The following is a 46,416-nucleotide window of genomic DNA, read 5'->3' on the forward strand; positions in this document are numbered from 1 at the left end:
CATTATTATGCCGTTAGTGGGCCCACACACTCGCTCTCTCAACTTAACGGCACATTATCATGCCGCTACGGTACTCCCGAGGCCGACTCTCTCGTCTTAACGGCGCATTATCATGCCGTTAGAGGGCTCCACACACTCGCTCTCTCGCCGTAACGACACGTTATTATGCCGTTAGTTGGCACCTCACGTCCGCTCTCTCACCTTTACGACACATTATCATGCCGTTAGGGAACTCTCCCCACTCCGCCGCCCCGCCATAACGACGCAAACAGGCCAGCCTAATTGGCTGACCTGATCATGTATCGTTATAGAGAGCTGCGGCCACGCCGCAGAGAAGATATAAATGTTATGAAGCCGGTTCCTGATGCGTCCGATCCAGTCCTACGAACTTGTTGAACTGCTTCAAGAAAGCAAGCTCAACCGTGCCGACCGGACCGTTCCGCTGCTTGGCAATAATGATCTCGATAATATTCTTCTTCTCTGATTCTTTATCGTAATAATCATCCCGGTACAAGAACGCCACGATGTCCGCGTCCTGCTCGATCGAGCCTGATTCCCTAAGGTCAGACATCATCGGACGCTTGTCCTGCCGCTGCTCAACGCCCCGCGACAGCTGCGACAGAGCGATGACGGGCACTTCCAGCTCACGGGCAATCTGCTTCAGTGTACGGGAAATTTCCGATACTTCCTGCTGCCGGTTCTCGCCAGGCTTGCCGCGTCCCTGAATAAGCTGCAGATAGTCGATCAGAATCATGCCAAGCCCACGCTCCTTTTTCAGACGGCGGCATTTGGCGCGAATATCTGCAACGGTGATCCCCGGTGTATCATCGATATAGATCTCCGCTTCCGACAACGACCCGATTGCCATCGTCAGTTTCTCCCAATCGTCTCCTTCAAGGAAACCGGTGCGCATCCGTCCCGCATCTACGTTCGACTCGGCGCAAATCATACGCTGTACAAGCTGCGCCGCGCTCATCTCAAGACTGAAGATTGCAACCGTCTCCTTCGCGCGAACGCCGACGTTCTGCGCGATGTTAAGCGCGAATGCCGTCTTACCTACGGAAGGACGCGCGGCCACGATAATAAGGTCGCTTCGCTGAAAGCCCGACGTCATTTTGTCGAGATCAGAGAAACCTGACGGAATACCCGTGGAGCCGCCCTTGTTCGAGTACAGCATCTCTACCCGCTCGAACACTTCCATGAGCACGTCACGGATCGAGATGAAGCCGCTGCTTGCACGACGGTTCGAAATTTCAAGAATTTTCGCTTCCGCCTCACCCAGCAGCGCGCCCACGTCCTCCTCAGCCGCATAACCGCTCGATACGATATTCGTTGCGGTGCGAATGAGACGACGAAGCATCGATTTCTCTTCAACGATCTGAGCGTAATAATCAACGTTCGCAGCCGTCGGAACAGCGTTAGCCAGCTTCGCCAAATACGAAACGCCGCCCGCTTCCTCCAGCATCTGCCGGTCCTGCAAATAAGCAGTCAGCGTCACGAGATCGATCGGCTGATTGTTCTCGCCAAGCTCCACCATCGCTTCGAATATCCGCTGATGGGACGTGCTGTAGAAGTCCTCGCTCTTCACCCGTTCCATCGCGGTAATCAACGCCTCGGACTGCAGCAGTACAGCGCCAAGTATCGCTTGCTCCGCCTCCAGGTTCTGCGGCGGGATTCGATCGAAAGTCAACTGATCCGGACTTATGCTCATGGAATGATGTCCTCCTTTGCTAATCATGAATGCGAACAATCCAGTGCAGAAATTACCTGTTCCGTCCCCTTAACGAACTACCGCCCGCAGGAGGCGTCAACTGTTACCGAAGACTCCTCAACTGCGAGCGGAAATAATGCCTAAATCCTGCCAATCCGATCCTGTCGGCAGCAGCCGAACTCTATTCTTCCGAAGCTTGTACTTTAAGCGTCGTCTTCACTTCCGGATGAAGCTTAACCGGAACCTGCGTTACACCGAGCGTCCGAATTGGCTCGTCAAGCTCTATCTTACGCTTATCGACTCTCACGCCCGCTTGAACCTCCAACGCCTCAGCAATTTGCTTGCTCGTAATAGCGCCGAACAGCCGACCGCCTTCGCCAGCCTTCGCCTTAATGACAACCGTAAGCTCAGCAAGGCGGGCGCCAAGCGCCTTCGCGTCTTCCTTCTCTTTCTCCTTGCGCTTCGCTTCCGAATTCTGCTGTGCTTTAAGCGTATTAATATTGCCGGCCGACGCCTCTTTCACGAGTCCCTTCGGCAGAAGGAAATTCCGTACATAGCCCTCCGACAGATCCTTCACTTCGCCCTTCTTACCTTGACCTTTTACGTCTTGCAGAAAGATGACTTTCATTCGAATAACCCCTCTTCCTTCTCAATTTCGTCCAGAATGGTGCGCAGTCGGTCCGCAGCCTCCTGCACGCTGCAATCCAGTTGGGCTGCCGCATTCGTCAGATGTCCGCCTCCGCCGAGTCGCTCCATCACGACCTGCACGTTCATGGCGCCGAGCGAACGGGCGCTGACGCCGATCAAGCCATCCGGCCGTTCGCTGACAACGAAAGAAGCATAAATGCCTGTCATATTCAGCAGCGTATCGGCCGATTGTGCAATGTGCAGCTGGGAATGCTTGCGTCCCGGCTCCGTTACGGCAATTGCGACATGCTCATACAGGACCTCCGCATGCTTAATAATTTCAGCCTTCATGACGTACTCTTCCAGATCTTCCTTCAGCATGCGTTGAATAAGCGTTGAATCGGCTCCATTGCGGCGCAGGAATGATGCCGCTTCGAACGTTCTTGCTCCCGTTCGCAGCGAGAAGCTCTTCGTATCCACCGCAATGCCAGCCAGCAGCGCCGTCGCTTCATGAATGTCGAGCGACACACGCTCGTGTATATATTGAAGCAGTTCCGTTACAAGCTCGCAAGTAGATGATGCGTAAGGCTCCATATATACAAGAGTCGATTTGCTAATAAATTCTTCGCTGCGGCGATGATGATCGACAACGACGATCCGGTCAGTCAACTGCAGCAGCTTCGGTTCCTTAACCATCGATGCCTTATGTGTATCGACGACGATAGCAAGCGTTTTTGAATTTACCAGATGAAGTGCCTGCTCAGGTGACACGAACCACTTGTAGATCCGCTCGTCTTCCTTTAACATTCCCATCATTTTCTCGATCGCCGGATTAATGCCCTCCAGCACAATATAGCCTTCCTTGCCGAACAGCTTTGCCGCCTTCAATACACCGATTGCAGCGCCGATTGCATCCATATCAGGCATCCGATGACCCATAATAACGACGTTGTCGCTTTCGCGAATCATGTCCCGTAGGGCATGAGCAATAACGCGCGCGCGCACACGGGTCCGCTTCTCGACAGCATTCGATTTGCCGCCGTAGAACTGCTGACGTTCGCCTACTTTAACCGCCGCTTGGTCGCCTCCACGTCCAAGCGCAATGTCCAGGCTCATCTGCGCCCATTGGCCAAGCTCAGGAATCGATTCTGCGCCGGCAGCAAAGCCGATGCTAAGCGTAACGGGAATTTTGTGCTCGGCAGTCATCTCCCGAACCTGATCCAACAGCTCGAACTTGCTCTGCTCCAGCAGCTTCAGCGTCTTCTGATCCGTCATAATCAGAAACCGATCGGAGCTTAGCCGTTTCAGATACGTCTGATACTTCATCGCCCAATCGGTTATTTCCGCCGTCACCTTCGAAAGCATCGTCGTCCGTTGATGATCGTCCATTCCTTGCGTCACTTCATCAAGATTGTCCATCAGCACGATGCCGAGCGCCAGCTTCTCATCCTCATACTTACGGCCAAGCTGCCACATAAGCGTAATGTCATGGATGTAGACAATACGTTCTTTACTATTGAAATTAAGTTCGAACACTCGGTCACCGATCGTCGCTTCGTACACGCCCTTGTTCTGCTTATTCTCCTTCATGGAAGGGAACAATTCATTAAGTGTCATGCCCACGACCGACTCATGACCGAACAACTGAGCGATATATAAGTTACTCCATTCCACATTACGCTCATCGTCATATACGATTATGCCGAACGGCAGTTCAGTAATGACCTCGCTGCTCGCTTTCTTCACCCGGTACGATAATGTACCGAGATATGATTTAAGATCATGCCTGAATGCACGTTCCGCATATAACGTATATGCACCGGCCGATATCGTCAGCAGCAGTCCAACCAGTCCAAGCTCCCAATTGTACATGGCCAGCACCACCGACAAGCATACCAGCAGCACGAATGCCCATAACTGGTGCATCCCGTGCCATCGCTTGATAAGAAACTTAGGCATTCGAATTCCGCTCCCGTGTTAACGTTTCTTCTCGAACGCTTTCCGAATCGGAAAGGCCGTATCCAGCACACCGATCAAGCTGAGCGGCGACAGCACCATGACGACAATAGCAATCAGAGCAGGGACAACCTTCGACCAATTACGCTGATGCGCAATATAGTAGAAGAAGCCGATTGTCTGAATCTTGAATGCCGTCTGCAACAGCGGAACCAGGTTCAGCAGCGCAACTGACAAGAACGAATCCATATCATCCGCTGGCAGAATCATTTCGAGAACGAGCGATACTAAATAGTACAGCACCATAATGCGCGGAAGCTTCCACTCATGCGCCTTGGGCATTGCTGGCATGAATACGCCTTTTCGGACGAGCACTTTGCGGCTGAAATATTGTGTAACGGCAGCATACAGGAAAGCAATTGTAATCATCGCAACCGGTATGGACTGCGTCATCGTTTTGACCAGTGAATCTGTCACATCAGCGGACCAGCCTTCCGGCAAAAGACCTTCCTCCAGTAAGGAATCGGTCGTTTCCCGAATGGAAGCCCCCATTTCATTAATCAGCGACAAATCAAAAATCAAATTAAACAAAAGCAGCTCCAGCAGCATAATGCCTAACAGCGACAATATACCCGACACAAGCACACGACCCGGCGGCGACTGCTTCACGACAAGATGACCCATAATAATCGACGGTACTAGAAAAAAAAGTCCGATGATCGGCGCTAACGGCCCAATCATCAAATAAGCAATAACCCAAACGATCGCAACCTGCAGCGCGAACGCTTTGCGCGTTGTTGTCACATACATAATGACATATGGAACCATCATGAATATGACCGAGATAATATTAAGTAAGGGCACTGCCATCGAGAGCATGAGCAGCAATAGCACGATGCTCCAGATTAGCGATTGTTTGCCGGTGTTCAACCCGTTCACCTCTTGCGATATGTTCTAATATCAAAAAACTGCCAGCGGGCAGCACTTCATTATGCGAGATACACGGTTGATGATTTCCGCTTGCAGTTATTCGATTGTCTGTACTAGCTGTGCGGCATCGCATTTCCGATCCGCCTTCGCGACTGGCTCCTCCTTTGTACCATAATACGCCTCTGCCGAAGCATAAGATTCGAGAGCTCAAGCCCGTCTACAGCGCGCTTCGTAAGAAACTTTCACTAAAGCTTTACAGCTCATTATAGCATAAATCCGAAATCGTACACACGGGATGTGGTGGGAACGCTGACGGCAGCTGGAGTCCCTTCATTTAATAAACCTTTCCGTTCGAATCTCGCATTCGATCATTCCGAGGATATATATACAACATAGGTTAGAAATACTGAAATTCTAATTGATTAGGATAAAAGTTTTATATTATACTACGGGAGAAATTTAATAATTTTGGTATTTTAATATATTTTTCAAATTAATCAAAGGAGATGAGATCTTGGCTACAAAGAAAATTGCCACAGTATTAGCATCAGCCTCCTTGCTCAGTTCACTGCTTGCCTTCCCAGCGGACGCGGCTGACACGTTGACGGATATCGATGACTCGTTTGCTAAGAATGCCATTATGGAGCTAGTCGATAAAGGAATTATTAACGGCAAGGGAGATGGAATATTCGATCCCACGGGCAAAATTACAAGAGGAGACTTTGCGATTATTCTGGCGAAGGCTCTAAATCTGGATGTATCAAGCGCCCCGGCAGCGTCGACATTCTCAGATGTCCCTGCAACCAGTTACGCTTATAAATATGTCGAAGCAGCCGCACAAGCAGGGTTAATTAACGGCCTTGGGGATGGTAAATTTGGACTCAATCAAAGTCTGACTCGTCAAGATATGGCGGTTCTCTTCGCCCGGGCGCTGAAGGTAGATGTAACTGGCAAAGGGGCTGGTCTGACATTTAGCGATGCAGATCTTATTGCCAAATACGCTAAGGATTCCGTTGCTGCGGCGGTGGAGCTTGGCCTTATGGTCGGTGTCGGGAACAACACCTTCAACCCGCTCGGAGATTCAAGTCGTGAACAAGTTGCCGTTGTAGCAAGCCGTTTCCTTAAAGAAAAAGAAAAATCCGATTCAACATCAGAGTCAGACCCTTCTGAGACACCTGAATCTAATGATTCCGATACTCCATCATCTGATAATTCCCAAAAGCCGACTTCCACTACTCTTCAACCACCAATATCCTATCCAAGCACTGGAGGAGGCAGTTACGAGGACCGTACAGCTCCTGTCCTGACCCTCATCTCAACGACCCCTATTGAAATTGGACAAGCGATCGTTGTAACAAGCAATGAATTAGGCGCGGTGTATCTCTTACCGGCTGATGAGAATCCAAATCAGCTCAGCCAGTTGGAGAATCTGGTCACGAACAACCGGGCCAAGAAGGCAGCTATCAATGAAATCAATGCTAACACAAGTATCTCTACGGAAGGCTTGTACGCGGGAAGCTACAAAGTATATGCAGCGGATACAAGCGGAAATATATCCACGCCTAGCGTTGTAATTGAGCTGAGCGTCCATGAAATGGCACAGCCTGCTATATCATTTATCAGCCCGGATACCATTGTATTCACCTATTCGGACAACCTGAACAGCCAATCAATTCCTGCTGTCACTAACGTGAAGGTAGTGAGCGAGGATGAATCAGCATCTCCAATTGGGGTACAAGAAATCACAATTAATGGACATGATGTTCTGATCAAGCTTTCCTCCACAGTTAGCAAGTCGGCAAGCGTACGCATTACCTATCAACCAGGAAATGCTCCTATTATGAGTGAAACCGGAAGATGGTCTCCGTCCGTTACTCAAGTTGTGACCTATACTCCGGCTAATCAGGCGCCGGTTATTACGCAAGCCATTCCCGACCAAGACCTATCTATTGGGCAGGGGAGCTTGATTATTTTTCCTAAAGAACACTTCGAAGATCCAGATGGAGACGAGTTATATTTTATGTATGCTGTAGACAATCTAAATTTTGTTTCCATCTCCGTTGAGGATCAACATCTCGTCCTACAACCACTCGCTGCAGGAACAACAACGGTTACTCTTATTGCGAACGATGGCAAAGGCGGCACGGCAAGCATGGTCTTCAACTTAAAAGTTACAACGCCAAAGCTATCGCTGTCACTGAAGAACAATGCCGTCTTGCACGTCAACTCCGGTAAGACCGATACAGACGATCAGATTACATTGGCAACATCGGCATCCTCATCCGGCTATCAAAGCTATCAATATGATGTGCAGAGCATTAATGACTTGATTCTAATCAAGCGCGGTGAAGAGAAATTTAGAGTGGAATACGACTCGATCTCCGAAAAGTATCAAGTAATAGGCGAGAACGACACGGTCGAAGGAACGATCTCGATCATGGTGTCGGATGAGAGCTTAGTTTCATTGACCCCAGGCACCCTTGGAATGGTCCTCGACCCAGCCGACAAAGTGGAAGAAAATTCTAATGTAGAGCTTGAATTCCACCTAATACAAGAAGATTTGAGCGATACTATCGCCAAGCTGCAGCTAACATTCGACGAAACGGCACCAGAGGTAACAGACGTCAATTTCGTTAATGACCAGCTTATTATAACGGTGAACGAGGAATTGCCGGAATTGGCATTACAGAACAATGCAAGATTAATGGAGTCCATTCAAATCATAGCGCGATCGGCAATTGATCCAGATAATGAAGTGTACTTAACCATCGACGACTACACGATTACCAGTACGGCGCAAGAGCTCACCCTCACACTAACGGAAGAGGGACGCTTGAAACTAAATGACCTCCAGCAATATGAGCTTCAACTCAATATTCGGAACCTCTATGATTACGCCGATAACTGGTTTGATTATACTTCGCCTTGGTTAACCCCCAGTCAGCCGTAATTAGCCCACGGTCAATCTAGTAATCTAATTGAAAGGCACCCTTCTCGGGTGCCTTTGCCTTTTCCGCCCTGCCGCTGAATCAACAGCATGACAAGGGCTAACCGCCTGTAGTTATACCGATGCATAATGACAAGCAGCAAAATGACCTTGTTTCACTTCCGCAAGAGCCGGCATATCCTTGGCGCACTTCTCAGTCGCAAGCGGGCAGCGCGTACGGAAAGGGCAGCCGCTCGGCGGGTTGATCGGGCTTGGAAGCTCGCCCTTAAGCGTAATACGCTCTCGCTCCGACTCGACATCCGGGTCGGGAATCGGGATCGCAGACAGCAGCGCCTGGGTGTATGGATGAGCCGGGTTCGCATACAGCTCATCGCTGTCAGCAAGCTCTACGACACGACCGAGATACATGACCGCAACACGGTCGCTAATATGCTTGACCATGGATAGGTCATGGGCAATGAACATGTACGTCAGCCCCATTTGACGCTGCAAATCCTGCAGCAGGTTCACGACCTGTGCTTGAATCGATACGTCGAGAGCTGAGATCGGCTCGTCCGCAATAATAAACTTCGGCTCAACCGCAAGCGCACGGGCAATCCCGATCCTCTGCCGCTGGCCGCCCGAGAATTCATGCGGATACCGCGTCGCATGATCCGGGTTCAAGCCGACAATATCGAGCAGCGACTCAACCTTCTTGCGCCGCTCTGCGCGGCTTCCTGCCAGCTTATGAATATCGAGCGCTTCCCCGATCACGTCCGTAATGGTCATCCGCGGGTTAAGCGAAGCATACGGATCTTGAAAGATCATCTGCATGTCGCGCCGAATCGACTTCATCGCTGAACCCTTCAAATCATACAGTGATTTACCGTCGAAAATCACTTGTCCACTTGTCGGCTCATAGAGACGCAGCACGGTACGGCCGAGTGTCGACTTGCCGCAGCCGGATTCGCCGACAACGCCAAGCGTCTCGCCGCGGCCAATCGTCAGATTGACGTCGTTCACGGCTTTCAATATTTGTCCGCCGCCCAGATTGAAGTGCTTGTTCAGATCACGAATCTGGAGCAATGGATCGCTATGCGACGGTTTTATAATCGAACGTGCGGTGCTTGCATTCAGGCTGCTCATGCACTTTCCCCTCCTTCACCAGCGAGCGGATGGTTAAGCCAGCAAGCAGCCGTATGTCCTTTGCCCTCGACCGGCACAAGCACAGGATCGTGGTTCAGGCATACCCGCATTGCTTCATCACATCGTGCACAGAATGCACAGCCCGCAGGTGGTTTAATCAAGTCCGGCGGCGTGCCGAAGATCGGAATAAGCGGCTCGTCCTTCTTCTGATCGAGGCGGGGTACCGAACGCAGCAAACCGCGGGTATAAGGATGCTTCGGATTTTTGAATATATCATGCGTCTTGCCGGACTCGACCACCTTGCCCGCGTACATAACAATGACCCGGTCCGCCGAGTCCGCAACGACACCGAGATCGTGCGTAATCAATATAATGGACGTGCCGAGCTTCGTCTGCAGGTCCTTGAGCACACTCATAATTTGGGCTTGAACCGTCACATCAAGCGCTGTCGTCGGCTCATCCGCAATCAGAAGTGACGGATTGCATGCGAGCGCGATCGCAATCATCGCCCGCTGGCGCATACCGCCGGAGAACTCATGCGGGTATTGGCTTACACGTGAGTCCGGATTCGGAATGCCGACAAGCCGCAGCATTTCGACCGCACGCGCCTTCGCAGCCTCCTTACTCAGCCCCTGATGCTTCACGAGTCCCTCCGTTATTTGCTTGCCAATCGTCAGCGTCGGATTCAATGAGGTCATAGGGTCCTGAAAGATCATACCGATTTCTTTGCCGCGAATCGTCTCCATCTGACGAGCCGACTTCTTCAGAATCTCCTCACCCTTGAACTGGATCGAGCCAGTCGTCACAGCTGGAGGAGAAGGGACAAGCCGCATGAGCGATTGTGCCGTTACCGACTTGCCGCAGCCCGACTCGCCGACAATGGCAACCGTCTCGCCTTTATTGACATGAAAGTTCACGCCGCGAACCGCTTGGACGATACCGCCGCGAACTTTAAAATTAACGCGCAAATCTTTAACTTCGAGTATTCGTTCCATCGCCGCTGCCTCCTATCTTTATTTTTTCATCTTCGGATCGAGTGCGTCGCGCAGACCGTCGCCGAATATATTGAAGCAAAGCATCGTCAAGCTGATCAGCACCGCTGGGAACAGCATCCGCCACGGATAGATCGTCATCGCCTTGAGCGCATCATTAATCATCGTACCTAGGGAAGCGGCCGGCGATTGAACGCCAAGACCGAGGAAGCTGAGGAACGCTTCAGCGAAAATCGCATTCGGCACTGTCATCGTCAACGTGACGATAATCGGCCCCATCGCATTCGGAATAAGATGGCGGAACAAAATGCGTCCCGCACCAGCCCCTAGCGAGCGGGATGCAAGCACATATTCTTGGTTTTTGAGCTGTATAATCTGACCCCGCACAATCCACGCCATGTTAATCCAGCCCGTAATACTAAGCGCGAGTACAATTGTGAACATGCTAGGCTCCATCACGACGATCAAGAGAATAACAATTAGCATGTTCGGAATCGAGTACATAATTTCACACAGCCGGTTTAATATTTCATCGACCTTGCCGCCGAAATAACCCATAATGCCACCCATAATGACTCCAATAATTAAGTCAACCAACGCTGCATACAAACCAACCTGTAGCGAGATGCCAGCGCCCATCCACGTTCTGGCGAACATATCGCGGCCAAGATCGTCGGTACCGAACCAATGGTCTGTATTCGGCTTCATGTTCGTTCCCATCAAATCCTGTGATCGATAGTCATAGCCCGCAATAGACTGCCCGATCATCGCCATCACAACGATCAAGAGCAGAATCACGAGACTGGTCATCGCATATTTATTCGAACGCAGCCGCAGCCACGCGTCTTTCCATGCCGAGATACTTTCGCGAACGACAAGCTCGCCTTTCTTCTCCGACTTATCGAGCTTGGTGAAATCCGCTTTCGTTAATTTCATATCGCCTGTCACAAGTGGATTCGTCGTTTCTGAATGACCTGTCATCGGTTACCCCTCCTTCCTGCTGCTCAGCTTAATGCGCGGATCGACGAATGCATAAGCAAGATCCGTCATGAAGCGCGCAGCCATCAGAATGACCGCATAGAATAGGGTCAAGCCCATAATCAGCGTGTAATCCCGGTTCGTAATGCTATTGACAAAAAACTTGCCGAGGCCGCCGATACCGAAGATTTGCTCGACTACGACCGAGCCGGTAATTATGTTGGCCGTCATTGGACCAATATAAGTAACTACCGGCAAAATCGCGTTGCGCAGCGCATGCCGAACGAGAATAACTCGACCACTCAAGCCTTTAGCGCGAGCCGTCTTAATATAGTCTGCCGTCATCACCTCAAGCATGCTTGAGCGGGTCAGACGGGCGATGAACGCCGCAGGCAATACAGCTAGCGCAATCATCGGCAGCACATATTCGGTCGGATCATTTAATCCCGCCACGTCGAACCAGCGCAGCTTCACGCCTAAGAAATATTGCAGCCCCGCTGCAACGACGAAGTTCGGAATGGACACCCCAAGCACCGCCAGCAGAATCGTAAACGTATCGAGAAATTTACGGTGATTCAATGCAGCGATGATACCTAGCAGGATACCGGCCACTATAGATAAGATAATGGCGAAAATGCCAAGCTGAAGGGAATATAAGAAACCGGTTCCAATAATACTTGCTACGGTCGTGTACTGCTGCTTCATCGACATCCCTAGGTCAAGATGAAGCAAGTTGTTCATATAAGTGAGATACTGCTTCCAGATCGGCTCGTTCAGGCCGTACTTGGCTTCCAGCATCTCCTTAATCGCCTTCGGAATTTCCTTCTCCGACATAAACGGGTTTCCCGGAATCGCCTTCATCAGGAAGAAGGTTGCCGAGGCCAGAACGAACAGCGACACGAGTATGAAAAACAGCTTTTTCAGCACGAATCGTATCATGTTGGTAATGCCTCCCATAAATGTTTCCTCAAACAACCACGGGATATATGCATGCGGCATATATCCCGTGTCTTATCGTCATGAGCTTATCAGCGTTATTCGCTTAACGGTCCGCGAGGCTTCTAGCAATTAGCCTTCATAGTAACCGCGCGTATAATCGATGTCGCCTTTGTAGTCGATGAAAATGCCTTTGAAGCCCGGCTTCTCCAGATAGACGTCACTGTAGTAATACAGAGGCACGATTGCGCGTGCATCCATGAACAGCTTCTCCGCCTGCTTAAACAGCTCCATCTGTTTCTTCGTATCCTGCTCCCCATAGGCTTTCGCTACGAGATCGTCATATTCCGGGCTTGCATAGCCCGTGTTGTTGTTGCCGGACTTCGACGTGAACAGATCGATATACGTCATCGGATCGTTGTAGTCGGCGCCAAATCCAGCCCGCGCAACCTGATAGTTGAGCTTATTGCGGTTCTCCAGGAACACGCCCCACTCTTGGTTCTGAATCTCAACGTCTACACCGAGGTTTTTGTGCCACATCTCAGCAACGGCTTGAGCTACCCGCTTATGGTTATCGCTCGTGTTGAACGTCAGCTTAATTGGATCAAGCTTTGTTATCCCGAGCTCCTTCATTCCCTCCGCAAGCAGCTTCTTCGCTTCCTCGAGATCCTCCGTGAAGTAATCATCCTTCACCTCAGTGCGGTATTCCTCTGTCTCGCCTTTGATGCCCGGTGGGACAAGACCGTATGCCGGAATCTCTCCAGCCTTCGTCACTTTATCCGTAATGTCCTTACGCGTCAGCGCCATCGAGAACGCTTTGCGAATCTTCTCGTTCGTGAAAGGCTTCTCTTTCGTGTTCAGCAGATAGTAATACAGGCTCGCAATCCCTTTTTGATTAAACTCGTCCTTATTACTTGTGCGCAGTGCTTCAATCTGATCAGATGGAATCTCGCCCGTCGGTTTGCCCGCCCAGTCGAGCTCACCGGTCTTATACATGTTCAGCTCTGTCAGCGAATCCGGCACCATGACGAATTGAACGCCTGCAAGCTTCACTTCGTCCTTCGCATAATAGTTCTCGTTCGGCACGAGCTTGATCGACGTGCTCTTCTGCCATTCAGATATCTTGAACGGACCATTCGAAATAATCGTCGATGGACTTGCAGCCCAAGCTTCATTGTCCTTCACCGTTTGATGGACCGGGAAATACGTTTGGAAGGACATGAGGCTCAAGAAGTAAGGCGTGGCCGCATTTAGCTTTACCTCGAGCGTCTTGTCATCAACCGCTTTGACACCGACTTGATCAGCCGTTGCGCCGCCGCCCGTATTGTACGACTCTGCATTCTCGATGTAGTACAGTTGATAAGCATAAGCAGATGGTTCAGGCTTCAACTGCGGATCAAGCGCACGTTTCCACGCGAACTCGAAGTCGCCCGCTGTTACCGGATCGCCGTTGCTCCACTTCGCATCGCGCAGATGGAATGTGTACGTCTTGCCATCCTCGCTAATGTCCCATTTCTCTGCAATGCCCGGTACAACCTCGCCTGCTTCATTCTTACGGGTTAGCCCTTCGTACAGACCGTTCAATACGGTGAATGATACTTGATCCTGCGATTGTGCCGGATCAAGCGTCGGAGGCTCCGTAGACAAGTTCATACGGAACACCTTGCTTGTTGCTGTTGCCGCATCGCCTGTATCCGTCGCACCGCCATTCTCTTTTTCCTTCGGCGTGCAGCCTACGACGACCAGAATAATCGCCAACACAGCTGCAAACGTGCTCATGGTGGACTTGAATCTCATACTTCCTTTCACCCTCCACATTGTTCTCTTGTTGCTTGCTCGATGATGCGACGCTGCGGACTGCATATGTTCATTGAGAATCCTGTCGTGAAGTGAAGTAATAACCCATTATTACTATTAATTATCATTAATAATTATTCATAATAATTAATAGGGATTATTTGCCTTCGATTACATACAGGGACTCTTTTATATCCATGCATCCTACACTATACAATCGTGAATATTTTTAATCAACGTGTAATTTGTGTTAATTATTAACTGTAAGTTAGGATGCAGCCGCAATGTTCGTGATGGCGCCGCTATATCGCTTATTTCATGGCGTTAGCATATGTAATGAACGGTTTATATAGCCAAAAAAACCGGTAATCGCATGCAGGAACTTGTTTCCTGATGCTGCGATTACCGGTTTCTTATAAACTTCTTTATCGACTGCTAACGGTCCAATTATCCGCTTCTTGAGTCAGCTTCATTCCAAGCTTCTCCAACCAATGGATTGGCACGAACGCCCTCTCTCCTGCAGATAGTACTTCTGTCTCGACACCGCTTCCCACTGCCTTATATCCTCTTTCCAACAGTAGCGTTCCCTCTGCGGGCCAATGCATCGCTTGTGCGAGCTCCTCATCGGTTACATCTGCTATGCCGCTTAAGACTGTAAAGCTTCGGGTACTTTTATTCCAATCAACCTTAAAGCCGTGAGAGGCCACCGCGTTCAAGTCCACATATCGTTGTTCGCCATGAAGTAGAAGCGGATATTGCGCTGACTCTCCATCCCAGCGCAGCTGTCCACCTTTATGCTCTTGGCTAACGCGCTCAAACTGGCTTTTGACCGGCTCACCTATACGAATACGTTTGTTCAGCTTGCCATTGTCAAGCACCGGTTGTCCACCGATCAACACGTAATGGATACCGCTCGAATACAGCTCCGGGTGCTCGACCGTCGACTGATCGATAATCGTATCGTAGTCGAACACAACAATGTCCGCATCCATTCCTTTAGCGATTCGGCCCTTCTTCTTCAACACCGGCGCCTGCTTCTCTAGTCGCTGTGCGGGAAGCAAACTCGTCTTCGCGATGGCATCCATTAAGCTGATAACCCCTTTATCGCGGGCATACAGTCCGATTGTTCTGGCGAAAGTGCCGGACGCACGAGGATGGTTGTTAAGCCCCGGCTCTAGAATCGCATCGCTGCCGATCATCACATAGTCCGGTTTGATCGATTCCTCGATATCCTCAGGAGGTATCGCATATGCAACCGCAAGCTTGCCCTCCTTCTTATATTGAGCGAACGTTTCCTTTGTCAGTCGCTCGGTCGAGCCTGCCAGCTGCAGATCATGATACGTAATCCGGAACCGCTCCTGCCATCCTTCATCAAACCTTGCCGAGTTCAAATATGTACCCCAGTAATCGTAAGGATAGATACAAGCGGTAATGTCCAGCCCCTCAGCTCTAGCCGCCTCAACCAGAGCAAGCGACTGCTTCATCGAGAACGTCCCGCCTGTGCTGTTAATGTGATCAATATGGACAGACGCTCCCGTCTGACGGGCATAATCGATTAATTCGTTAAGTGCATCGATATTAGTGCCCGGCTCCTCCATATCCGAATATCGGGCATGAAAATATACAGGCACGTTATACTCATGCGCGAGCTCCATAAGAGGCACGATTTCCGGCGCTTTAATGCCCGGCACATACTCCAGACTGAAGGAAATTCCCAGTGCCCCGTCATTGAGCGCCTTCTCTGCCTGATCTCTCAACATGCGGATTTGCTCTTCATTAGCTCCATCGTACCGGCTGAGCCGGAATTGATTTCTCGCCTGCGAATAGAAGAAGCTCGCGCCGAAGTGAAGCGGCGTCTCGTTCCGCTCATAGTACGAATACCACTTGTCCGGTGTTGACGTACCCCCATGCATCGCAATATTGCTCGTTACGCCGTCCGCAATTTTGTTCCAGACGCCGAGAGGATTCGGGTCGTACGACAAATTGTCAATAAAGCCGGGCGCAACGACTAAGCCTTTCGCGTCAATCGTCCGCTTGCCGGTCAATGGCTTCGCCGTCACTGCTCCTATCTTCCCGTCAATAATACCGACGTTCATAACCGCATCCAAGTTTGTCTCTGGATTGATGACTCTTCCGCCGCGAATGACAATATCGTAGCTCCGACTCCTATCGGATTGTGTCGTTAGCGACTCGGCCAATGCAGCACCCGTGAGCGTCGCAGCCGGCAGCACTTCTCCAGCGCGTGAGTTGCCCTCACTCGTAGCGACAGCATACTCATTCGCTCCGTTATGGCCCGCTCGATACGCTTGCGCAGCACTCTCCCCTGCTTCAGACGGACCGGACCATTCACTCCCATCCCGTCCTCCCCACATCAGCCACGCAGCTATAACAATAACCGCCGCTAACCCCGCTGCAATAATGTTCATTGTGCGGAATCGGCGGCGGCGCTTATTGTGCTTCATGATCGGTTTGCCTCCTGTTGCAATAAGTTAGCTATTCATCCAGAATATGCTAACCCTATCGTACTACTCTTAGCGTCGGATCGCAAATCTTCACATGCTGCTCTGCATTTTCGATGAGCCTGCCCATATATTTTTGTCACAATAATCTATAATGTCGCTTCTTCGTACAATACCAATAAATCGGCCCCCATCATCAATAACCGGTACGAAGTTTTGTACTTTCACAAGTGATATCAAATTCCGAATGTCAGCATCAACCTGTACGGGATGATTACTCATTCGAAGCGGCACATCCGCCAGTCTAGCCTTATGCGTCTGATCGAATGACACCTGGTTATTCTTCATATACCATAACAGATCGCCTTCCGTTACTGTTCCAACGTATAACCCTTCACGATCCAAAATCGGTACTGCCGTGTAACGGTGATGCTCCATTCGCTCTAATGTCTGCCTCAGCGTAGCATGAAGTGAGACATGCACAACATCCTGCTTGGGCAATAAGAAAAATGCAATGTTCAACCTTCCGCCCTCCCACACTTGTTTGTTGTCTTTCTTATTTAACTCTCCGAGAGCGTTCCGGCCCGCATTTCCTTCTCGTGCTCGTACTCAGACGGCAGCGGCAGACTTTTCAAGTCAGCAGCCGGATTAAGCCAGCTTTCGATCAGATCGGTTGAAGCGGCCAAATCGTCTTCATCTACGAAGTAATACCATGCGCCGCCGGGTGTAATACGATGACCGTCGCCTGTTAGCGTATGACTGTATAAGGTGCGGTTATCACTTTGCAGCAGCGTTCTGGCAAGTCCGACCATCATCTCCGGCGTCATATCGGTATTAAAGTCATCGCCCATAATGCTGACATACTTCGGAATATCGTTCCATTGGCCAATGCTTGAAGCTTTCTTCATAATCGCATCGAGAAAAGCTTGCTGGCGTCCCGTACGGCTTACGTCGCCCCCTGCATCCTCACGATAACGGACATAGTTAAGCGCCTCCTGCCCGTTATAGGACGGCTGATTCGCCTTTACAACAAACTTCTCATGGTCCTTGCCCGAGTTCACTATATCTTTGCCGATCGGCAGTGAGATTCCCCCCATCGCATCGATTAAATTACGAAATCCGTTGAAGTTAATCGCTGCATAATGGTTAATCGTAATGCCGAACATATTCTCGACTGTTTCGATCGACATCTTCGCTCCGCCATACGCGTATGCGTGCGTGATTTTATCATTCTTATCCTTACCGATTATCTCGGTGTAGGTGTCACGTGGAATCGATATCATCAGCACCGCCTTATCCTTCGGACGAACAACAGCGACAATCATCGTATCTGAGCGTCCCGTCTCGTTCTCCCGCTGATCAACGCCAAGCAGCAGCGCCGTGAACGGATTGCTGCTCGTCATATCTGTATAGCTGATGTTCTGCGCTTCTCGACCGTCGATCGGCTTATATGACTTCTGAAGCTCTTCCTTCACTTGATCTGACAGAAATAGATCAAATCCCCACAGTGCAAGCTTCTCCCGATTGTAATAACCAAACAAGCCTAGAGCAATAATGAATGCCATAATACCGGAAATCCATTTCATTTTACGGTTCAATTTTCGAATCATGATCTAATCTCCTTTTATTTCTATATCCCATTAAACCGTTCACTTCACCATGAAACGCATGCGGCGAAGCAACAGTACATCTTCTTAATTCGTCATAAGCACCCTTCTTCTCTCATATACTAGAAAATATCCAAACCGATTTTGTTAGGTATCCGATTCCCCCTTATGAGAAAGAAAGGAGCTTATCTGATGCTGCCTCCATCCTTCGGACCCGACCGATCATCTACCGGAATGGACGCCAAAGTTGCTGGTATGCTTTGTTACCTCGGCAGCTTTGTTACCGGATTCCTCTTCCTCGTTCTAGAGAAGCAAAGCCGGTTCGTAAAGTTTCACGCCATGCAATCGATTATCGTCTCTGCAACGCTAATTGTCATTCATTTAATACTGGGCATGATCCCTCTTATAGGCTGGTTTGCCGCTGCTCTGCTTGTTCCGGCATCTTTTATTCTATGGCTGGCCCTCATGCTTCTCGCACTTCAGGGCAAATGGGTAAAGCTGCCCGTCATTGGAGATTTCGCTGAGCAGCAAGCCTATAAATTCTAGACGAGTCAAACGAGCAAATAGTTCATCATCATTTCTTTGCACAAAAAAAACAGCCGACTCAGAAGCCGGCTGTTTCTGTATACGATCCTATTCCGTCGTGTACGGAAGCAGAGCGATTTGACGTGCGCGTTTGATCGCTACCGTCAGAAGACGCTGATACTTCGCACTCGTACCCGTCACACGGCGTGGCAAAATTTTGCCGCGTTCGCTGATGAATTTACGGAGCAGATCGGTGTCCTTGTAATCGATGTGCTTGATTTTGTTAACCGTGAAATAGCACACTTTGCGGCGCTTGTTACGGCCTTTGCGACCGCCGAATTTACGTTCTGGACGATCTTGTCCTTCTTCGCGTGGCTTGAAGCTCATGTTCGAACCATCCTTTCATTTAAAATGGCAAATCATCTTCCGAAATATCGATTGGTCGTCCGTCATCCGAGAACGGATCCCGGTTGTCGTTCCGTTGGTTTTGACCGGACCGGCCTCCGCCATACGATCCGCCTCCGCCAGCATTGCCGCCGCTATAACCTCCGCCGCTAAATCCGCCTTCTTCGCGCTGAGCCCCACCTTCACGGTTCGACTCCAAGAAACGAACGTTGTCGGCAATCACTTCTGTTACATAGACGCGTCTGCCTTCGTTGTTCTCATAGTTGCGTACTTGAATACGGCCTTCGACCGCCGTCAAGCGCCCCTTGCGGAGATAGTTCGCACACGTCTCGGCTAACTGCCGCCACGTGACGATCGGAATAAAGTCGGCTTCGCGTTCGCCCCCGCCACTTGTGAATGGCCGGTCGACCGCCAGCGTAAACTGCGTTACTGCGACACCAGCAGGCGTATAGCGCAATTCAGGATCACGCGTCAGTCTGCCAATCAGAATCACACGGTTCAACATTGTGGTAACCTCCCAATCGATACCATGCGTTTAATCAATTAAGCAACATCTTTAACGATGAGCGTACGGATGACTTCATCCGCAATCTTCATGACGCGATCAAGCTCAGCGATAACTTCAACCGGAGCGGAGAAGTTTACGAGAACATAGATACCGTCACGTGCTTTGTTGATCTCATACGCAAGACGGCGCTTACCGATGATGTCAGTTTTCTCGATCTCACCGCCGCCGTTCGTGATGATTGCGTTGAATTTATCAACGATGGCTTGAACATTCTCTTGTTCCACATCCGAACGAAGGATGTACATCACTTCGTATTTGCGCATTTCGATTCACCTCCTCTTGGACTAAAACGGCCCCTATAAAAGGAGCAAGGAGCGAGCGCTAACTCGCATACCATATTACTATACCAAAACGTATCGCCTATGGCAAGCGCCGACCGATAGCCGAATTCTGCCTCACATGCGTTCCTTCCATACAGCGCACACTAGGGCAGAAGCGCTGTTCGTTGCTCGCGCTTCGTACGAATAATGACCATCATACAGGAGGAATCGATATGGGTGAATGGACTTTATTCTCGCCTGGCGACAAAGCGCCTAATGACGGCACCTACATTGAGGATGGCGTCAACTCGTTTCATATGGGCATCAACAATCCGCAAAAAATTAAATTGCGCAAGGGGCAGCGTTTTCCCGAAACGACCAATCATGAGCGCAAGTGGAAGAGACTTCCTAAGCAATAACAATCTCTATTCGAAAATTTAATGATCGATGCATAAACCGGATGCGTGCGGCGCATCATACTATCGACGGCGAAATGAGAGGTGCAAGTCCATTGAACCCGATAAGCAGGTACAAGGAATTGTGAAGAAATAAGACCACGAATGAATAGAAGCGAGGGGTTGTGCCAAAGACTACCGTCTGTAACACCATCGGAGTTTCATTGCGCTGCAAGGCGTCGGATGAAAACGACGAATTCTGCCGCGAATTCGTAACGATGATCCGAAGTTTCTGTCAGAAGTAGTGATCTGTTTCATCCCATCAAATTGCCGTCAAAGGAGCCCTCGGGCTCCTTTTTTAATGGGTTGCTTCTCATTACCTCACTGCGTTCTTCGCTCCTGATGCTCATGTTCCACTCCGCTTCCGCTATCCCGACGTTCGTTTTCTCGTTGTTGCTTTACCCTTCTCTTCTGCATCTATCCTCTGCAATCACATACACAAACACATCATATTTAAATTTATCGTTCTCACTATTTATCTCAACGTGTAGTAACAAATGAAGTTAATCTTTCTCAAGCTGAACAGGGATAATCGAAGGATCATCAATGGGCGGGGACGGTTGCGGGCGTTCGAATTAAGGATGCGGATGCTCGGTGGGACTAGGGAGCGTTAGCGTGGAGCTTTGCCGCGACAGCGGCATGAGCGGGCGGACGGGATGCAGTAGATGAGGTGTGACTTCGCGGTGTCCAGAGGGCGCGAGCCCTTTGAGGCCCTCCCTTGCAGGGAGGGTTTGGGTGGGTAGAATTGCAGAAAAATAAAAAACGGCCCTCAATCAATAATCGAGAACCGTTAATCGCTTATGTATGGCGGAGAAGGTGGGATTCGAACCCACGCACGCTGTGACACGCCTAGCTGATTTCGAGTCAGCCCCCTTGGACCACTTGGGTACCTCTCCGTGGTGAAGACAAGATTTATTCTAACACACGGCAATACCCGATGCAAGTCTTTTTAAATTGTCAGAATTATATTAATTCTTCCCGCTTATTTACTCGTTCGACTGCGCTTCAATGCCATTCGACTGCTGATCAGCTTCCTCTTTAGAGCGAAGCACTTTCTTCAGGTTTTTCTCGAACTTGGCCCGTGGCACCAGCACACTATGCTTACAGCCGACGCACTTGATCCGGATATCCATACCCATTCGAATGATCTCCATTTCGTTCGTGCCGCATGGATGCTGTTTCTTCATCTGTACGATATCACCTAACTGGAATACTTTTCGTTCCATTCTTGTACCTCCTCTCTTCTAAGGCCGCTGATAAGCAACTAATTTCGGATACGGCAGCTCGATTTTATGTTCCTCAAACGCCTTCTTTATGACCGTATTTAATGCCCTTGAAACGGGAGCTTGCATATTCGGCATACATTCCACCGTCACGCGAAGCGTAACCTGTGAAGGACCGAGTGTCTGAACGCCGAGCACCTGCGGCACTCCTACCGCGTATTCCAACTGCAGCGACTCCTGAGATACGACCTCTTTCATAATCGTTATTGCCCGGTCGATATCTTCTTCATAAGCGATAGCGACATCGACGAACGCAACAGCATTATTTACCGAGAAGTTCGTCACCTCATTAATCATTCCGTTCGGAATGATGTGCAGCTCACCCGTCCAGCTCTTAATTCTTGTCGTACGCAAACCGATCATTTCGACCGTCCCCTTGAACGATCCAGTCTGAATAACGTCCCCAACCGCAAATTGATCCTCCAAAATAATAAAGAAGCCCGTAATTACATCCTTCACCAGGCTTTGTGCACCAAAGCCAATCGCCAGACTAACGACGCCTGCCCCTGCCAATAATGGCGCCAAATTCACATTAAACTCCGCCAATATGAGCAAGGCCCCTACAAAATAAATCAAGTATGTCGCTACATTTTTTAATAATTTGCCTACCGTCAGAACGCGTCGGGTATGATTGGCTCGCTTCATCTCTCGGTCAATCATCATACGGTCAATGGACTTATGAATAACAAACTCAACGATTCTGCCGATCAGCAGAATTGCAATGATACGAACGGCTGCAATCCCGACCGTTTTCCACATCACCCCGCTCGTTATCCAGTCACTGAAGTCATTCCACACGGTATGTAAGTCCATAATATACCCGCCTTTCACTTTCGCCTATCTATGTACACAGCCAATTTCCCTTCACCTCAGCCGATCCACCTGCTCGAATTGCCCATCCAACTCACGAAATAGTCCTCGTATCTCAACCTTCTCGGTTTCGATAACATCCCATACACGCGCTTCATCCTCATCCGGAAACCGGATAGACAAAGCGCACCCTGCCGTGATCTGCTTAGGGGTCGGACATAGATCAATCTCTATCTCGATATATTCTAGCAGCATCTCCATCCGCAGCGCCTGCTGAGTGGAATCGAATGCAATTAGCATGCCCAACAACTCCTGTACATTGTGCGGTTAACCATTTGTCCTACCATTTATCAATTTCTAATTGAAATTCATTGCAAATGCCTAATTTCACCAAGACTACAAGTATAAAATGGTTGTCCTAACCATATACTAGTATTACATTACGAGAGGCGGAGGGGATAGTATGAAGCTGTCGTCGTTGTATGAGTCGCCCTTAAAGGTGCCCTATCAAGAGCCCAATGTATCCGGCATACTCACGAATCGTCTGACCGTTCTACTGAATGGACTGTCCGGCAATCAACGTCTTATTGTCGTATGCGTCGGAACCGACCGTTCAACTGGCGACTCGCTCGGTCCGCTGATCGGTACAACGCTTGCGAAATACAGAAGCACTCACTTTGAATTATATGGCACATTAGAGGAGCCGGTCCACGCCATGAACCTTGAGGAAACGCTCAACATCATTCACCGGCACAATCATAATCCTTTCATCATCGGCATCGATGCTTGTCTTGGACAAGTTGCAAGCGTTGGCAATATTCAAGTCGGCATCGGACCGGTAAGGCCCGGCGCCGGCGTGAATAAGCAACTTCCTCCTGTCGGGGATATACACATTACCGGCATTGTAAATGTCGGAGGTTTTATGGAATATTTCGTTCTTCAAAATACTCGTCTTCATCTTGTTATGCGGATGGCTGACGTTATAGCCCACAGCTTATTCTCCGCTATTATGAACTGCCGAACGACAACTAGGCCTGCTGCAACGCCAGACTAACCGCCTTCTTCTCTTCCGGCGTAAGCGGATAAGGAGAGTTCCCTTTCTCGAGCGGTTTCGCATACACATACGTATCCTCACGGCTGTGGAGACCGCTCAATACGATTCCATCCTGCGAATCATTAATAATTGCAAGCGAGAAGCTAAGATCACTACCCTGCTCGGAAAATGCGTTATAACGGTGTACTGCTACTTTACCACATGTCTGGCTTAAAGCTTTGGCAAGAAGCTCCTGCGTTTTGTTGTGCTGTGTCAATTGTTCCTTATGATCGGTCAGTTGCTGCTTCATTTCGGCTAATATTTCTTCCAGGTTCGCTACTCCCGTTTGCCCCATCGCTGCTACATATTGTTTTCTAAGTTTTTTGAGCCGCGCTCCAATTATCGCCATCCATATGATCATGATGACCAACACAACCGCTAATACGACAACCGTTAATTCTAGTGGTGATAGTGCTTCATTCATTCCCTTTCCGCTCCCCCATTGCTTTGCTCCAACTGGCTATACTTTCATGTTCATTATTTATCGTCGTAACGTTCCTGCCGCCTCGACCATTATATGTACCTATAGCCGAGCTTTATTCCACATTATTGATTTGGATAATGCTCTCGAATTTCCCGCATTGCGTCTACAATTGCTTTCACATCATCTTCTGTCGTGAAGCAGCCCACACTCGCTCTAACGGCTCCTATATCAATTGTTCCTGCAGAAGCATGTGCCAGAGGAGTACAATGGTATCCTGCCCGTACCGCAATCCGATAATGCTGATCTAGAATAAACGATAGCTCGGATGCATCCGCTCCCGCCAAATTGAATGATACGATGCCGGTACGCTGCTCTCCAAGGGGCGGACCAAGAATCGTTATTCCCGGTATGGAGGACAAGCCCTCCATCATCAGTTGTGTCAGACGCCATTCCTTAGTATGGATTGTTTCAACGGTCTCATGCAAAATGTAGCTGACACCTGCGGCAAGACCTGCTAATCCCGGTGTATTCGGCGTCCCAGCTTCATACCGGTCTGGACGCACATTCGGCTGCTCCGGCGCCTCGGATTGGCTGCCTGTACCGCCATGCAGCAGCGGTGTTAGCTCCAGGTCTGGATGAATATATAGCCCTCCCGTTCCTTGTGGCCCTAACAGCCCCTTATGGCCTGGAAATGCAAGCATATCAATCCCCATTGCGCCCACATCAATTGGCAATATTCCCGCACTTTGCGCTGCATCGACAAGCAGCTTAACCCCGTGTTTTCGGCAAATGACTCCTATATCCGCTACCGGCGTAATCGAGCCGAGCAGATTCGAGCTGTGGTTCACAATAACTAAGGTCGTTGCCGGAACGATAGCCTCCTCAATTCGCTTCGGCTCAATATGTCCCGTTAGATCCGCATCAATGTAAGTCACATTTATTCCAATCGCCTGCTTCAAATATTCCAAAGGTCTGCGTACAGAGTTATGCTCCACCGCCGTTGAAATAACATGATCGCCCGGCCTCAAAAACCCTTTAATCGCTAGATTAAGCGCGGTAGTCGTGTTAAGCGAGAATGCAATATCATTCGGATTGCCGATTCGGAACAGCTTCGCCAATTGCTTACGCGCCTGAAATATATGGCGGCTCGACTTTACCGCCATCGCATGACTGCCCCTCCCCGGATTAGCGGTATCATATAGCATCGCATCTCTGACCGCGTCAATAACGGCTGGCGGCTTCGGCCACGACGTCGCCGCATGATCCAAATAAATGACCGACTGCTGCTCCATAAGAGTCCCCTCTTCCGCATCATAACTTATTTCCGAACCAGCTGCGCACCCCAAAAACGCCAACAATAGCATACCCGCGCCAACTATCCCGTTCAGGAATATTATAGCTCAGGCATGCTATCGCTGGTGTTTACTGCTATAAATCATCCGTTATGCTAACTGCTGCAGAAGCTCCAACAACCGCTCCAAATCTTGCTTATTGTAATATAACAGCTCGATACGACCTTTATCCTTCTGCTGTTTCACACGAACGGTGGTCTTAAAGCGATCACGCAGCGATTCTTCTACGCTTTCAATATATGGATCGCGTTTTTTCTGCCGTGTCTTCTCCTTCTCCGGCTGCTTCTCCGGCTGTTTCTGGATCGCAGCTTCAAGCTCCCGTACACTCCACTCGTGCTCAATTGTCAGGCGAGCAAACTCCAGCTGCTGCTTCGGATCTTTAATACCGACAATCGCGCGTGCATGCCCCATTGATAATGTTCCACGTGAAACATCTTCCTTAATGCTTGTCGGAAGAGTCAGCAGCCTTAGAAAGTTAGCAATGTGGGAACGGGACTTTCCAACCTTCATCGACAGCTCCTCTTGCGTTAATTCGAACTTGTCCATCAGTGCTTGATAAGCAATCGCTGTTTCGATCGCATTCAAGTCCTCACGCTGCAAGTTCTCAATTAACGCAATCTCCATGACCTGTTGATCCGTGAATGTTCGAACAACTGCCGGAATCGACGTATTGCCGCACAGCTGGGACGCCCGAAACCGCCGTTCACCCGCAATTATCTCATAACCTTTCAGTACCGTGCGAACAATAATCGGCTGTATGACCCCATGCTGCTTGATCGACTCGGCTAATTCTTTAATCGAATCCTCATCGAACGTCTTACGCGGCTGATAAGGGTTCGGACGCAGCTGCGATAATGGAACTTCAATGACTTTATCGTCATCCTTAACCGATAGTGATGGAATCAGTGCATCAAGACCTCTACCTAGCCGCTTGCTCATACATAATCACTTCCTTCGCCAGTTCGAGATACACTTCCGCTCCTTTGGAGCGCGGATCATAGGTGATTATCGCTTGTCCGTGCGAAGGCGCTTCGCTTAACCGAACGTTGCGAGGAATAATCGTCTGGTAAACCTTTTGTTGGAAATACTTTTTCACTTCTTCAATTACTTGAATGCCAAGGTTCGTTCTCGCATCGAACATCGTGAGCAGCACGCCCTCGATTTGAAGATTCGTGTTCAAATGCTTCTGAACTAGACGAACCGTATTCAATAATTGACTCAGGCCCTCAAGAGCATAATATTCACATTGAATCGGAATAAGGACAGAATCAGCCGCTGTCAGTGAATTGATCGTCAGCAATCCAAGTGAAGGCGGACAATCGATTAGAATGTAATCATAGTCCGGTTTCAATTGATGGAGCGCTCGCTTTAATCGGACTTCCCGCGAGATCGTGGACACCATCTCGATCTCTGCTCCAGCCAATTGAATTGTCGCCGGTATGACATCCAGTCCCGGAATTGCCGTCTTAGCGACCGCATCCTTCGGTGGAACCTCATTAACTAAAATGTCATAGATACAATTCTCAACGTCCGCTTTATTAATTCCAATACCACTCGTCGTATTGCCCTGAGGATCAATATCAACGAGCAGCACACGCTTGCCGAGCGACGCCATACAAGCGCCCAAATTAACGGACGTTGTCGTTTTTCCGACACCGCCCTTCTGATTTGTGATGGCAATTATTTTAGCCAATCCGGTTCACCTCTTGTAAGTATGCAATCTAAAATGTCCGAAAATCAGAAAAAGCGGCTGTGTCGGCCGCTTTCGCCAGGCAATAAATCGAACTAGCTACCCTATTACAGTTTAACGCTTAGGTATATGAATTACAATTTCATAATGATCTTCTCGATCATTTTCTTTGGTTTCGATTTTCAGACCGGAGGACGTTACCATGTCAATGGATTGCCGGATCGTATTCAAGGCGAGTCGAACATCCTTCGTGAACGAAATTCGGCGAGCTTTCTTCGTCTTCGATGCTTCCTTATAGAAGGCAACTCGCGCTTCCGTCTGTTTCACATTCAGTTCTTTCGAAATGATATCGCCAAGTACTTTCTCCTGCAGTTCATCCGTATCGAGCGACAACAGTGCCCTTGCATGACGTTCCGTAATTTTGCGTTCCATAAGCGCATTTTTAACCGGCTCACTCAGCCCTAGCAGTCGAATCTTATTAGCAATCGTCGATTGGCTCTTACCGAGCCGCTGCGCCAAGCTTTCCTGCGTCAGTTGATGTAGATCAATCAACTTCTGATAAGCGACTGCTTCCTCTAAAGCCGTCAATCCTTCGCGCTGCAAGTTTTCAATTAATGCGATCGATGCCGCTTGAGAATCGTTGAATTCACGTACGATAGCTGGTATCCGTTCGAGCCCAAGCTTAGTAACGGCACGCCAACGCCGCTCCCCTGCAATAATCTCGTAACGTCCATTACGCTGACGTACAACGATTGGCTGAATAACGCCGTGTGTTTTAATCGTCTGGCACAGCTCTTCGATACGCTCATCATCAAATATAGTACGCGGTTGATAAGGACTCGTATCGATGTCGGCAATCGGAATTTGCTTTACTTCGTCCGACCCCGCATTGTTACGTTGATCGGCTAGACCGAACAACCGAGAAAACTGTTCTTTCATAACGTCAACAACCACCCGATTTCAATATACCGATGTCCGTTCATCTCATCAATCTTAGTTGTGCAGCCGAATTCCAACTTGCCCTTATAACATTCGATGAGGAAATCTTCATTTCCTGCTTGACATCTGTTTCGTCACAAAAAGTTTGCCGTGAATGTTTCACGTGAAACATTCACGGCAATATCGATTAGCCATTATAAGATAGGCTGCTTCAATGGAGTTCCCGCCTTGCGTGGATATTTGCGCGGCGTGCTGTCCGTCTTGGCAATCAATACGATATGCCGCTCTGACAGTTCGAACGGAAGTGTCATCGACTCCACGCGAAGCAGCTTACCCTTCAACTCACGGAGGCTGACCGCTGCTTCCTGCAGTTCCTCCGTCGGGTCGCCGCCTTTCATGGCCGCGAATATTCCCCCCTTAACTACGAACGGAAGACAGAACTCATTCAATACGTTAAGCCGGGCAACAGCTCTAGCCGTAACAAGATCGTATCGGTCGCGGTGTTCTGAGAGACGAGCAACGTCCTCCGCCCTGCCATGCAAGCAATTAACGTCGGTCAACCCAAGCTCCTGTACAACGTGCCGCAGAAATGAGATTCGCTTGTTCAAGGAATCTACGATCGTCACCTTCAAATGAGGGAAACATATTTTGATCGGCAGGCTTGGAAAGCCCGCTCCCGACCCAATATCAGCAATGCTTTCCGCTTCATTCATATTCGTATAGAACGCCAGTGATATCGAGTCATAAAAATGTTTCTCATATACAGCCTCGCGCTCCGTAATACCAGTTAAATTCATTTTCTCGTTCCACTCGACCAATAGCCGGTAGTACGCTTCGAATTGGTTCAGCTGTTCCTCGGACAACGATATCCCTCGTGCTGCGAGCTTATCAGTGAACCATGTCCACGTCTGATCCATTCTCCCCGTTACCCCCGTGCAGCCCGGGCAGCCGTCACCCGATTATAATGCTCCAAGTAAACGAGCAGAATCGATATATCGGCAGGTGTGACACCTGCGATACGGGAGGCTTGCCCGATCGAAAGCGGACGAATCTGCGACAGGTTCGTTTTGGCCTCATTCGCAAGTCCATGAACATCGAAATAATCGATATCGTCTGGTATACGCTTTTTCTCCATTCGGTTCATCCGCTCAACTTGTTGAAGCTGCTTCTCAATATAGCCGCTGTATTTCACCTGAATTTCAACCTGTTCCTTCATCTCCTCGGTTAATTCATAAGGAGATGGTGTCAGCCGCTCTATATGTGCATACGTCACCTCTGGACGAAGGAGCAGCAGAAGCGCAGAGGAACCGCCCGTCATCGGAGCAGAGCCAATCTCCGCAAGAAGGGACTGTGCCGCCTCATCTGCACGTATTTTCGTCGAACGAAGACGCTCGATCTCTTGCTCAACAAGATTTTTCTTATTCAGAAAACGATCGTACCTCTCCTGCGGAATAAGACCGATTTCGTAACCAAGCGGCGTCAGGCGCAAGTCTGCATTATCGTGGCGAAGAAGCAAGCGGTACTCGGCACGCGACGTCAACAGACGGTACGGCTCCGTCGTACCTTTCGTCACCAGATCGTCGATCATAACGCCAATATAGCCCTGCGAGCGTTCAATAATAACAGGCTCCTTGCCCTGTGCTTTGCGAGCAGCGTTAATGCCTGCAACAATTCCTTGTCCGCCCGCTTCCTCATATCCGCTCGTTCCGTTAATTTGCCCTGCTGTGAACAAGCCTTCAATCAATTTCGTCTCAAGCGTCGGCCACAGCTGAGTCGGAACAACCGCATCATACTCAATCGCGTAACCCGTCCGCATCATTTCGACCTGCTCAAGACCTGGAATAGAGCGAAGAATGTTCAACTGCACATCCTCCGGCATACTTGTTGACAGCCCTTGCACATAGTACTCCGACGTGTTCTTACCTTCCGGTTCGAGAAAGATTTGATGCTTCGGCTTATCCGCGAAACGAACGATTTTGTCCTCGATCGACGGGCAATAGCGTGGTCCTGTTCCCTCAATCGCTCCCGAGAACATTGGTGCACGGTGCAAGTTGTCGTTAATGATCTGATGCGTCGTCTCGGACGTATAAGTCAGCCAGCAAGGCAGTTGTTCGTTGTCCGAGCTTACCGTCTCATAAGAGAAAAACTTCGGTTTATCATCGCCCGGCTGAATTTCCGTCTTGCTGAAATCAATCGTATCACCGTGTACACGCGGCGGTGTCCCCGTCTTGAAGCGAACAAGCTGGAAGCCGAGATCTTTCAAGCACTGCGACAGCTTCACAGATGGCTGCTGGTTATTAGGACCGCTCTCATACATAAGCTCTCCGATAATAATTTTGCCGCGCAGATAAGTCCCCGTAGTAATGACGACCGTCTTCGAGCGATATTCCGCGCCTGTCTTCGTAATCACACCGACGCAGCGCCCATCTTCGACGATCAACTCCTCTACCATACCTTGTCGCAGCGTAAGATGATCCGTTTCTTCAATCGTTTTCTTCATCATATGCTGATAATCGAACTTATCAGCCTGCGCGCGCAGCGCATGAACCGCAGGCCCCTTCCCTGTGTTCAACATGCGCATTTGGATAAACGTTTTATCGATGTTGCGTCCCATTTCACCGCCGAGCGCGTCAATTTCTCGAACAACATGGCCTTTAGCAGGTCCGCCTATCGACGGATTACAAGGCATAAAGGCGACCATATCGAGGTTGATCGTCAAGAGCAGCGTCTCACAGCCCATACGGGCGGCGGCCAATGCTGCTTCACATCCGGCATGACCGGCGCCTACGACGATAACGTCGTAGCTTCCTCCGAGATAACCCATTGTAAATCCTCCTATTTAAATTCAATTTATTAAAACCGGATAATGGATCAATGCATAAACCAATCCATTATTTAACCTGCTTACTTGCCGAGACAGAATTGCGAGAAAATTTGATCTAGCAGCGACTCGCCCGCGGCATCTCCAATCACTTCACCAAGCAGTTCCCATGCTTGTTGGACATCAATCTGTATAATATCGATCGGCACACCCATATGTGTCGCCTCAATTGCATCAAGCAGCGATTGCCTTGCACGCTCCAATAGCGAAATATGCCGAACATTCGTGACGTATGTCAAATCATTCGATTCAATTCGCCCTCCGAAGAACAGATCGCTGATGACCTGCTCCAACCGGTCGACTCCTTTATCCTCCAGAACGGACATCGACACGATCCGCTCCGCCGGGAACACTCTCTCCACCTCGGACACGTCAAGCTGACGAGGAAGATCGGTTTTGTTCAAAATGACGACAACCTGACGGCCTGCTAACCGCTCCATCAGCTCACGGTCATCTTCATGCAGAGGCTCGTTCTGGTTCAAAACGTACAGAATCAGGTCTGCATCCTCCAGCGCAGAGCGCGACCGCTCTACGCCGATCCGCTCGACCACATCTGAAGTCTCCCGAATACCTGCGGTATCAAGTAGACGCAACGGTATGCCGTTTACCGTGACGAACTCCTCAATGACATCCCGCGTCGTACCCGGAATATCGGTCACAATGGCTTTATTCGAACGCGACAGCGCATTAAGCAGCGACGACTTGCCGACGTTCGGCCGTCCTACAATGGCAGTCACGATACCTTCACGCAATATTTTGCCTTCCGAAGCCGTCTTCAGCAGCAGATTTACACCTTCAAGTGCTTGTCCGCAATGCTCTCGAATGAATGCACTTGTCAGTTCTTCGACGTCATGCTCAGGATAGTCAATATTGACCTCCACATGCGCGATGACTTCAAGAATACGCTGCCGGAGCTCAATGATTCGCCGAGACAGCGCTCCTTCTGATTGCTTCATCGCGACGGAGAACGCCCGGTCCGACTTGGATCGAATCAGATCAATGACTGCTTCCGCTTGCGTTAAGTCGATCCTTCCGTTCAGAAATGCGCGCTTCGTAAATTCGCCCGGCTCCGCAAGCCGTATCCCCTCCTGCCGAAGTACCAGCTGCAGTACATTACGCGCTGCAATTACGCCGCCGTGCGTACCAATCTCGACTACATCCTCACCGGTAAACGAACGAGGCCCACGCATTAGGGTGACCAGCACTTCCTCCACCCGGCTGCCTGTCATAGGGTCCACTATATGACCATAATGAACCGTATGCGTAGCCGCTGACTCAAAATCCGCCTTCGTCTTAAAGATGGCGGCTGTTCGAGCAATCGCGTCAGGCCCGCTAATACGAATGACGGCGATACTGCCTTCGCCGACCGCCGTCGCAATTGCCGCTATTGTATCATGAGACATTACCATGATGAAACGCTCCTCATAAAAAACAGCAATGACTATAAGAGCCATTGCTGCGAATAATGCGCCACTTCAGATCATCGCCCTATATTGCTCATTATTCGCTGATTCGTTCCTTCGCATTCCTCTCTTGGAGTGCGATGACGATACGCCGATTCGGCTCCTCGCCTTGACTGAACGTTCGAACGAACGGGTGATGCTGCAGCTGCGAATGAATAATTTTGCGGTCTTGTGGAGACATAGGCTCGAGCACGACTTCCTTACCGGTGCGAACAACGCGCCCGGCTAGCCGCTCCGATAATTCCTCCAACGTCTTCCTTCTGCGATCGCGGAAACCTTCCACATCGAGTACGATTCGAACCGGCTTATCACTATAACGGTTGGCCACAATCGTGGTCAAATATTGCAATGCATCGAGCGCTTGACCTCGGCGGCCAATCAATTGGCCGAGATCGCCTTCCCCTTCAACCTCCAGAAGAAGTCCTTCTTTCGTATCGGATCGGGATACCTTCACCATCAATCCCATTGCGCCAGCAACCTCTGTAATGAATTGCTCCGCTTGGTCGTAAGCATTCGGCAGCTCCTCAAGCTGAACCTTCGCTTCCTTTACACCGATCAGCCCGAACAGCCCCTTCGAAGGCTGCTCCAGCACGACCGTAATGACGCGGTCTTCCGTCGTTTGCAATTGCTTCAGTCCGTTACGGACAGCTTCCTCTACTGTCTTACCCGATGCGACGATTTTCCTCATTTCGCAGGAACACTCTCCTTACGCTGTGATTTGCGTACGTACAGGAAGTAGTTCTGAATAATCGTATAGAAGTTGCTGAAAATCCAGTACAGCGGCAGCGCTGCCGGGAAGTTAATCGCCATAACGAAGATCATAACCGGGAAAATAATCAGCATAATCTGCATCCCTGGCATCGCCGTCTTCTGCTGCGACTGCATCATCTTCGTCTGCGCGAAAGTCGTAATTGCCGCTATAATCGGCAGAATATAATAAGGATCCTTCTCGCCCAGCTGGAGCCATAGAAATTCGTGCTCGCGAATAGCGCTGTTCATGTAGATCGCGTTATACAGTGCGATAAAAATCGGCATCTGCACGATCATAGGAAGACAGCCCGCCATAGGATTAACTTGATGCTGCTGGAACAGCTTCATTGTCTCCTGCTGCATCTGTTGCGGATTGTCCTTATACTTCTTGCGAATCTTCTCGATCTCAGGCTGAATCGCTTGCATCGCCTTAGAACTGCGATATTGCTTCAGCGTAAGCGGCAGGATCAGCGTCCGTACAATAATCGTAAGCAGCAGAATCGACAGACCGTATTCGCCGCCGAACCACTTCGCGAATGTATCTAGCATTAACGCGAACCAGTACACAACATTACGCTGCCAGAAGTTCCCCTCCAGCAAGCCTTCTGTTGTCGTTGTTTGATTCGAGGCCGAGCATCCCGTCAGGGTAGCGACCACCAGAATCAGAGCCGCGACAAGCAGCCATTTCCGTTTCAAAATCCGGGACAAAATCACAAACTCCTCTCTGTCAGAGCCATTGCTTTTCCAACCTAAACTATACCATATCTTCTGGTTCAAAGAAACAACTCGTCCAACGAACAGCAGCAGGTTATGTACGCGCCTTCAATAGACCTGCCTTCTTCAGCACGTGGAGCACGCTTCGCTCCAGCTCCTTCGTCTTCATCTCAACGGCCGGCTTACGCACAATCAGGATCAGATCGACCCGCGGTGTAATCCGATCCGCATTCAGACGAACGATTTCCTTCACGACTCGGCGCATCCGGTTTCGCACAACGGCATTGCCAATCTTCTTACTGGCTGACACGCCTAGCCGAAACGGCTCTGCAGCCGGCTGCTTCGACCAATAGACGACGAACTGACCGTTCGCGAACGATTTGCCCGCCCGGTAAATCCGGCTGAAATCGGCCCGGTTCCGTAGTCTCAGCTTGCGATGCATGCTCCCTCACCCCCGCTTCCTTATATATAAGAGCTTGCTCAACAAACATAAAAAAAAGACCACCGCACAGTGGTCTCAAGCTTATGCGCTCAGCACTTTTCTACCTTTTTGACGGCGAGCGGCCAATACTTTGCGACCGTTCTTCGTGCTCATGCGAGTACGGAAGCCGTGAACTTTCTTACGTTTGCTTACATTCGGTTTGAAAGTCGGTTTCATTCGTATGCACCTCCTTGCAAGGATCGTATATGCGTCCTTCTCGTTAAGAGAGTTTGCTCATGCAGGTTACGCGTTCTTTTCATTAAAGAAGGCATTCACCAGCTGTCGGACTACATCGGGAAATTATCGATCTGTTGCCCCGACAGCCCTGAAAAAAGACCTTTTTATATTTAACCACGGGGCCCGAAAAAAGTCAACTGCATCAGCATCAACGGACTTAAGCAGTTCCACAGTTATGCACAATTGAATAGCGATTTTCTATTTTTGTGGATATGAACAGTGCATATTGTGAATTCTGACGAAAATTAATAACATGTGTATAATTTTCGGTCGATTTGGACGAATACTGTCGAAAATCTAACAGGATATAAACAATATCTTGTGCTGTCAGCAACATTTATACACAACCTGTAGGATTTGTGGATAATGTCCCTGGATTCGTTGTAATATAAGGCTTCTTTTGCTATGATAGATATGTTTTCGATGTGGATACCGGAAAGAATTCAACAATGTTATTCACAGCCTGTGGATAACATTGTGAACAAAATCATCCCCTCTTAATAGATGGCGGGAATCGTTCCGTTCATTCTGTGGACGAACTAGGACGCCCGCACGGATATATCGCGTTCCAATCGCGAATTGACGCCTGTTCGGCCAATCAGACTAAGGAGTGACATGCTGTGGACAGCCATACCCCGGATATGTGGCAGCAAGTGCTGTCGGTAATCCAGACGAAGCTAAGCAAACCAAGCTTCGATACGTGGTTTAAAGCGACACGGGCCGACCTTAAAGGTGACCTGCTTGTCGTAACCGCGCCAACGACGTTTGCCGCCGAATGGCTGGAAAGCCGATACACGAAGCTGGTCCGGACAACGATGTATGAATTTCTGGGGCGAACGGTCGACGTAAAGTTTGTAATCGAAGAGAATCGGCCTCCCGAGCCCGCCGCTACACCGCCCGTTGCGGTAACGGCGCCAGTCTCGGCGGAGGAGCCCTTTACGCACCTAATTAATCCTAAATATACGTTTGACAATTTTGTCATTGGCGCCAATAACCGCTTCGCGCACGCAGCCTCGCTGGCCGTAGCGGAAGCGCCCGCCAAGACGTATAATCCGTTATTCCTCTACGGAGGCGTCGGATTGGGCAAGACGCATCTTATGCATGCGATCGGCAATTATATTATTGATCACAATCCTAATATGAAGGTCATGTACATTTCGTCAGAGAAATTTACGAACGAATTCATTAACGCCATTCGGGACAATAGTCCGGAAAGCTTCCGGAACAAATACCGGAATATCGACGTGCTGCTGATCGACGACATTCAGTTTCTCGCAGGTAAGGATGGAACTCAGGAGGAATTTTTCCATACGTTCAATGCACTACATGAGGAACGGAAGCAGATTGTCATCTCCAGCGACCGTCCGCCGAAAGAAATCCCAACGCTTGAAGAACGGCTGCGCTCTCGGTTCGAATGGGGGCTCATGACCGACATTCAGGCACCGGATCTTGAGACGCGGATTGCCATTCTGCGCAAGAAAGCACGGGCCGAGAACCTGGAAATTCCGAATGAAGCAATGGTGTACATCGCCAATCAGATCGATACGAATATTCGCGAGCTTGAAGGGGCGCTAATTCGAGTCGTTGCTTACTCTTCCCTTATTAATGAGGACATCACGTCCCACCTTGCCGCCGAAGCGCTGAAGGATATTATCCCATCGAGCCGGCCGAAGATGATTACGATTCAGGACATTCAACAGAAGGTTGGCGAATTCTACGGATTACGGCTTGAGGAATTCAAGGCGAGGAAGCGCACGAAGGCCGTTGCTTTCCCGCGTCAGATCGCAATGTACTTATCACGCGAGCTGACGGACTATTCACTGCCGAAGATCGGCGAGGCGTTCGGTGGCCGCGACCATACAACGGTCATCCATGCGCACGAGAAGATTTCGTCGCAGTTGAAGGTGGACCAGGACCTGTACAAAATCATTCAGAACTTAAGCGAGAAGATCAAAAATCATACGTGAATAACATAGAACAATCGAGCAAGCCTATGCACAAGCTATGCACATGTGGATAGGCTTGCTTTATCAACGTTCGCAGAGCTTATCCACATATTCACCGCACCTATTACTACTGCTTCTATATTTTTTAATTAATCATCGTCAATAAACGACAACTATCAGCCGCTGCCGACAATACCATCTATACGTTCAAATTACGGACATGCGACATAGGAGTGAAAACATGAAACTGTCTATAGCAAAGAACGAACTTAACGATGCAATTCAACAAGTCGCTAAAGCCGCATCGACTAGACCAGCGATTCCGATTCTTGGAGGCATCAAGTTCGAGGTAACCCATCAAGGCGTCACTTTAACGGCCAGCGACACGGACATTTCGATCCAAAGCTTTATTCCCGTTGAAGCTGGAGATTCTATTATTGCAAGAGTCGATAAACCAGGCAGCGTCGTACTGCCTTCCAAATTTATTGTGGAGATTGTTAAGAAACTGCCTTCCGACGAAGTCGAGATCGAGGTTGGCGAGCATTTTATTACGATGATTCGTTCCGGCTCTACGGATATCCAGATGGTCGGTCTCGATCCAGAGGAATTCCCTGTTCTACCGTCAATCGAGCAAAGCGACATTCTGCAAATCCCGGGCGATCTGCTTAAATCACTTATTCGCCAGACGATTTTTGCTGCATCCACAAGTGAACAGACACCTATCTTAACGGGTGCACTTGTGAACTTAGTTAATCAAGACCTTCGGTTCGTCGCCACAGACCGTCATCGTCTTGCGAACCGTTCTGCTCATGTCGATTCGAATCCGGAGCTCCGCTTCTCGAACGTCGTCATTTCAGCGAAGACATTGAACGAGCTTTCCCGCCTAATTCCAGACGCTTCAGTGCTCGTCGACATGGTTGTAGCAGACAATCAAGCCCTATTCAAAATCGGCAATGTTCTGTTCTATTCGCGGTTGCTTGATGGGACTTATCCCGATACTTCCAAGATTATTCCGCAGACGTACAAAACAGAACTCGTCGTCGATACAAAAAATTTAACGGATGCAATAGACCGGGCCTATTTGATGAGCCGCGAGGAGAAAACGAACATCGTTCGACTCGTAACGCTTGACAATGGCGGCATCGAGATTTCATCCAGCTCCTCCGACCTGGGACGTGTAACGGAGCAGCTTGAAGCGTCCAGAATGGAAGGGGAACCGCTGCGCATTGCCTTTAATTCCAAATATATGCTGGATGTGCTTAAAGTAATCGATAGTGAGCAGTTGACGATCCAATTCACTGGTGCGATGAGTCCAATCATTATTCGTCCATCTGATCATCCACACAGCACTTACATCATTTTGCCGTACCGGACGACGGGTTAACCGCCCATCAGCCGTTTACGTAAGAACGGAGCGACAACCGAATGAAAGAAATTACGATCGGAACAGAATATATCGCCCTCGGCCAGTTTTTGAAGCTGTCGGATTGTATTGATTCCGGCGGTCAAGCGAAGCCATTTCTTCAGGAGTATGAAGTTAAGATTAACGGTGAAGCCGATAACCGCCGTGGACGCAAGCTGTATGCGGGCGATATAGTCGAGGTGGAGGGGTTTGGTACGTTCACCATTGCCCGCCGTTCATAAGCCGAATTGACGGGGGCTGAATAATCGTGTATTTGAAGAAAATTGCCCTGCGCAATTACCGAAACTACGATACGCTGGAGCTCGATACAGACAGCAGCGTTAATCTGTTCATTGGACCTAATGCGCAGGGGAAGACCAATTTGTTAGAGTCTATTTTCACACTTGCGCTTACGAAGTCCCATCGGACATCGAAGGATAAGGAATTGATCGGCTGGACAGCATCGGACGCTCACGTTCACGGAGAAGTGGACAAGCTGTATGGAACGGTAAAGCTGGACTTGATGCTGTCAACACAGGGGAAGAAAGCGAAGATTAACGGTTTAGAGCAACGCCGGCTGAGCGATTTCGTCGGTGCGCTTAACGTCGTCATGTTCGCCCCGGAAGATCTGGAGATCGTGAAGGGAACGCCGGGCGTGCGCCGACGGTTTCTAGACATGGAAATCGGTCAGGTGCAGCCCGGCTATTTGCATACGCTTCAGCAATACGCCAAGGTGCTCGTACAGCGCAACAACTACTTGAAGACGCTGTGGTCTTCGGGAGGGGACAAGCAGGGACTTCTAGAAGTGTGGAACGTGCAGCTGGCAGAGTTTGGTGTTAAAATAATTAAAAAAAGGAAATACTTCATACAAAAGCTTCAGCAGTGGGCGGAGCAGATTCATGCTGGCATAACAGCCGGGTCAGAACAGCTGACAATTGCTTATAAGCCATCTTTCGACATTGAAGATGAATCTGTTTTATTTGATCATTTTATGTTAAAGTTAACACAAGTAAAGGATCAGGAAATACGTAGAGGAACGACGCTTGTAGGCCCTCACCGGGACGATCTAATCTTCTATATCAACGGCAAGGAAGCACAGACGTTCGGCTCGCAAGGGCAGCAGCGTACGACAGCATTATCGCTTAAGCTGGCAGAAATCGAGCTAATTCGTGAAGAAATTGGCGAATATCCGCTGCTATTGCTTGACGATGTACTGTCGGAGCTCGACCGTAATCGGCAGACACAGCTAATCGAGACGTTCCAAGCGAAAGTACAAACGTTTATTACGGCAACCGGTCTTGAGAGCGTCGATCTGGGCAAGCTGCAGGATGCCGGTATTTATCATGTCCGGGAAGGCCACGTCACGCGGTAACGCGCTAAAGAGCTACAGCGCACAGCGTTTCAGGCGAGAGGGAGGACTGCGAATGTATATCCATTTGGGCGGAGAGAAAATTATTCGAGCAGCAGAGCTGGTCGCTATTTTCGACGTTTCGATCGAGCAATCGTCCAAGCTTTCCAAACAATTCGTGGCAGGCGCGCGCAAACGCAAAGACGTCGAGACGATCGGGGAAGAGGAACCGAAGTCGATCGTGTTGACCAAACATAAAATCTATTATTCGCCGATTTCATCCTCCACGCTGAAGAAGCGGGCCCATCATTTTGCGGCTTATTAGGTTAGGCGGCGGGGCTTAAAGCGCAATCAGGCATAGCAGTCGAGAGGAGCAGTGAATAGGCATGTCTACGAACCAGAATACGTATGATGAAAGTCAGATACAGGTGCTTGAAGGCCTGGAGGCCGTAAGAAAGCGTCCAGGTATGTATATCGGCTCTACCAGCGGCAAAGGTCTTCACCATCTCGTATGGGAGGTCGTCGACAATTCGATCGACGAGGCACTTGCTGGCTTCTGTACCCATATCGAAGTTATCGTTCATGAAGATAATAGCATCACGGTAATCGATAACGGACGGGGAATCCCGGTCGGCGAGAACCCAAAGCTAAAGAAGTCAACGCTTGAAGTCGTAATGACGGTGCTTCATGCGGGCGGTAAGTTCGGCGGTGAAGGCTATAAAGTGTCGGGCGGCTTGCACGGTGTAGGGATCTCGGTTGTGAACGCATTGTCCGAGCACGTTACCGTTACCGTTAAGCGTGACGGACATATTTATCAGCAAGAATATCGCCGCGGTACGCCGCTTTACGACATTAAGGTCATCGGCGATACGGATGAGACGGGAACGACAACACGTTTCAAGCCTGACCCGGAGATCTTCACGGAAACGACCGTTTACGAATATGAGACGCTGCAATCGCGGATTCGTGAGCTAGCATTCTTGAACAAAGGCATCTCGATTTCGCTGCTTGATGAGCGTACTGGCCAGAATAATACGTACAAGTTCGATGGCGGCATTATCGAGTTCGTGCAATATTTGAACCGCAGTCGTGAAGTCATCCATGAAACGCCGATCTATGTTGAAGGTGTGAAAGATAACATAAGCGTCGAGGTCGCATTGCAATATAACGACAGCTATACGGAGAATATTTATTCGTTCGCCAATAATATTCACACGCACGAGGGCGGCACGCATGAGTCAGGCTTTAAGAGCGCGCTGACTAGAATCATTAACGACTACGCGCGGCGTACCAATTCCATTAAGGAGAATGACGCCAACCTGTCTGGTGACGACGTACGCGAAGGGTTGACGGCAATTATTTCGGTCAAAATTCCGGAGCCGCAGTTCGAAGGCCAGACGAAGACGAAGCTCGGCAACAGTGAAGTGCGCGGTATCGTCGAATCGCTGTTTGCTGAGAAGCTTCAAGAGTTTCTGGACGAGAATCCGGCGATCTCGAAGCGAATCGTCGAGAAAGGGCTTATGGCTTCCCGTGCGCGAGAGGCAGCGCGCAAAGCTCGTGAGCTCACCCGCCGTAAGAGCGCGCTTGAAGTAAGCTCTTTGCCAGGTAAGCTAGCCGACTGTTCTTCCAAGGATGCGTCGATTAGTGAGCTCTATATCGTCGAAGGTGACTCCGCAGGCGGCTCGGCGAAGCAAGGCCGGGATCGCCACTTCCAAGCGATTCTGCCGCTCCGCGGTAAAATTTTGAACGTCGAGAAGGCCCGGCTTGACCGTATTCTCGGCAACGCTGAGATTCGTGCGATTATTACGGCACTCGGCACCGGGATCGGAGATGACTTCGATCTATCGAAGGCCCGTTACCACAAGATTATTATTATGACGGATGCAGACGTTGACGGTGCACACATTCGTACATTGATGCTGACGTTCTTCTACCGCTACATGCGCAAGATCATTGAAGCCGGTTATATTTATATCGCACAGCCGCCGCTGTTCAAGATCGAGCGCAACAAGGTTGTCCGTTATGCGCAGTCGGAGAAGGAACGGGACGAAATCATTGCCGAGTTCGGAGAGGGCGCCAAAGTTAATGTACAGCGCTATAAAGGTCTTGGTGAGATGAACGCCAGCCAGCTGTGGGAAACGACAATGGACCCGGAGAGCCGGACCATGCTGCAGGTAACGATCGAGGATGCGATCGAGGCAGACATTATGTTCGACACGCTGATGGGCGACAACGTCGAGCCGCGTCGTGAATTTATTCATCAGTTCGCGAAGCACGTAAAGAACCTTGATATTTAATCGTTAATGAACAACAAGCCGCTGGACAGCACAGGTCCGGCGGCTTGTTATTATTTTCGGCTTCGGAGCTTTTTTTTATAGCGTCCGTATCCGACACAATAGCGGTAGATCCGGTGAAACACAGTCGGGTCCCCTAGCTTGCGGAAGATAAAAGGGTCAGGCCGCGTATTGACCTCCAGAACCCACGGGCGAAAATCATGATCGATCGCCACGTCAACGCCGATTTCTTTAATACGTGGATAACGGGCTTGCAGCGCTTTCGCTATATCAAGCCCGAGCTGAGACAGACGGCTGTGCAGCTCCCTCTGCTTCGCTTCGCTCATATGAGCGGACATAAGAGTGGAGAGCGGCAGCGGCGTGCCCCCGCTGTGATAGTTGGTCACAATCTTGGCGGGGTGTCCAAGCCTGCCGATAATACCCGTCGTCTCCCATTCACCGAGATCGTTCTGCTGCACCATAACTCTTAGATCGAATCGCCGGTTGTTATGCTGCAGCAGCGAGATCCCTCTCTGAACGATATAAGGACGGCCTTTTTGTACGGATTCCAAAGCTTTATAGATATCCTCAAAAGTAGAATATCGTCGAATTCGCTTACCTAGCTGGAATTGATAAGGCTTGGAATCATGGCTTAATTTGTCGACCCGGATAACGCCAAGTCCGAACGAGCCTGAATCCGGTTTGACGTATACCATCCCGTAACGGTCGAGCATTGACTTTAGCGTCTCGCGATTAAAGAGCAGCGTTATGGGAATATAGTTGCGGATATGCTCGGAGCGAAGGAGAACCTCCGTTTTTGCCCATTTACTTGGAACTCGCTGGATTGCCACTCGTGAACCCGCCTTTCACCTTAAAAACTTCCCGATCATTCGACAAGCCGAAGAAGACAGAGGTGGAAATCGATGTTATAATAGAGAGGTATGCCTAGAGCCGAATACGGTCCTTCATTCTCTAACAGCATATGGCGGAGTATGATCAAAGGCCAAGGGCGCCCAGCTCATTTTGGGCTGTGTATAAGCCCAATTTGCTTTTGATTGGAAGACGTATTCATGTAGGTTTAAGCGATGCGGCTTTGTGAAAGAAATAGACTAGTGGAATGATCGGTGCATTGCCGATTTTTTGACGTTTTTAGAAGCAGGCCCGGTGTGATGTCAGCGGCAGATTCAATTTATGATCAGCTCTTGCGGGCTGATTCTTTCATAAACGATGCGGCCGAACCGCTTAGGCAAGCAGCAATCGTGTTACAGATGACGTCAGGAGGGTAACAATGTCGGAAGAACAACGCTCCCAAATAAAGGATCGAGATATCGGCACAGAGATGCGCGAATCGTTCATGGATTACGCCATGAGCATTATCGTCAGCCGCGCGCTGCCGGATGTTCGCGACGGACTTAAGCCTGTGCATCGACGTATTTTATACGCCATGTCCGAGCTGGGAATGTCGCCGGACAAGCCATATAAGAAATCCGCGCGGATCGTCGGTGAAGTAATCGGTAAGTACCACCCGCACGGCGATTCAGCAGTTTATGATACGATGGTCCGGATGGCTCAAGATTTCTCGATGCGCTATATGCTGGTTGATGGACACGGTAACTTCGGCTCCATTGACGGTGATATGGCCGCGGCAATGCGTTACACAGAAGCAAGGCTCTCGAAGATTGCGATGGAGCTGCTTCGGGATTTAAATAAAGAGACCGTTGATTTCGTACCGAACTACGACGGCGAGGAGCAGGAGCCTGCCGTTCTTCCTTCGCGGTTCCCGAATCTGCTTGTAAACGGCGTGACGGGCATCGCGGTCGGTATGGCGACGAATATTCCGCCTCACAACTTATGCGAAGTGGTTGACGGTATCCAAGCGCTTATCCGCAACCCGGATATTACGCCGCTAGAGCTGATGAATTATGTGAAAGGTCCGGATTTCCCGACTTACGGTTACGTGTTGGGACAGTCGGGTATTCGTCAAGCTTATACGACGGGGCGCGGATCGATAACGATGCGTGCGAAGGCGACAATTGAGGAGAATGGCGGCAAAGCTCGTATCGTCGTACATGAGCTGCCTTATCAAGTTAACAAAGCACGGCTCGTAGAGAAGATTGCCGAGCTTGTACGTGAGAAGAAGGTAGACGGCATTACCGACCTACGTGACGAATCCGACCGCAACGGGATGCGGATCGTTATCGAGCTAAGACGGGACGTTACGCCTTCAGTGGTGCTGAACAATCTGTACAAGCAGACGCAGCTTCAGGCGACGTTCGGCATTAATATGCTAGCGCTGGTCGACCGTGAGCCGCGTATTCTCAATTTGAAGGAAATGCTTTATTACTATCTCCAGCACCAGATCGAGGTTATTCGTCGTCGCACGGAGTATGATCTGAAGAAGGCGGAAGCGCGCGCTCACATTCTGGAAGGCTTGCGTATCGCGCTTGATAATCTTGATGAAGTTATAGCGCTTATTCGCGGTTCCCGTACGACTGATGAGGCTCGTGAGGGGCTGATCGCACGGTTCGAGCTCAGCCAGGAGCAGGCGCAGGCTATTCTCGATATGCGCCTGCAGCGTCTCACCGGTTTGGAGCGCGACAAGATTGAAGCAGAATACAACGAGCTGCTTGCCAAGATTGCAGAATATAAAGCGATTCTGGCCGACGAGCAGCTAGTGCTTGAAATTATTAGCACCGAGCTGGAGGAGATCAAGGAGCGTTTCGGCGACGAGCGCCGGACCGAGATTACGATTGGGGAAGACGAAATTCTCGACGAGGACCTTATTCCTCGCGAGGATGTCATCATCTCGATTACTCATTCGGGCTATGTGAAGCGTCTGCCGGTTACGACCTATCGCAGTCAGCGTCGCGGAGGTAAAGGTGTAATCGGCATGGATACGAAGGATGATGATTTCGTTGAGCATCTGTTCGTATCGAATACGCACCATTATTTGCTCTTCTTCACGGATAAGGGTAAAGTGTATCGTCTTAAAGCATACGAGATACCGGATCTTAGCCGGACGGCACGAGGTACACCAATCATTAACCTGCTGCAGATCGAGCAGGGAGAAGTCGTGAATGCGGTGATTCCGGTTGAATCGTTCGACAGCGACCAGTACTTGTTCTTCGCTACTCGTCAAGGTGTTGTGAAGAAGACGCCGCTTAACGATTATTCGAACATCCGTAAGGTCGGGCTAATCGCGATTTCGCTTCGCGAAGATGACGATCTGATCGCTGTGAAGCTGACCGACGGTAATCAAGAGATCATTATGGGCACCAGCCAGGGAATGTCCATTCGCTTCCCTGAGCAGGACGTTCGCTCGATGGGGCGTTCGGCAACTGGGGTCAAAGGCATTCAGTTGGACGAAGATGATAAAGTTATCGATATGGATATCGTTCAGAAGGATAATGACGTGCTAATCGTCACGTCCAAGGGTTATGGCAAGCGTACGCCGATGAGCGAGTACCGGACTCAGAGCCGTGGTGGTAAAGGCATTAAGACGCTTAACGTCACGGATAAGAACGGTACAATCGTAGGACTTAAGGTCGTCGTTAACGATGAAGACCTTATGATTATGACCGCATCGGGGACGATGATCAGGACCAGTATGGATGGTATTTCAACGATGGGACGGAATACACAAGGCGTCAAGCTGATTCATATTCGTGATGATGATTCGGTTGCGACGGTAACCCGAGTAGCGCGCAACGAACAGGAAGAACACGAGGAAGAAGAAGCAGGAGACGAGAACGAACAATAAATGGCCATGTACGGAAATGGCCATGTACGGCGCATCTAGAGGAGCGGGAGGAACAGCGCATGGTAAGCGTATCGGTAACGAAAATTAAACCGGGTGCAAAGCTGGCTTTAGATGTGCAGACGCCGCTGGGTAACACCTTGTTCCATAAAGGCGTCGTTGTTACGCAGCGTGAGCTTGATATACTGCGTGCATTCCAGGTGAAGCAAGTTGATATAGACGCTCCAGTTGAGAAGCAGGTAGAGAAGGCTGCCACTTCAGTAATAGAAGAAAAGCCGAAAGTGAAGGAAGAGGAGAGCGTCTCTGATTTTCAACGCGAATATGACGCTACATTTCAATTAGTCCGTAAGGTGTTCAATAATGCGCTATCGGGAGAAGCACTCCCGGTGCTCGATCTTCGCAAACAGTTGGAAAAGCTAATAGCGAGAATCGAGGAGTATAACGTATTAACCTACGTACCATCAGGGCTGAAGGACAGCGAATATTGGTATCACAACGCGTTGATGACGGCAATAACCTCATATTTGATCGCCCGGTGGAATGGTTTGCCTTCGAAAGATTGGATGCAGGTTGCATTGGGTGGTTTGCTTCATGATATTGGCAATGCCAAGGTTAACCGGACCATTCTGAATAAGCCTGCGCCGCTTAATCCAGATGAGACGGAAGAAGTGCGTCGGCATACCGTGTATGGTTATCAAATTCTGAAGTCCAATGCTGCACTTAACGAGGGGGCTCGTCTCGTATCGCTGCAGCATCATGAAAGGGAGGACGGAAGCGGATATCCACTTGGTATTAGCTCGGACAAAATCCATCCGTATTCGAAAATCGTCGCTATTGCGGACATTTTCCATGCGATGACGCTGGACAAAGCCTATCGCAAAGGGGCTTCGCCTTATTTGGTGCTGGAGCAGATTCAAATGGATGCATTCGGCAAGCTGGAGCCTGCTTACGTACGCACATTTATTGAAAAGGTAACACGGTTTCATAACGGGACTGTCGTTCGCATTAGTGATGGACGGATAGGGGAAATCGTATTCTCTGACCGTAATCACCCGACGAGGCCATGGGTATCATGTAGTGGTACGATCGTAAACCTGACGGTTGAACGTTCGTTACACATAGAAGAGGTTATTTCGAGCTAACGAATACCGGTTTAAGCAGCCGCTCTCCTATAAGGAGGGCGGTTTTTCATTTGAATAAAGGGACTTCGAAATTAATAATAAAAAAGGGTTGCAATGCATTAGTCATCTATGATATATTATTTAAGTCGCCGCTGAACGAAACGGTGATAATGA

General features: G+C 49.7%; 43 protein-coding genes and 1 tRNA gene. 12 read left to right on the forward strand and 32 right to left on the reverse strand.

The genetic code is table 11. The annotated features are described in order from the left end of the window. Nucleotides 1-346: 346 nt before the first annotated feature. The 4 genes from dnaB to PXY01_RS18530 form a co-directional block, all read right to left on the reverse strand. On the reverse strand, nucleotides 347-1,711 hold the full coding sequence (gene dnaB, locus PXY01_RS18515) for a replicative DNA helicase (protein ID WP_127572010.1): 1,365 nt from the start codon (nucleotides 1,709-1,711) through the stop codon (nucleotides 347-349). Nucleotides 1,712-1,892: 181 nt separating this feature from the next. Then, nucleotides 1,893-2,339 (reverse strand): 50S ribosomal protein L9, encoded by a 447-nt coding sequence (rplI, locus tag PXY01_RS18520; RefSeq protein WP_127572012.1) that lies wholly within the window; start codon nucleotides 2,337-2,339, stop codon nucleotides 1,893-1,895. After that, nucleotides 2,336-4,297 carry a DHH family phosphoesterase gene (locus PXY01_RS18525; RefSeq protein WP_127572014.1) on the reverse strand — a complete coding sequence of 654 codons (1,962 nt, stop codon included), beginning with the start codon at nucleotides 4,295-4,297 and terminating at the stop codon, nucleotides 2,336-2,338. The genes rplI and PXY01_RS18525 overlap by 4 nt, the downstream gene beginning before the upstream one ends. 18 nt (nucleotides 4,298-4,315) lie before the next feature. Then, nucleotides 4,316-5,224 carry a DUF2232 domain-containing protein gene (locus PXY01_RS18530; RefSeq protein ID WP_127572016.1) on the reverse strand — a complete coding sequence of 303 codons (909 nt, stop codon included), beginning with the start codon at nucleotides 5,222-5,224 and terminating at the stop codon, nucleotides 4,316-4,318. 514 nt (nucleotides 5,225-5,738) lie between these two features. On the opposite strand from PXY01_RS18530, the gene PXY01_RS18535 reads away from it, so the two are divergent. Further along, the gene (locus PXY01_RS18535; RefSeq protein WP_127572017.1) at nucleotides 5,739-8,174 is read left to right on the forward strand and encodes an S-layer homology domain-containing protein; all 2,436 of its coding nucleotides are present in this window, start codon (nucleotides 5,739-5,741) and stop codon (nucleotides 8,172-8,174) included. 111 nt (nucleotides 8,175-8,285) lie between these two features. Here the strand turns inward: PXY01_RS18535 and PXY01_RS18540 are convergent, their stop codons facing one another. The 8 genes from PXY01_RS18540 to PXY01_RS18575 all read right to left on the reverse strand — a co-directional run bounded on the left by PXY01_RS18540 (nucleotide 8,286) and on the right by PXY01_RS18575 (nucleotide 18,068). Beyond that, on the reverse strand, nucleotides 8,286-9,296 hold the full coding sequence (locus PXY01_RS18540) for an ABC transporter ATP-binding protein (protein WP_127572019.1): 1,011 nt from the start codon (nucleotides 9,294-9,296) through the stop codon (nucleotides 8,286-8,288). Continuing rightward, a complete protein-coding gene (locus PXY01_RS18545; RefSeq protein WP_127572021.1) occupies nucleotides 9,293-10,291 on the reverse strand; it encodes an ABC transporter ATP-binding protein in 999 nt (332 codons plus the stop codon). The genes PXY01_RS18540 and PXY01_RS18545 overlap by 4 nt, the downstream gene beginning before the upstream one ends. Nucleotides 10,292-10,309: 18 nt before the next feature. After that, nucleotides 10,310-11,224: an ABC transporter permease gene (locus PXY01_RS18550; protein WP_127572082.1), complete on the reverse strand. Its 915-nt coding sequence runs from the start codon at nucleotides 11,222-11,224 to the stop codon at nucleotides 10,310-10,312. A 48-nt stretch (nucleotides 11,225-11,272) separates the two neighbouring features. After that, nucleotides 11,273-12,205: an ABC transporter permease gene (locus PXY01_RS18555; protein ID WP_127572023.1), complete on the reverse strand. Its 933-nt coding sequence runs from the start codon at nucleotides 12,203-12,205 to the stop codon at nucleotides 11,273-11,275. Nucleotides 12,206-12,334: 129 nt separating this feature from the next. Then, nucleotides 12,335-13,999, reverse strand: coding sequence for a peptide ABC transporter substrate-binding protein (locus PXY01_RS18560; RefSeq protein WP_127572025.1), 1,665 nt, complete (start codon nucleotides 13,997-13,999; stop codon nucleotides 12,335-12,337). A gap of 425 nt (nucleotides 14,000-14,424) precedes the next feature. Further along, complete coding sequence (locus tag PXY01_RS18565) at nucleotides 14,425-16,461, reverse strand: amidohydrolase family protein (RefSeq protein WP_127572027.1); 2,037 nt, start codon at nucleotides 16,459-16,461, stop codon at nucleotides 14,425-14,427. Between the two features lie 90 nt (nucleotides 16,462-16,551). Beyond that, the gene (locus PXY01_RS18570) at nucleotides 16,552-16,980 is read right to left on the reverse strand and encodes a CBS domain-containing protein (protein WP_127572029.1); all 429 of its coding nucleotides are present in this window, start codon (nucleotides 16,978-16,980) and stop codon (nucleotides 16,552-16,554) included. Between the two features lie 38 nt (nucleotides 16,981-17,018). Beyond that, on the reverse strand, nucleotides 17,019-18,068 hold the full coding sequence (locus PXY01_RS18575) for an LCP family protein (RefSeq protein ID WP_174721850.1): 1,050 nt from the start codon (nucleotides 18,066-18,068) through the stop codon (nucleotides 17,019-17,021). Nucleotides 18,069-18,257: 189 nt separating this feature from the next. Between PXY01_RS18575 and PXY01_RS18580 the strand changes: the two genes are divergently transcribed. Further along, nucleotides 18,258-18,611, forward strand: a complete 354-nt coding sequence (locus tag PXY01_RS18580; protein WP_127572031.1) for a DUF4870 domain-containing protein — start codon at nucleotides 18,258-18,260, stop codon at nucleotides 18,609-18,611. 87 nt (nucleotides 18,612-18,698) lie between these two features. Here the strand turns inward: PXY01_RS18580 and rpsR are convergent, their stop codons facing one another. From rpsR to rpsF, 3 genes are read right to left on the reverse strand one after another with little or no spacing between them, the layout of a single operon-like run. Then, a complete protein-coding gene (gene rpsR, locus PXY01_RS18585) occupies nucleotides 18,699-18,977 on the reverse strand; it encodes a 30S ribosomal protein S18 (RefSeq protein ID WP_127572033.1) in 279 nt (92 codons plus the stop codon). 19 nt (nucleotides 18,978-18,996) lie between these two features. Continuing rightward, nucleotides 18,997-19,500, reverse strand: coding sequence for a single-stranded DNA-binding protein (gene ssb, locus PXY01_RS18590; protein WP_127572035.1), 504 nt, complete (start codon nucleotides 19,498-19,500; stop codon nucleotides 18,997-18,999). Between the two features lie 38 nt (nucleotides 19,501-19,538). Beyond that, nucleotides 19,539-19,826, reverse strand: a complete 288-nt coding sequence (gene rpsF, locus PXY01_RS18595) for a 30S ribosomal protein S6 (RefSeq protein WP_127572037.1) — start codon at nucleotides 19,824-19,826, stop codon at nucleotides 19,539-19,541. Between the two features lie 230 nt (nucleotides 19,827-20,056). Between rpsF and PXY01_RS18600 the strand changes: the two genes are divergently transcribed. Then, complete coding sequence (locus tag PXY01_RS18600; protein WP_127572039.1) at nucleotides 20,057-20,242, forward strand: YjzC family protein; 186 nt, start codon at nucleotides 20,057-20,059, stop codon at nucleotides 20,240-20,242. An 841-nt stretch (nucleotides 20,243-21,083) separates the two neighbouring features. On the opposite strand, the gene PXY01_RS18605 is transcribed toward PXY01_RS18600, so the two are convergent. The 4 genes from PXY01_RS18605 to PXY01_RS18620 form a co-directional block, all read right to left on the reverse strand. Next, nucleotides 21,084-21,174 (reverse strand) — tRNA-Ser (locus PXY01_RS18605). A 90-nt stretch (nucleotides 21,175-21,264) separates the two neighbouring features. Further along, nucleotides 21,265-21,504, reverse strand: a complete 240-nt coding sequence (locus PXY01_RS18610) for a DUF951 domain-containing protein (RefSeq protein WP_127572041.1) — start codon at nucleotides 21,502-21,504, stop codon at nucleotides 21,265-21,267. A gap of 18 nt (nucleotides 21,505-21,522) precedes the next feature. Beyond that, nucleotides 21,523-22,374: a mechanosensitive ion channel family protein gene (locus PXY01_RS18615; RefSeq protein ID WP_127572043.1), complete on the reverse strand. Its 852-nt coding sequence runs from the start codon at nucleotides 22,372-22,374 to the stop codon at nucleotides 21,523-21,525. 51 nt (nucleotides 22,375-22,425) lie between these two features. Then, the gene (locus tag PXY01_RS18620; protein ID WP_174721851.1) at nucleotides 22,426-22,671 is read right to left on the reverse strand and encodes a putative Se/S carrier protein; all 246 of its coding nucleotides are present in this window, start codon (nucleotides 22,669-22,671) and stop codon (nucleotides 22,426-22,428) included. A gap of 163 nt (nucleotides 22,672-22,834) precedes the next feature. Here PXY01_RS18620 and yyaC point away from each other — a divergent pair, with 163 nt between their 5' ends. Beyond that, entirely contained in the window at nucleotides 22,835-23,425 is a 591-nt protein-coding gene (yyaC, locus tag PXY01_RS18625) for a spore protease YyaC (protein WP_127572047.1), read from the forward strand. Here yyaC and PXY01_RS18630 read toward each other — a convergent pair. The 12 genes from PXY01_RS18630 to rpmH form a co-directional block, all read right to left on the reverse strand. Then, nucleotides 23,400-23,888, reverse strand: coding sequence for a DUF4446 family protein (locus PXY01_RS18630; RefSeq protein ID WP_127572049.1), 489 nt, complete (start codon nucleotides 23,886-23,888; stop codon nucleotides 23,400-23,402). The genes yyaC and PXY01_RS18630 overlap by 26 nt on opposite strands. A 122-nt stretch (nucleotides 23,889-24,010) precedes the next feature. After that, nucleotides 24,011-25,180 (reverse strand): aminotransferase class V-fold PLP-dependent enzyme, encoded by a 1,170-nt coding sequence (locus PXY01_RS18635; protein WP_127572051.1) that lies wholly within the window; start codon nucleotides 25,178-25,180, stop codon nucleotides 24,011-24,013. Between the two features lie 150 nt (nucleotides 25,181-25,330). After that, on the reverse strand, nucleotides 25,331-26,179 hold the full coding sequence (locus tag PXY01_RS18640; RefSeq protein ID WP_127572053.1) for a ParB/RepB/Spo0J family partition protein: 849 nt from the start codon (nucleotides 26,177-26,179) through the stop codon (nucleotides 25,331-25,333). Next, nucleotides 26,160-26,933 carry a ParA family protein gene (locus PXY01_RS18645; protein WP_127572055.1) on the reverse strand — a complete coding sequence of 258 codons (774 nt, stop codon included), beginning with the start codon at nucleotides 26,931-26,933 and terminating at the stop codon, nucleotides 26,160-26,162. Before PXY01_RS18645 ends, PXY01_RS18640 begins: the two co-directional genes overlap by 20 nt. 111 nt (nucleotides 26,934-27,044) lie before the next feature. Next, the gene (noc, locus tag PXY01_RS18650) at nucleotides 27,045-27,869 is read right to left on the reverse strand and encodes a nucleoid occlusion protein (protein ID WP_127572057.1); all 825 of its coding nucleotides are present in this window, start codon (nucleotides 27,867-27,869) and stop codon (nucleotides 27,045-27,047) included. 194 nt (nucleotides 27,870-28,063) lie between these two features. Further along, the gene (gene rsmG / locus PXY01_RS18655; RefSeq protein WP_127572059.1) at nucleotides 28,064-28,786 is read right to left on the reverse strand and encodes a 16S rRNA (guanine(527)-N(7))-methyltransferase RsmG; all 723 of its coding nucleotides are present in this window, start codon (nucleotides 28,784-28,786) and stop codon (nucleotides 28,064-28,066) included. An 8-nt stretch (nucleotides 28,787-28,794) separates the two neighbouring features. Continuing rightward, entirely contained in the window at nucleotides 28,795-30,693 is a 1,899-nt protein-coding gene (mnmG, locus tag PXY01_RS18660) for a tRNA uridine-5-carboxymethylaminomethyl(34) synthesis enzyme MnmG (RefSeq protein ID WP_127572061.1), read from the reverse strand. A gap of 80 nt (nucleotides 30,694-30,773) precedes the next feature. Continuing rightward, nucleotides 30,774-32,153 (reverse strand): tRNA uridine-5-carboxymethylaminomethyl(34) synthesis GTPase MnmE, encoded by a 1,380-nt coding sequence (gene mnmE / locus PXY01_RS18665; RefSeq protein WP_127572086.1) that lies wholly within the window; start codon nucleotides 32,151-32,153, stop codon nucleotides 30,774-30,776. A gap of 97 nt (nucleotides 32,154-32,250) precedes the next feature. After that, the gene (gene jag, locus PXY01_RS18670; protein WP_127572063.1) at nucleotides 32,251-32,901 is read right to left on the reverse strand and encodes an RNA-binding cell elongation regulator Jag/EloR; all 651 of its coding nucleotides are present in this window, start codon (nucleotides 32,899-32,901) and stop codon (nucleotides 32,251-32,253) included. Continuing rightward, nucleotides 32,898-33,674: a YidC/Oxa1 family membrane protein insertase gene (locus PXY01_RS18675; RefSeq protein ID WP_127572088.1), complete on the reverse strand. Its 777-nt coding sequence runs from the start codon at nucleotides 33,672-33,674 to the stop codon at nucleotides 32,898-32,900. The genes jag and PXY01_RS18675 overlap by 4 nt, the downstream gene beginning before the upstream one ends. 97 nt (nucleotides 33,675-33,771) lie before the next feature. Further along, the gene (rnpA, locus tag PXY01_RS18680) at nucleotides 33,772-34,119 is read right to left on the reverse strand and encodes a ribonuclease P protein component (RefSeq protein WP_127572065.1); all 348 of its coding nucleotides are present in this window, start codon (nucleotides 34,117-34,119) and stop codon (nucleotides 33,772-33,774) included. 81 nt (nucleotides 34,120-34,200) lie between these two features. Further along, on the reverse strand, nucleotides 34,201-34,335 hold the full coding sequence (gene rpmH, locus PXY01_RS18685; RefSeq protein ID WP_127530040.1) for a 50S ribosomal protein L34: 135 nt from the start codon (nucleotides 34,333-34,335) through the stop codon (nucleotides 34,201-34,203). 680 nt (nucleotides 34,336-35,015) lie between these two features. Here rpmH and dnaA point away from each other — a divergent pair. The 6 genes from dnaA (at nucleotide 35,016) to gyrB (ending at nucleotide 41,388) form a co-directional block, all read left to right on the forward strand. Beyond that, nucleotides 35,016-36,362 (forward strand): chromosomal replication initiator protein DnaA, encoded by a 1,347-nt coding sequence (gene dnaA / locus PXY01_RS18690; protein ID WP_127572067.1) that lies wholly within the window; start codon nucleotides 35,016-35,018, stop codon nucleotides 36,360-36,362. A gap of 220 nt (nucleotides 36,363-36,582) precedes the next feature. Next, entirely contained in the window at nucleotides 36,583-37,725 is a 1,143-nt protein-coding gene (dnaN, locus tag PXY01_RS18695; RefSeq protein ID WP_127572069.1) for a DNA polymerase III subunit beta, read from the forward strand. A 41-nt stretch (nucleotides 37,726-37,766) separates the two neighbouring features. After that, a complete protein-coding gene (yaaA, locus tag PXY01_RS18700) occupies nucleotides 37,767-37,985 on the forward strand; it encodes a S4 domain-containing protein YaaA (RefSeq protein WP_127572071.1) in 219 nt (72 codons plus the stop codon). A gap of 26 nt (nucleotides 37,986-38,011) precedes the next feature. Beyond that, nucleotides 38,012-39,115 carry a DNA replication/repair protein RecF gene (gene recF / locus PXY01_RS18705; RefSeq protein ID WP_127572073.1) on the forward strand — a complete coding sequence of 368 codons (1,104 nt, stop codon included), beginning with the start codon at nucleotides 38,012-38,014 and terminating at the stop codon, nucleotides 39,113-39,115. Between the two features lie 52 nt (nucleotides 39,116-39,167). Continuing rightward, the gene (gene remB, locus PXY01_RS18710) at nucleotides 39,168-39,416 is read left to right on the forward strand and encodes an extracellular matrix regulator RemB (protein ID WP_110042347.1); all 249 of its coding nucleotides are present in this window, start codon (nucleotides 39,168-39,170) and stop codon (nucleotides 39,414-39,416) included. 61 nt (nucleotides 39,417-39,477) lie between these two features. After that, complete coding sequence (gyrB, locus tag PXY01_RS18715; RefSeq protein ID WP_127572075.1) at nucleotides 39,478-41,388, forward strand: DNA topoisomerase (ATP-hydrolyzing) subunit B; 1,911 nt, start codon at nucleotides 39,478-39,480, stop codon at nucleotides 41,386-41,388. 50 nt (nucleotides 41,389-41,438) lie between these two features. Here the strand turns inward: gyrB and PXY01_RS18720 are convergent, their stop codons facing one another. Continuing rightward, nucleotides 41,439-42,215: a YheC/YheD family protein gene (locus PXY01_RS18720; protein ID WP_127572077.1), complete on the reverse strand. Its 777-nt coding sequence runs from the start codon at nucleotides 42,213-42,215 to the stop codon at nucleotides 41,439-41,441. 437 nt (nucleotides 42,216-42,652) lie between these two features. Here PXY01_RS18720 and gyrA point away from each other — a divergent pair, with 437 nt between their 5' ends. After that, nucleotides 42,653-45,124, forward strand: coding sequence for a DNA gyrase subunit A (gene gyrA / locus PXY01_RS18725; RefSeq protein ID WP_127572078.1), 2,472 nt, complete (start codon nucleotides 42,653-42,655; stop codon nucleotides 45,122-45,124). Nucleotides 45,125-45,183: 59 nt separating this feature from the next. After that, nucleotides 45,184-46,263, forward strand: coding sequence for an HD-GYP domain-containing protein (locus tag PXY01_RS18730; protein WP_127572080.1), 1,080 nt, complete (start codon nucleotides 45,184-45,186; stop codon nucleotides 46,261-46,263). Nucleotides 46,264-46,416 lie beyond the last annotated feature (153 nt).

This window comes from Paenibacillus xylaniclasticus (assembly GCF_004001065.1).
GTDB lineage: Bacteria > Bacillota > Bacilli > Paenibacillales > Paenibacillaceae > Paenibacillus_T > Paenibacillus_T xylaniclasticus.

Coding starts and splice junctions, on each gene's coding strand:
- PXY01_RS18600 (WP_127572039.1), top strand. CDS start 20,057: ATGGGTGAATGGACTTTATTCTCGCCTGGCGACAAAGCGCCTAATGAC.
- rplI (WP_127572012.1), bottom strand. CDS start 2,339: ATGAAAGTCATCTTTCTGCAAGACGTAAAAGGTCAAGGTAAGAAGGGC.
- PXY01_RS18540 (WP_127572019.1), bottom strand. CDS start 9,296: ATGAGCAGCCTGAATGCAAGCACCGCACGTTCGATTATAAAACCGTCG.
- dnaN (WP_127572069.1), top strand. CDS start 36,583: ATGAAACTGTCTATAGCAAAGAACGAACTTAACGATGCAATTCAACAA.
- PXY01_RS18545 (WP_127572021.1), bottom strand. CDS start 10,291: ATGGAACGAATACTCGAAGTTAAAGATTTGCGCGTTAATTTTAAAGTT.
- rpsF (WP_127572037.1), bottom strand. CDS start 19,826: ATGCGCAAATACGAAGTGATGTACATCCTTCGTTCGGATGTGGAACAA.
- PXY01_RS18620 (WP_174721851.1), bottom strand. CDS start 22,671: ATGCTAATTGCATTCGATTCCACTCAGCAGGCGCTGCGGATGGAGATG.
- ssb (WP_127572035.1), bottom strand. CDS start 19,500: ATGTTGAACCGTGTGATTCTGATTGGCAGACTGACGCGTGATCCTGAA.
- gyrA (WP_127572078.1), top strand. CDS start 42,653: ATGTCGGAAGAACAACGCTCCCAAATAAAGGATCGAGATATCGGCACA.
- rpsR (WP_127572033.1), bottom strand. CDS start 18,977: ATGAGCTTCAAGCCACGCGAAGAAGGACAAGATCGTCCAGAACGTAAA.
- gyrB (WP_127572075.1), top strand. CDS start 39,478: ATGTCTACGAACCAGAATACGTATGATGAAAGTCAGATACAGGTGCTT.
- remB (WP_110042347.1), top strand. CDS start 39,168: ATGTATATCCATTTGGGCGGAGAGAAAATTATTCGAGCAGCAGAGCTG.
- mnmG (WP_127572061.1), bottom strand. CDS start 30,693: ATGGGTTATCTCGGAGGAAGCTACGACGTTATCGTCGTAGGCGCCGGT.
- dnaB (WP_127572010.1), bottom strand. CDS start 1,711: ATGAGCATAAGTCCGGATCAGTTGACTTTCGATCGAATCCCGCCGCAG.
- PXY01_RS18560 (WP_127572025.1), bottom strand. CDS start 13,999: ATGAGATTCAAGTCCACCATGAGCACGTTTGCAGCTGTGTTGGCGATT.
- PXY01_RS18615 (WP_127572043.1), bottom strand. CDS start 22,374: ATGGACTTACATACCGTGTGGAATGACTTCAGTGACTGGATAACGAGC.
- PXY01_RS18640 (WP_127572053.1), bottom strand. CDS start 26,179: ATGAGCAAGCGGCTAGGTAGAGGTCTTGATGCACTGATTCCATCACTA.
- PXY01_RS18525 (WP_127572014.1), bottom strand. CDS start 4,297: ATGCCTAAGTTTCTTATCAAGCGATGGCACGGGATGCACCAGTTATGG.
- yaaA (WP_127572071.1), top strand. CDS start 37,767: ATGAAAGAAATTACGATCGGAACAGAATATATCGCCCTCGGCCAGTTT.
- PXY01_RS18730 (WP_127572080.1), top strand. CDS start 45,184: ATGGTAAGCGTATCGGTAACGAAAATTAAACCGGGTGCAAAGCTGGCT.
- PXY01_RS18635 (WP_127572051.1), bottom strand. CDS start 25,180: ATGGAGCAGCAGTCGGTCATTTATTTGGATCATGCGGCGACGTCGTGG.
- PXY01_RS18580 (WP_127572031.1), top strand. CDS start 18,258: ATGCTGCCTCCATCCTTCGGACCCGACCGATCATCTACCGGAATGGAC.
- jag (WP_127572063.1), bottom strand. CDS start 32,901: ATGAGGAAAATCGTCGCATCGGGTAAGACAGTAGAGGAAGCTGTCCGT.
- PXY01_RS18550 (WP_127572082.1), bottom strand. CDS start 11,224: ATGAAATTAACGAAAGCGGATTTCACCAAGCTCGATAAGTCGGAGAAG.
- yyaC (WP_127572047.1), top strand. CDS start 22,835: ATGAAGCTGTCGTCGTTGTATGAGTCGCCCTTAAAGGTGCCCTATCAA.
- PXY01_RS18555 (WP_127572023.1), bottom strand. CDS start 12,205: ATGATACGATTCGTGCTGAAAAAGCTGTTTTTCATACTCGTGTCGCTG.
- PXY01_RS18610 (WP_127572041.1), bottom strand. CDS start 21,504: ATGGAACGAAAAGTATTCCAGTTAGGTGATATCGTACAGATGAAGAAA.
- rnpA (WP_127572065.1), bottom strand. CDS start 34,119: ATGCATCGCAAGCTGAGACTACGGAACCGGGCCGATTTCAGCCGGATT.
- rpmH (WP_127530040.1), bottom strand. CDS start 34,335: ATGAAACCGACTTTCAAACCGAATGTAAGCAAACGTAAGAAAGTTCAC.
- rsmG (WP_127572059.1), bottom strand. CDS start 28,786: ATGGATCAGACGTGGACATGGTTCACTGATAAGCTCGCAGCACGAGGG.
- PXY01_RS18630 (WP_127572049.1), bottom strand. CDS start 23,888: ATGAATGAAGCACTATCACCACTAGAATTAACGGTTGTCGTATTAGCG.
- PXY01_RS18575 (WP_174721850.1), bottom strand. CDS start 18,068: ATGATTCGAAAATTGAACCGTAAAATGAAATGGATTTCCGGTATTATG.
- mnmE (WP_127572086.1), bottom strand. CDS start 32,153: ATGTCTCATGATACAATAGCGGCAATTGCGACGGCGGTCGGCGAAGGC.
- PXY01_RS18565 (WP_127572027.1), bottom strand. CDS start 16,461: ATGAAGCACAATAAGCGCCGCCGCCGATTCCGCACAATGAACATTATT.
- noc (WP_127572057.1), bottom strand. CDS start 27,869: ATGAAAGAACAGTTTTCTCGGTTGTTCGGTCTAGCCGATCAACGTAAC.